Origin of the sequence: Nocardioides sp. NPDC058538 (assembly GCF_042719275.1) — a bacterium.
Lineage (GTDB): Bacteria > Actinomycetota > Actinomycetes > Propionibacteriales > Nocardioidaceae > Nocardioides.
The window spans coordinates 9002-64704 of the sequence record NZ_JBHXNY010000026.1; the positions used below are offsets into that span (position 1 = coordinate 9002).

Consider the following 55703-nt stretch of genomic DNA (forward strand, 5'->3'; position numbering starts at 1 on the left):
CTGCCCGTTTGCTTCGGCGGGGGGGGGGGGGGGTGGGGGCGGCCGTAGTTTGGGGTCGGGTGCGCTGTGGGGGTGGTCGTGCGCCGACCCCACCCCCCCCCCCCCCCCCGACTCGGGTCGCCAGAACTGAGGTCTCGGACGGATCAGACCTTCGCTGCGCGGGCCACCTCGAGGAGCTCGCGGGCGTGCGCGATGGCGGTGTCGGAGGCCGTCAGCCCGGCCAGCATGCGGGACAGCTCGCGTTCGCGGGACTCGTCATCGAGGACGGTGAGGCCGGAGCTGGTGACCACGCCGTCGCTGGTCTTCTCGACGGCGACGTGGTGGTCGGCGAAGGCGGCGACCTGGGGCAGGTGAGTGACGACCAGGACCTGGGCGGTGCGGGCGAGGTGGGCCAGACGGCGGCCGATCTCGACCGCGGCGGTGCCACCGACGCCGGCGTCGACCTCGTCGAAGACGAAGGTCGGGACCGGGCTGGTGGCTGCCAAGACCACCTCGATCGCCAGCATCACCCGGGAGAGCTCACCGCCGGAGGCGCCCTTGTGGAGCGGGCGGGGCTCCGAGCCGGTGTTGGCGGCCAGCAGCAGCTCGACCTCGTCGAGGCCGTTGGAGCCGTAGCGCAGCCAGCGCTGGGTCTTGCCCGAACCGACCTGCCCCTCTCCAACCAGTAGCGGTGCGTGTGGCTCGTCCTCCGATGCGGGCGCGTCGGTCTCCTTCTGGCGTACGTCGACCACCAGTCGCGCATGCGGCATGGCCAGTCCGGTGAGCTCGTCGCTGACCGCCTCGGCCAGGGCGCCGGCGGCGTCGGTGCGCGCGGCCGACAGCGCCACACCGGCGTCTGCGAGGGCGGCTCGCAGCCGGGTGCGCTCCCCGCGGAGCTCCTCGATCCGGTCGTCGTCGGAGTCGAGCTCGAGCAGGCGCTTGGCACCGGTCTCGGCCCAGGCGAGCACCTCGTCGATGGTCTCGCCGTACTTCCTGGTCAGCGCGGTCAGCGCCGCGCGGCGCTCGGAGACCACGGAGAGCCGAGCCGGGTCGGTCTCGATCGCGGTCGCATAGGACGCGACGTCGGCGGCCAGGTCGGAGAGCAGGTAGGAGACCTCGGCGAGGCGGTCGGCCAGGGAGGCGGCGTCGGGATCGTGGTCGCGGACGCCGTCGAGGGCCTGGCGCGCGGCCGAGATGGCGCCCAGCGCGTCGGGGGCATCGATCTCCGAAGAGAGCGCCTCGCGGGCCTGCTCGGCGGCGGTGCGCAGCGTGTCGGCGTAGCCGAGCTTCTCCTCCTCCTGGGCGAGAGTGACGTCTTCGCCGGACTCCGGCGAGACCTCCTCGACCTCGCCGAGGCCGAAGCGGAGCAGGTCGGCCTCCTGTGCCCGCTCACGGGCGTGGGTGGTGACCTCGTCGAGCTCGCGCTCGACGCCTCGGAGCTCGGCGTGGATGTCGCTGTAGGCGGCGATGAGCTTGGCGACCGCGTCCCCACCGAATCGGTCCAGCGAGTCGCGCTGGGCGCGCGGCTGCAGCAGCCGGTGCTGGTCGGACTGGCCGTGGACCGCGACCAGCGGTGAGGTCACCGAGCCGAGGGTGGCAACCGGGACGGTCGCTCCCCCGACGTACGCCCTCGCTCGCCCTTCGGCGGCGACGGTGCGGGCCACCAGGACACGGCCCTCCTCGACCTCTCCCCCGGCCTCCTCGGTCGCCTCGATGACGCCGGGCAGCGACCGGGCGTCGATGACGCCCTCGACCCGGGCCGCCTTCTTGCCCTTGCGGACCGAGCCGGCGTCGCCTCGGCCGCCGAGCAGCAGCCCGAGCGCGGTCACGATCATGGTCTTGCCGGCGCCGGTCTCACCGGTCACCACGGTCAGCCCTGGTCCGAGCTCCAGGGTCGAGGACTCGATGATCCCGAGTCCGGAGATCCTGATCTCCTCAAGCATTCTCGCCTCCGTTCATCCTGAACGGACGCCGTTCCGCGGCGCCTCGCCATCCCTCCACAGACAGTCCGAACTTCCGCACCAGACGATCCGTGAACGGGGCCTGGTGCAGGCGAACGAGTCTGACAGGCTCCACCCCCCGGGTGACCTCGATCCGGGCGCCCGGGCCCAGGTCGTAGGAACGCCGGCCGTCGCACCAGAGCACGCCGGCGCCGTCCGCCCGGGAGATGACCTCGACGGCCAGCACCGAGGTCGGCGCGACCACCATGGCCCGCGCGAAGAGCGCGTGGGCGCTGATCGGGGTCAGCAACAGCGCCTCGACGCCCGGCCACACGACCGGGCCGCCGGCGGAGAAGTTGTAGGCCGTCGAGCCGGTCGGGGTCGCACAGACGACGCCGTCGCAGCCCCACCTCGACAGCGGCCGGCCGTCGATCTCGACGACGACCTCGAGCATCCGCTCGCGCGCGGCCTTCTCGACGCTGGCCTCGTTGACCGCGAACGTACGAAAGACCTTCTGACCGTCCTCGAAGACGCTGACCTCGAGCGCGAGGCGGTCCTCGGAGGTGTAGCGGCGCTGCACGATCGCCTCGATCGTCGACTCGACGTCGTCGTACTCCGCCTCCGCCAAGAACCCGACGTGTCCGAGGTTGACCCCGAGCACCGGGGTGCGGTGGGGCTGGACGATCTCGGCCGCGCGCAGGATGGTGCCGTCGCCACCGATGACCAGCGCCAGCTCGCAGTCACGGCTCGCGTCGTCCTCGTCGGCGGCGAGCTCGAGCTGCGGTTCGTACGCCGCCGGGTCGATGCCCAGGTCTGCGGCCTCGCTGGCCAGCACGCGGACCACGATGCCGTGGACCGCGAGCGACTTGGCACAGGCGAGGCCGACCTCGCGGGCCTCCTCGCGCCCGGTGTGGATGAGCATGAAGACCCGCCGAACCTCGGCTGGGTCCACAGGCGCTGGGTCCACCGGAGCGGTGTCGGCGTCAGTCACGTCGCCACCTCCGTAGCGCAAGCGCCAGAATACGGAGGCGGCGACGTGTTGGCCCGCTGGTTCACTCGCTGACGCTCGATCACGGATCAACCTTCTCAGACGGCACCGACACAACCCCGGTGGCGGGGCTCTCCAGGCCGCGCTGCTCGCGCACGGCCTCCTCGATCTCCGCCTCGGTGACGGTGGCCTCCCCGCGGCGCAGCCACAGGAAGAACTCGACGTTGCCCGACGGGCCCGGGAGCGGGCTGGTGGTGACCGCGCGTGCGCCCCAGCCGCGTCGCGCGGCAGCCGCGGCGACGGCGTTGACGGCCTCGGCGCGCAGCGCGGGGTCGCGGACCACGCCACCCTTGCCGACCCGGTCCTTGCCGACCTCGAACTGGGGCTTGACCATCAGCGCCAGGTCTCCCTCGGGGCTGGTGACCCGGATCAGCGCGTCCAGGACGAGCTCGAGGGAGATGAAGGAGAGATCGCCGACGACGACGTCGACGGGTTCGCCGACCACGTCGAGGGAGAGGTCGCGGATGTTGGTGCGGTCGTGGACGACGACCCGCTCGTCCTGCTGCAGCCGCCAGGCGAGCTGGCCGTAGCCGACGTCGACGGCGACGACCTGCCGGGCCGCGTTGCGCAGCAGTACATCGGTGAACCCGCCCGTCGACGCGCCGGCGTCGAGACAGCGGCGGTCTTTGACCGAGAGCCCGAGCGGTTCGAACGCCGCGAGGGCTCCGGCGAGCTTGTGCCCGCCGCGGGAGACGAAGTCGGGTCGGTCGGGGTCGTCGGTGACCACGATCGCGACGTCGGTGGTGACGCCCGTGGCCGGCTTGGTGGCTCGGCTTCCCGAGACCGTGACCCGCCCGGCGGCGATCAGCTCACTGGCGTGCTCGCGGGACCGGGCCAGCTTGCGCCGGACCAGCTCGGCGTCGAGACGCAGGCGGCGAGGAGGCATGCGCTCGCCTCTCAGGGCTGGTCGGTCGGCTGGGACTCGCCGGAAGCCGAGGCGATCCGGGCCATCGCGTCGTGGGCCCCTGTGTCGGGGTCCAGGGCGCGACGCAGCTCGGTGTGAGCGGCCTCGAAGACGCCTACGTGCTCGCCCAGCGGCAGCTCGTCGAGCCGGTCGAGCGTCTCGAGCACCGCGTCGACGCGGGCGACACCGGTGTGCGGCGCCGTGTCGGCGCCACCCAGCCCGGCCGAGGCCTCAGCCGGAGTCTCGTCGAAATGCTGCTCGCTCATGAGGCTGAGACTACCGTCCCGCCGTCGGCATCCGGGCCAGGCGGCACGGCCTGTGCGCCGATCGTGGCCACCGATCCGGTGGCGTCCAGGTGTGCCCAGGCGCCGGCCGCGGCTACCCGCCACCAGTCGTCGGGTCTCCCTTCGCCGGTGACCCGCAGCTCTCCGTCGCGCACCTCTGCTGTCCAGCCGCCGAGCCGCGCGGTCGTGCCTTCGGTCTCCGGCGCCGAGTGTGCCTCCAGCAGCCCGCCCAGGTCGGCGGAGATGTAGGAGGGCCGCCGCTGCGGCTCGGCCGCGACCAGGTCGTCGAGCCCGGTGACCCCGGTGAGCACAAGCAGCGTGTCGATGCCGGCGTTGCGGCCGCCCTCGATGTCGGTGTCGAGCCGGTCGCCGACCATCAGCGGGTGATCGGCCTCGGTGCGCCGGATGGTCTCCTCCAGCAGCGGTCGCGACGGCTTGCCCGCCACGACCGGCTCGACGCCCGAGAAACGGCGCAGCGTGTCGACCAGGACGCCGTGACCCGGCGCGATCCCGTAGGCCGCCGGGAAGGTCATGTCGGTGTTGCTGGCGACCCAGAAGAGCCCGTCCTTGATCCGCACGGCCGCGCGCAGGATGTCCTTCCACAGCAGCTCGGGGTTGTAGCCGGTGACGATCGCCTCGGCGTCCTCGTCGACGGCCACCGGCACCAGGCCGGCGGCCTCGAGCGGCTCGCGCAGTCCGGCGGCACCCAGGTTGACGACCTTCGCCCCCGGTGCGAGGCGCTCGGCCAGAACCCGCGCAGCGGCCTGGGCCGAGGTGACCACGTCCTCCGCGGTCGCCTCGATCCCCAGGTTGCGAATGTTCTCGGCGACCTTGGCCGGCGGCCGGGCGGCGTTGTTGGTGATGAACGCCAGCTTGAGCCCGGCCTCGCGTGCGGCGGCGAGCGACTCGGGGGCGCGCCGGACCGCTGTGCCGCCGATGTAGACGACGCCGTCGAGATCGAGCATCGCCACGTCATGGGCGGCGGCGAGCGGCTGGGCTGAGCCCTTCAACTGATGGCCGGTCAGCACACGAAGTTCCTTCTCTGAGTCGGGGGTTCGGCGAATGGCACCAGTGTGACCCTACGATGTGCGGATGGACGATACGGGTGTGGTCAGGGCGCCGTACCTCGGGCGTCCGCTGCGCCTGGAGCCGTTTCGAGCGCTCTCGTTGGCCCCTTCACGGATCGGGGACCCGACCTCCGCACGGCTCTACTCCCGCCCCTATCGAGGGGTCGCCTCCCGGATCAGCTCGTGGCTGGCGCGTGGCGATCTGCGCCAGCACCAGGACCTAGCGCTCTACCTCCATGAGTACACCGCCGCCGGGATCACCGTGCGTGGCGTCGTCGGGATCCTCGACGTCTCGCACCGCACCGATGACCCCGCCGTTGCCGCGGTCATCCCCCACGAGGGCGTACGCACCGCCCAGGCCGAGCAGCTCGCCTCCCGGATGCGGCAGATGCGGGTGCATCCGGCGCCGATCCTGCTCACCTACCACGCTCCCGACGGGATCGCGGCCCTGCTCGACCGGGTGCAGAGCGGCACGCCCGAGGAGCAGTACGACGACCACGGCGGCCAGCACCATCGCGTCTGGGCGATCACCGACGAGGCGCTGATCGGGCAGCTGCGCACCGCATGGGCGAACCAGCAGGCACTGATCGCCGACGGGCACCACCGCTACGCGGCGTACGCCGAGCTCCAGGGTCTCGCCGAGCCCGGTGACGGCGCCGCGACCGACTTCGGCCTGGCGATGCTGATCGACCAGGACGACACACCGCTGCAGCTCGGGGCGATCCATCGGGTGCTGGCCGGGGTGAACCTGCGCGATCTACGGGCCGCGGCCGAGTCCGTCGGCGCCGAGTGGAACGCCGGCGGCCGCGACGCCGCCCTGGGCAGGCTCGGACCCGGTGTCATCGTGCTCAGCGACGGCCGGGGCTGGGCGACCCTCGACGTCGACACCGCCAACAGCCCGATCACCGGTGATGTCGGCTATCTGCACGACCGCGTCCTCCCGGAGCTGCGCCGGCAGCCGTCGCGAGTGCTGCACGCCCACCAGGTCGACGCCGCGCTGAAGCGGGCCCGCCCGGGTCGTGATGTCGCGGTGCTGTTGGCAGCACCGACCTTCGACACCATCCTCTCCTCCGCCTCGATCGGGCAGCTGCTCCCGGAGAAGGCGACCTCCTTCCAGCCCAAGCCGCACCCGGGCGTGCTCATCCGCCTTCTCGACTCGGCGCGGTTGGAGAAGTCTCGCCATTAGGGCGTGCCTCTCAAAGACACGGCGGCCGCGAGCGGCGTTTCGGGCCGATCTGGCAAGGCGGCGCTGCGAAGGCATCCTGGCGGCTGTCGAGCAGCGCCAACGCGGCCAGATCGGATGCGAAACGTCGCGTAGCGGGCGTAGATTTGGGAGACACGCCCTAACTGGCCTGCCTGGTTGCCGCGGCCGCCCGACTCACCCGCCTCGCCGATGACACCTCCACCTCGGTCATCGACTGCAGCCGGCCGCCGGTCTTGAAGAACCGGCGACGCAGGGAGCCGTTGACCTCGATGACGTCTCCGACCTGCCAGGTCATCGCCGCTCGGCGGACCCGGGCGACCCAGGTGTGACACTCGAGCGCGTCGATCTGCACCCGGCTCCCCCGGCGTTTGTCGCGCGGCCTGTTCACGACCACCCGGAACGCGGTGAGCTGATCCCCGCTCGGCAGCTCCTTCTCCTCCGCGGCCAGCGACAGCCGACCGATCAACCGCACCTCGTTGACCGTCGCCAGCCCGCCGGCCGGCCCCATCCGCTCGCCATCGTCCGGTGATGGCTCCTTCTCTGCCCTTGCGACCGTCATCTCGATCACCTCCGACCACCATCCTGATCAGAGGCACCGACAGTTCCGCCCGGGGCTGTGCGGCCTGTGGAGAACCGCGGTCCGAACCGGGCCTGTGGACGGTGATCGGCCCGTCCAGCCAGCTATCGGAGGGCTTTCGCCGGCCGGTAGGGCGAGACGGTCGGGTCACCTGCGACCCAGAACCGCCACGGACGGTCCGGGGCGAGACGCAGCCCGACGCGCGGCCCGGCCGCGACCTCGATCCCCGCCCACGTCTCGTCGGGCGCCAGGTCCAGCTCGAAGTCAGTCGTCCCGTTCATCGCGAGGTCGATCCCGAGCGCCGAGCAGAGCCGCGCCGGTCCTCGGGCGAGATCGACCTCGCGTACCGGTCCACGTCGCCCCCGGGCAGCCTCGATCCCGTCGATGATCTCGCCGGCACGCAGCAGGATCCCCCCGGGCTCACCCTCCGGATGGCAGACGAGGTTCGCGCAATAGTGCATCCCGTAGGTGAAGTAGACGTAGAGCCGCCCGGGCGGACCGAACATCACCCGGTTGCGGTTCGTCTCGCCCCGGAAGGCGTGCGAGCCAGGATCGTCTGCCGCGTACGCCTCCACCTCGGTCAGCCGCACCTTCACACCGTCGAAGGACAGCGTCGCCCCGAGGAGCCGCGGAGCGGTCACCTCGGGGCGCTGGTTCAACAGGTTCGCGAGCACTACGAGGGACGGAACCCGGCTGCCTTGGCCCGGAGCTCGGCGAGCTGCTCGGTGACCCGGTGGGGAGCCGTGCCACCACGGCCGTCGCGGGATGCGACCGAGCCTTCGATGGTCAGCACCAGGCGTACGTCAGGGGTCAGCGCCGGCGAGATCGTGGCGAACTCCTCGTCGGTGAGCGCGTCCAGCTCCACGCCGCGCTTCTCCGCCGCCTGGACGCAGGCGCCGGCGAGCTCGTGCGCGATCCGGAAGGGGGTGCCCTGCCGGACCAGCCACTCGGCGATGTCGGTGGCCAGCGAGAAGCCCTGCGGGGCGAGCTCGGCCATCCGGTCGGTGTTGTAGACCAGCGTCGCGACCTGGCCGGTGAAGGCCGGGAGCAGCACCTCCAGGGTGTCCAGGGAGTCGAAGACCGGCTCCTTGTCCTCCTGCAGGTCGCGGTTGTACGCCAGCGGCAGCGCTTTCAGCGTCGTCAGCAGGCCGGTCACGTTGCCGACCAGGCGTCCAGCCTTGCCGCGGGCGAGCTCGGAGATGTCCGGGTTCTTCTTCTGCGGCATGATGCTCGAGCCCGTCGACCAGGAGTCGTGCAGCGTGACGAAGCCGAACTCCTTGGTCGCCCACAGGATGATCTCCTCGGCGATCCGGCTGATGTCGACCCCGATCTGCGCGCACACGTAGGCGAACTCGGCGACGAAGTCACGCGAGGCGGTCCCGTCGATCGAGTTGGCGCTCGAACCGGTGAAGCCCAGCTCGGAGGCGACCAGCTCGGGGTCGAGGCCGAGCGACTGCCCCGCGAGCGCCCCGGACCCGTAGGGCGAGTCGCACACGACCCGCGCCCGCCAGTCGTTGAGCCGGTCGACGTCGCGCAGCAGCGCCCAGGCGTGGGCCATCAGGTGGTGGGAGAGCAGCACCGGCTGGGCGTGCTGGAGGTGCGTACGTCCCGGCATGATGCTGGGCCCACCTGGAAGGGCCATGTTCGCGTCGGCCTGAGCGGCGAGCGCGTCGATGAGATCGAGCACGAGCCCACGGAGCACCCGCTCGTGGTCGAGCAGATAGCTTCGGAACAGGGTCGCGATCTGGTCGTTGCGTGAGCGCCCGGCCCGCAGCTTGCCACCGACGTCAGGGCCGATCTCCTCGATGAGCAGCCGCTCGAGCGCGCCGTGTACGTCCTCGTCCGAGGCAGCCGGAAGAAGCCGTCCGGCGGTGAACCGGTCGGCGAGAACGTCGAGACCCCGATGGATCTCGTTCTCCTCGTCACCGGTGAGCAGCCCGGCCGCGCCCAGCGCCTTCGCATGGGCGTGGGACCCGGCGATGTCGTAGAGCGCCAGCCGCCAGTCGAACTGCGTCGAGCGCGAGAGCGCCTCGAGCTCCGGCGACGGACCACCGGCGAACCGGCCGCCCCAGAGCTTGCCCTCGTTGGTGGTGTTGGCAGGTGTGTTCGACATCAGTCGTTGCCCGCCTCCAGCGCGGCCTCGTCCAGGATCGTGTCGTCCAGGACGGACGCCTCGGCGGGAAGAGCGGCCGGGAGCGGCTTGCCGTCGGTGGCGGCGATGCGGTCGAAGCCGCCGGCGGGCAGCTCGCCGAAGAGGGTGCCGTGCTCGACGAGCACCGTTCCCTGGTCCAGGGGATGCCCGGCGTAGATCTCCAGCTTGGAGCGGGAGTCGGCGATGTCGAGGTTGCGCATGGTGAGCTGGCCGATGCGGTCGACGGGGCCGAAGGCGGCGTTCTCGACACGCTCCATGGAGAGCTTCTCGGGGTGGTAGGAGAAGTGGGAACCCTCGGTGTTCAACACGGTGTAGTCCTCACCCCGGCGCAGCCGGAGCGTGACCGTTCCCGAGACCAGCGAGGCGATCCAGCGCTGGATCGACTCGCGCAGCATCAGCGCCTGCGGGTCGAGCCAGCGGCCCTCGTAGAGCAGCCGGCCGAGCTTGCGGCCCTCGTTGTAGTAGTTGGACATGGTGTCCTCGTTGTGCACGGCGTTGAGCAGCCGCTCGTAGGCCGCCCACAGCAGGGCCATGCCCGGCGCCTCGTAGATGCCGCGGGACTTGGCCTCGATGATCCGGTTCTCGATCTGGTCGGACATGCCCAGGCCGTGGCGGCCGCCGATCGCGTTGGCCTCGTAGACCAGCTCGACGGGGTCGGCGTAGGACTTGCCGTTGATCGCCACCGGACGGCCCTCGACGAAGGACACCGAGACGTCCTCGGTCTCGATCGAGACCGACGGGTCCCAGAACTTCACGCCCATGATCGGCTCGACCGTCTCCAGCGACACGTCGAGGTGCTCCAGGGTCTTGGCCTCGTGGGTGGCGCCCCAGATGTTGGCGTCGGTGGAGTAGGCCTTCTCGGTGGAGTCGCGGTAGGGCAGGTCGTGCGCGACCAGCCACTCCGACATCTCGTGGCGGCCACCGAGCTCGTGGACGAAGTCGGCGTCGAGCCAGGGCTTGTAGATGCGCAGCTCGGGGTTGGCCATCAGGCCGTAGCGGTAGAACCGCTCGATGTCGTTGCCCTTGAAGGTCGACCCGTCGCCCCAGATGTTGACGTCGTCGGCCTGCATGGCCCGCACCAGCATGGTGCCGGTCACCGCACGCCCCAAGGGCGTGGTGTTGAAGTACGCACGGCCACCCGAGCGGATGTGGAAGGCACCGCAGGCGAGCGCGGCCAGGCCCTCCTCGACGAGCTGCGGCTTGATGTCGATGGCGCGGGCGATCTCGGCGCCATAGGCCATCGCACGGTCCGGTACGCCGGAGATGTCGGGCTCGTCGTACTGCCCGATGTCGGCGGTGTAGGTGCACGGCACCGCACCCTTGTCGCGCATCCAGGCGACCGCCACGGAGGTGTCGAGACCTCCGGAGAAGGCGATGCCGACGCGCTCACCCTTGGGAAGGGAGGTCAGGACCTTGCTCACGAGATGTTGCTCCTTGCTTCGAAAACTTACGGAATGTCTGTGGTGAGGGTCTGACAGAGAATTATGTGCACACCCTGCGCCGCCATGGCACGCGCTCGGCGGCGTTGCCCCGCCTCGACGTACCCCGGTATGCCTTCGACGGGGCGCCTTGCCGAGCACGCACGCTGACGACGCAGAATGCACACCTAATTCTCCGTCAGACCCCTGCCGGCGAGGCTGAGGAAGCGGTTGACGAGCGCCGCCCCGCCCTTGGGCTCGCGGCCGATGACGAGCACGGTGTCGTCGCCGGCGATGGTGCCGAGGATGTCGGGATACTCGGCCCGGTCGATCGCGGAGGCGAAGTACTGGGCACCCCCTGCAGGAGTACGCAGCACCACCAGGTTCCCAGTCCCGTCGGCGCTCACCAGCAGCTCGCGGGCGAGTCGGCCGAGCTTGCTGCGACCGCTGGCTGACTCCCCCGGAGCCACGGCGGTGCGGTCACCGCCCTCACCGGGAACCGCGTAGACCAGCGCACCGGACGGGGCCCGCACCTTGACCGCGTCGAGCTCGTCCAGGTCACGCGAGAGCGTCGCCTGGGTGACGTGAACCCCGTGGGCGAGCAGCGCCTCGGAGAGCTCGGTCTGGGACCGGATCTCCTTGCCCCAGATGATGTCGACGATCAGGGACTGGCGCGCACCCTTCGTCGCCGGCCGCTGGGTCTCGTTCGTGGTCATCGCCGCTCCCACAGGAAGGCCAGGATCGCCTTCTGGGCATGGCGCCGGTTCTCCGCCTCGTCCCACACCAGACTCCGCGGACCGTCGAGCACCTCGGCCTCGATCTCCTTGCCGCGGTAGGCGGGCAGGCAGTGCAGCACGACCGCGTCGGGGTCGGCGTGGCCGAGCAGCTCGGTGGTGAGCGCGTAGGGCGAGAACACCGCGGCCCGGGCGGCCGCCTCGCTCTCCTTGCCCATCGAGACCCAGGTGTCGGTGATGAGTACGTCGGCCCCGGCTGCCGCCGCGACCGGGTCGGAGGTCACCGTGACCGAGCCGCCGGTCTCCTCGGCGATCTCCTTGGCCCGGACCAGCACCTCCGCGTCAGGTGCGTAGCCGTCCGGCGCGCCGAACCGGACGTGCATCCCGGCGATCGCCCCGGCCAGCGCCCAGGAGTTGCCCATGTTGCAGGCCGCGTCGCCGAGGAAGGCCGCGGTCAGACCCGCCAGGGACCCCTTGTGTTCCTGCAGCGTCTGCAGGTCGGCGAGCAGCTGGCAGGGGTGGAACTCGTCGGTGAGCGCGTTGACGACCGGGACGCCGGAGTGGGCGGCCATCTCCTCGAGGTCGCTCTGCGCGAACGTACGCCACACGATCTCGCCCGCTTGCCGGCCGAGCACCCGGGCGACGTCGGCGACCGACTCCCGCTCACCGATCCCGGCCAGGCGGCCGTCGACGAGCATCGAGTGGCCGCCGAGCTCGGCGATCCCGGAGGAGAACGAGGCCTGGGTGCGCAGTGTCGGCTTGTCGTAGATCGTGGCCACGGTCACCGGGCCGGCGAGCGGCTTGGCGGCGTAGGGGTCCTGCTTCATCGCTGCCGCGAGCGCCAGCACCTCGGCCTGCTCGGCCGGGGTGAGGTCGTCGTCGCGGAGGAAGTGTCTGGTCACTTCGTGCCCCCAGCATTTTCCAGGGCCGTCTGGGCCGCGTCGAGGATGGCCGGCCAGGCAGCCAGGAGGCTCTCGGCGTCGTCCTCGGTGAGCACGAGCGGCGGCACGATCCGGATCCGCTCGGGCGTGGCGTTGTTGAGGATGAAGCCGGCCTCGAGAGCGGCCGCGGCGACGGCGCCCGAGTCCAGCCCGGCGAGGACCACTCCGATGAAGAGGCCCTCCCCGTCGACCCGGGTGACCCGCGGGTCGGCGGCGAGGCCGTCGCGCAGCTTCTGCCCGAGCACGGTGACGTGCTCGAGGAGCCCGTCGGCCTCGATGGTGTCGATCACCGCGAGTCCTGCGGCACAGGCGACCGGGTTGCCACCGAAGGTGGTGCCGTGGTTGCCGGGCTCGAAGAGCGTCGCGGCCCGGCCCAGACCGATGCAGGCGCCGATCGGGAAGCCGCCGCCGAGGCCCTTGGCCAGGGTGACGATGTCGGCGGTGATGCCGGAGGTCTCGTGGGCGAACCAGCGGCCGGTGCGACCCAGACCGGACTGGATCTCGTCGAGCCAGAGCAGGGCGCCGTGCTCATCGGCCACGGCCCGCGCCGCCGCCAGGTAGTCGGCGGGCGGCACGATGACGCCGGCCTCACCCTGGATCGGCTCCAGGATGATCGCCGCGGTCTCGTCGGTCACGGCCGCGGCCAACGCCTCGGCATCGCCGTAGGGGACGAAGGTGACCTCGCCCGGCAGCGGCTCGAACGGAGCCCGGTAGGCCTCCTTGGCGGTCAGCGCCAGGGCACCCATCGAGCGGCCGTGGAAGGCACCCTGAGCAGCCACGATGTGCTTCCGCCCGGTGCGCCGGGTCAGCTTGAAGCCCGCCTCGTTGGCCTCGGTGCCGGAGTTGGTGAAGAAGACCCGACCGCTCTCGCCTCCGGGGACCCTGGCGAGCAGCGCCTCGGCCAGCTCGACCTGCGGGTGTGAGGTGAAGAAGTTGGAGACGTGGCCGAGGGACTCCATCTGGGACGTCACCGCGGAGACCAGGGCCGGGTGGGCGTGGCCGAGCGCGTTGACCGCGATGCCGGCCAGCAGGTCGACGTACTCCTTGCCTTCCTCGTCCCACACGTGGGCACCCTCGCCTCGGGTGAGGACCAGCTTGGGAGCACCGAAGGTGTTCATCATGGAGGCGGCGTAGCGCTCGCCGTACGTGGTCACTGGTTCAGCTCCCTTGCCTTGCGGGTCTTGGTGGTGACGCCGGGGAGCACCTGGGTGCCGACCCCCTCGGCGGTGAACAGCTCGAGCAGCACGGCGTGCTGCTCGCGGCCGTCGACGACGGTGGCGCGCTTGACGCCGCCCTTGACCGCCTCCAGGCAGGCGCTCATCTTCGGGATCATCCCGCTGGCCAGCTCGGGCAGGATGCCCTCCAGCGCCTCGGGACTGATCTCCCCGATGACCTCCTCGGGGTCGGGCCAGTCGAGGTAGAGACCCTCGACGTCGGTCAGGACCAGCAGCTTCTCGGCCTCGAGTGCGACCGCCAGGGCCGAGGCGGCGCGGTCGGCGTTGACGTTGTAGACGACGCCGTCGACGTCGGGCGCGACGCTGGAGACGACCGGGATCCGGCCGGCCTCGATGATGTCGAGGACCGACTCGGGACGTACGTCGACGACCTCGCCGACCTGGCCGAGGTCGACCTCCTCACCGTCGACGACGGTGCTGGCCGGCTCGGCGGTGAAGAGTCCGGCGTCCTCACCGGAGAGCCCGACCGCCAGCGGACCGTGCTCGTTGATCAGCCCGACGAGCTCACGCTGGACCTGGCCGACCAGGACCATCCGCACGACGTCCATGGCCTCCGGGGTGGTCACCCGCAGCCCGCCGCGGAACTCCGACTCGATGCCGAGCCGGTCGAGCATGCTCGAGATCTGCGGGCCGCCGCCGTGCACGACGACCGGCTTGAAGCCGGCGAACCGCATGAAGGCGATGTCTTCGGCGAAGGCACGCTTGAGCTTGTCGTCGGTCATGGCGTTGCCGCCGTACTTCACCACGACGATCTTGCCGTGATACTCCTTCAGCCACGGCAGGGCGCCGGCGAGCGTACGCGCCTTGGCGGGGTCGGGCCGTCCGGGCTCGTGGGCAACGGTCTCGAGGTCGATCACGGCGCGACTCCCACAGTAGTGAGACCGGTGGTCTCCTCGAGACCGAGCGCGAGGTTCATGCACTGGATCGCTCCCCCGGCGGTGCCCTTGGCGAGGTTGTCCTCGGCCCCGACGACGACCAGCCGCCCGGCGGCCTCGTCGACGGTCACCTGCAGGTGGACAGCGTTGGAGCCGAGCACGGCCTGGGTCTGGGGCCACTGGCCCTCAGGCAGCAGGTGGACGAAGGGCTCGTCGCCGTACGCCTTCTCGTAGACGGCACGCGCATCGGCCGCCGTCACGCCCTCACCGAGCTTGGCCGAGCAGGTGGCCAGGATGCCGCGCGGCATCGGCACCAGCACCGGGGTGAACGAGACCGACACCTCGCCGTCGACCAGCGCGGAGAGGTTCTGGACGATCTCGGGGGTGTGCCGGTGGACGCCGCCGACGCCATAGGCGCTGACGTTGCCCATGACCTCGGCACCGATCAGGTGCGGCTTGGACGACTTCCCGGCGCCGCTGGTCCCGGTGGCGGCGACCACGACGACCTCGGGGTCGACGATCCCGGCCTCGACGGCCGGGGCCAGAGCCAGGGTGGAGACGGTCGGGAAGCAGCCCGGCACCGCGATCCGGTTGGCCTCGGAGAGCGCGGCCCGCTGTCCGGGGAGCTCCGGGAGCCCGTAGGGCCAGGTGCCGGCGTGGTCGGTGCCGTAGAACTTCGTCCACGTCTCGGCGTCGGCGAGCCGGTAGTCGGCGCCGCAGTCGATCACGACCACGTCGTCGGGAAGGCCGGCCGCGATCGGACCGGACTCGCCGTGCGGCAGCGCCAGGAAGACGACGTCGTGACCGGCGAGGGTCTCGGTGTTGGTGGGCTCGAGAACTCGGTCGGCGAGCGGGATCAGGTGGGGCTGGAGGCTGCCCAGGGTCTTGCCCGCGCTGGAGGCGGCGGTCAGGGCGCCGATCTCCACCTCGGGGTGGGCCAGCAGCAGCCTGAGCAGCTCACCTCCGGCATATCCACTGGCACCGGCGACGGCGACGCGCTTCTTCGTCATGTGTATGAACATACGTCAGACTGCATGTATGTCGCAAAACCCGTTCGGAGATTGAGACGTGGGCGCTTAATGTTCGCTCCATGACAACCCGCCTCACCCCCACCGCCTACCTCGACCACATCCGGTCGGAGTCGGCGCGCTTCCGTGCCGTGCTCGCAGACACGGACCCCACCACCCCGGTCCCGACCGCACCGGAGTGGACCGCCGCCGACCTGCTGTGGCACGTCGCCGCCGAGGTCCAGCACTTCTGGACGTACGTCCTGGAGACTCGGCCCGCCGCACCCACCAGCGAGACCTACTCCGAGCCGGAGCGCCCGGAGGACGCGACCTACCAGGACCTGCTCGCCCACTTCGACGAGCTCAACGCCAGGTTCATCAAGACCATGGAGCAGACCGGGCCCGAGGAGCCCACCTGGTCCTGGGCGGCGGACCAGACCGCCGCCTTCACCTACCGCAGGCAGGCCCACGAGATCCTCATCCACCGTCTCGACGCCGAGCTCACCGCCGGCGCCCTGACACCGCTCGACCCGGCCCTGGCCGCCGACGGGATCGACGAGATCCTCGACGTCTTCTATGGCGGCAAGCCCGACTGGGCGAGGTTCACCGGCGGTGGTCAGTACGTACGCGTGGACGCGGTCGACACCGACACCCAGACCTGGGTCGAGCTCGGCCTCGTCTCCGGCACCAGTCCCGACGGCGACAGCCTCGAGGACGAGCCCGACCTCAGCGTCGTCGCTGCCGAGGCGATCCCGTCCGGCACCGAGCCGGCCGTCGTCCTCGCGGGCGCGGCCGCGGACCTGGACGCCTGGCTCTGGCGCCGTCGTGACGACGAAGGCATCACGGTCGCCGGCGACAAGGCCGTCTATGACCGCTTCCGCGCGTTGACGAACCAGCCGATCACGGACGACTAACCTCTGCCGCATGATCAAGCACCTGGCGGTCTTTCTCGGCTCCCGCGACGGCAACGATCCCGCGCTCTCGGAGCGTGCCTACGAGGTCGGCGAGGGCCTCGCGGAGCGCGGGATCGAGCTGGTCTACGGAGCGGGCGGCGGGGGCCTGATGGGCCAGATCTCCCAGGGCGCGATCGACGGAAACGGCAAGGTCTTCGGCGTGATCCCACGGTTCATGGTCGAACGCGAGTGGGGTCGCGTCGAAGGCGCGCCGGGGATGCAGACGGTCGTGGTCGACACCATGCACGAGCGCAAGGCGCTCATGGCCGAGCGCGCCGACGCCTTCCTCGCGCTCCCCGGCGGGATCGGCACCCTCGAGGAGCTCTTCGAGGTCTGGACCTGGCAGACGCTTTCGCTGCACGGCAAGCCGGTCGGCCTGCTCAACGTCAACGGCTTCTGGGACCCGCTCGTGGAGATGATGGAGCGCATCGCCGCGGCGGGCTTCCTGCACGGCTCCCCCGCCGAGTCGCTGGTCGTGGGCGAGGACCTCGACGACGTCCTCGCCCGACTCGACGCCGCCCGCTGAAACCAGATCTGAGAGCTCGTGAAACCACGGTGAAGGCGCCCTGAAACCGGTGCCCCACACCCTGGGAGCATGACAACAACCACCGAACTGGCCGTATCGGCCTCGGGTCTGGTCAAGACCTTCGGAGACTTCACCGCGGTCGACGGGATCGACCTCGAGATCCGCCGCGGAGAGGTCTTCGGCGTGCTCGGCCCCAACGGCGCCGGCAAGACCACGACCCTGAAGATGCTCGCGACGCTGCTCCCGATCGATGCCGGGAAGGCGGAGATCTTCGGGGTGGACGTCAAGGCTCACCCCCACCAGGTGCGTCAGCTCGTCGGCGTGACGGGGCAGTACGCCTCCGTCGACGAGAACCTCACCGCCACCGAGAACCTGGTCCTCTTCGGCCGCCTGCTGGGCATGTCCGGCAGGTCCGCCCGGGCCGCCTCGGAGGAGCTGCTGGAGTCCTTCGGGCTCCAGGAGGCCGCCAAGCGGCAGATCTCGAAGTTCTCCGGCGGCATGCGCCGCCGCCTCGACCTCGCCGCCTCGCTCCTGTCCCGCCCGCCGCTCATCTTCCTCGACGAGCCCACCACCGGGCTGGACCCACGCACCCGGGGCCAGATGTGGGACACCATCCGTACGCTGGTGGCCGGCGGCTCCACCGTCCTGCTCACCACGCAGTACCTCGACGAGGCCGACCAGCTCGCCGACCGGATCGCGGTCATCGACCGCGGCGTCAAGGTCGCCGAAGGCACCTCGGAGCAGCTCAAGACCTCCGTCGGCAGCTCCACGCTGCACCTGCGCCTGAGCGACAAGACCCAGGTCGCCACCGCCGCCGCCGTGGTCGAGAAGGTCACCGGCGATCATCCCGTGCTCACTCCCGAGGCGGGCGGCGTCAACGTACCGCTGGCAGATGCCGACCGCGCCGCCGATGTGCTCATCGGCCTTCGCCACGCGGGCATCTCGATCACCACCGCCAACGTGCAGCAGCCGACCCTGGACGAGGTCTTCCTCGCCCTGACCGGTCACGGCACCGACAGCTCCCGAGACCCAGCGCACACCGACATCCACACCGAGGAGGTGGCCTGAGATGGCTGCACTGATCTCCACGTACGCCGTCGCCGACCGCCCGCTCAAGGCCCGCCCGGGCCTGGGCGAGACGATCGGCCAGACGCTGACCATGGCCCGCCGGGCGTACATCAAGATGATGCGCAACCCCGAGCAGTTCTTCGACGTGACGATCCAGCCGCTGCTGTTCACCGCGATGTTCGCCTACATCTTCGGTGGTGCGATCTCCGGTGACGTGAAGTCGTACCTGCCGACCATCATCACCGGCATCCTGGCCCAGACCGCGCTGACCGCCTCGATGGCGCGGGGCACCCAGCTGCGAGAGGACATGGACAAGGGTGTCTTCGACCGCTTCAAGGCGCTCCCGATCGCCCGGATCGCGCCGCTGGCCGGTCCGGCGGTCGCCGACCTGCTCCGCTACGGGATCGCGGCGACGCTGACCATCGTGGTCGGCCTGCTGATGGGTTACCGGCCCGGTGGCGGCGTGCCCGGGGTGGTCGCCGGCTGGGCGCTGACCATCTTCGCCGGCTGGTCGCTGAGCTGGATCTTCACCTGGCTCGGCACGGTCCTGAAGACCGCGGGCGGGGTGCAGGGCCTGGGCATGATGATCATGTTCCCGCTGACCTTCCTCTCCCCCGCGTTCGTGCCGAAGGAGACGATGCCCGACTGGCTGCAGCACTTCGTCGACGTCAACCCGGTCACGCTGGTCATCAACGCCACCCGCGACCTGATGAATGCCGGCGACGTCACCCTGAGCGTCGTGTGGGCGCTCGTCGGCTGCGCCGCGGTAGTCGCGATCTTCGCGCCGCTCTCGGTGTGGAGCTACAGCAAGAAGCTCTGAGTCAGCGCAAGCGCGCGATGACGCCGCGGGCCTCGTCCAGCAGGGCGAGCCCGCGGCGCTCGCCGTACTCCTCGCAGACCCTTTCCAGTACGCCCGGCGCGAGCCGGGTCGCGTCGGCGACCGCACGCTCCCAGCGCATGTCCAGGAACGAGCGGGAGTAGCCGAACCGGTCGGCCAGCACGACCAGCCGCACCGACTCCTCGCGCGGCAGCGCGTCCCGCAGCAGGCCCCACAGCCCGAGCGCGAGCAGCACCATCCCGGTGACCGGATAGTCCTGAGCCCGGCGTTCCTCGGAGACCAGGCGCGGCGCCTTGCCCATCAGGGCCTCGAAGAGGTCAGAGCCCTCCGCGCCCTCACCGTGCCGGGCGCAGGCGACCACGGTGACCGCCTCGGCCGCCACGCGCCACGGCACCAGATCGGGGTCGTCGGTGAACCCCGGGAACGGCATCTCGCCCATCGTCTCCACCACCTCGCGGAACAGCGCGAGCCCCTCGCCGACACGTCCTTGGGCGAGGAGGAGCTGCGCCCGGGCGCCGTGGACGGCGCCCCGGGAGCCGAAGCCACCGTGCGGCTGCTCGTCGGCGAGCTGGGCGAGGATCTCGGCGGCCTCGTCGAGGCGGCCCTGCTCGACGGCGTACGTCACCAAGATGGCGTTGGTCTGGACGAGGTCGTCGTCGGCACCGAGGCGGCGCAGGACCGGGACGGCCTCGCGGGCGTGCTCCGCGGCCTCGCCGAGGCGGCCGAGCTGTGCGTAGAGGCCGCTGAGCTGCGCGTGCAGCATCGCCTGCGGCCAGAGGCCGCCGTCGGTGCCGGTCAGGCGCAGCGCCTCCCTCCCCGCGGCGACGGCACCCTCGGGGTCGCCGAGGTTCTCCCGCTCGTGGCTGAGGAAGGTGTAGGCCCGAGCGCGTACCTCCCGATCGGGGTCGGCGACCAGGTCGGTCAGCTCGTCCTCCAGCCGCCGCCCGGCTCCGGTGCCGGCTCCGTCGCCAGCGACGCTGCCGGCCATCGCCTGCATGACCTTCAGCATCACCCTGAGCTGTGGATCCGCGGCCTCGGCGCCGACACGATCGAGGATCGCCATCAGCCGATCGAGACCGGAGCCGCCGGTCACGGCGGCGCCGAAGAGCAGCAGGGCCAGGACGAGGCGGGTCTTCTCCAGCAGTTCGAGCGGCGGCTCCCACTCGGCGAGCAGATCGGCTACCGGTCCGGCCAGCATGATCACCCGCTGGTGCTCGCCCGCGATGGTCCAGAAGACACCCATCGCGCAGAAGAGACGGATCACCGACTCGGCCTCATCGTCGGCCAGGACCTGGCGCAGGATGTCGGCGAGGTTGCTCTCCTCGGCGCGCAGCTCGTCCATGGCGTCGAACTGCTGCGGGGAGTAGATCCGGCCGGCGCTCGCGTCGGCGTAGTCCCGCGCCCACGCGCGCTGCGCCGCCCGGGCCGCGGCGTCCTCGCCGGCATCGATCAGCTGCATCCGGCCGAACTCGCGGACGGTCTCGAGCATCCGGTAGCGGAAGCCCGGCGCTGCGTCGACGACGGTCAGCAGCGACTGGTCGACGAGCTCCTCGATCGCGGCGAACGTGTCGGCGCCGAGCATCGCCTCGGCCGCCGCGAGGGTGAACCCGTCGTGGAAGACCGAGAGCCAGCGCATCGCCTTCCGGTCGCGCTCGGAGAGGAGGTTCCAGGACCAGTCGATGACCGCGACCAGGGTTTGGTGGCGGTCAGGGGCGCTGCGGTCGCCACCGCGCAGCAGCTCGAACCGGTTCTCCAGCCGCCGTGCGATGTCGTCGACCGACATCGCGCGCACCTTCACGGCGGCCAGCTCGATCGCCAGCGGCAGGCCGTCGAGCCGGGTGACGATCTCGTCGACCCGGCCCTCGTCGAGGTGGACCCCGGGCCGCGCGGCGACCGCACGGCGCCGGAACAGCTCGCTGCCGTCGTACGCCCCCAGGCGGCCGAGCGGGTAGACCCGCTCCGCGCCGATGGCGAGCGGGCTCCGGGAGGTGATCAGCACGGTCAGATCGCGCACCGTCGCGACCAGGAAGGCGACCAGGTCGGCGACGGCGGCCACGATGTGCTCGCAGTTGTCGAGCACGAGCAGGGTCGGCACGCCGTCGAGCTGCTGCGCGATCCGCGACCGCACGTCGGCCCGCTGATCGGGAGTGAGCCGGTCGCGGTGGGCGACCGAGTCGCGTACGCCGAGAGCCGAGCCGACCTCGCTGACCAGGTCCTCGGGAGCGGTCACGCCGACCAGCTCGACGAAGTGGACCACCGGCTGCTCGGCGCCGTGGGCCATGACCTGGGCCAGGCTGGTCTTCCCGAGTCCGCCGGGCCCGAGGATCGTGACGACCCGCGAGCTCTTCAGCAGGGCGGAGACCTCGGCGGCGTCCTGCTCGCGGCCGATCAGCACGTCGGCGTCGTGACGCAGCCCCGAGCGCACCGGGCGGTCGCGCGCGAGCAGCTCGGCATGGACGGCCCGCAGCCGCGGGCTCGGGTCGACCCCGAGTCTGTCGGCCAGCCCGGTCCGGTACGCCTCGAAGCGCTCCAGCGCCGCAGGCACACCGTGCACCGCGGCGACCGCCCTCAGCACCGCCTCGGTGACCTCCTCGTCGGGATCGATCCGGACGAGCCGTTCGAGGAACGGGAGCGCCTCGGCGTACCTCTTCTCCGCGGCCAGCCTCAGTGCCTCCGGACGCAGCGACCAGGCGTCGACATCGCCGGCCTGGAGGGTGAGGCGGTAGCCCCGCGGCGTACGTTCGATGGTGCCGGACTCGGTCGCCGTCCGGGCCCGGGAGACCACCACCTGGAGCGCCTTCGAGGGGTTGGCCGGGACGTCGTCACGCCCCCAGACCCCCTCGACCAGAGCACCCTCCGAGGCACCTCGCGGACCGGCCTCGACCAGGGCGCGCAGCAGCGCCCGGGTCCGCTCGCCGGCCACCGGCGCACCCGCCCAGGTGACCTCGTCCAGCACACTCAGCGTCGTCACAGCCGCCATTCTGTCATAGCGATATATCGCGTACGTACGGGATAGATCCCAGCCTCTCGTCGACGCGCCACCCCATGTAACACGTCGTTCGTAGGTCTGTTCGCCCCATTAGATAGGGCGAGTAGTCCTACGAACAACGTGTTACCCCGCGTCCCGCTGACCGAGCCGACCAGGCGGTCGCCAGAATGGGTCCGTGACCGTCGAACTGCGCTCTGACAACGCCGCCTCCGTCTCCCCCGCGATCCTGGAGGCGATGGCCGCCGTCAACTCCGGCTCCGCGCTCGCCTATGGAGGTGACGAGGTCACCGCCGCGCTCGAGGCTCGTGTCCGCGAGGTCTTCGAGCACCCGACGGCGCGCGTCTTCCCGGTGCTGAGCGGTACCGCCGCCAACGCGCTCTCGCTCTCCGCGCTGACCCCGCCCTGGGGCTCGGTGGTCTGCCACGAGACCGCGCACATCCTGAGCAGCGAGGGCGGCGCCACGTCCTACCTCAGCGGCGGCGCGGTGATGACGGGCCTCGCCGGCGAGGGCTACAAGATGGCGCCGGAGGCCCTGCAGGCCCACCTGGACGGCGTACGTTGGGGCGACCCGCACCACTCCCAGCCGACCGTCCTCTCGCTGACCTCACCGTCCGACCACGGCACGGTCTACTCCGTCGCCGAGATCTCCGAGCTCACCGGGATCGCCAAGACCCGCGACCTGCGGGTGCACCTGGACGGCGCCCGGTTCGCGAACGCCGTCGTGGCCACCGGCGCCGCGCCGGCGGACCTCACCTGGCGGGCGGGCGTCGACGTACTCTCCCTGGGAGCCACCAAGAACGGCGCCCTCTCGGCCGAGGCGATCGTCTGCTTCAGCGACGCTCCCGCCGACGAGCTCGTCTACCGCACCAAGCGCAGCGGCCACGTCACCTCGAAGATGCGCTACCAGTCGGCCCAGCTGCTGGCCTACCTCACCGACGACCTCTGGCTCGACAACGCCCGCAACGCCAACGAGCGGATGGCCGAGCTCGCTGCCGGCCTGCGGAAGGCAGGCGTACGCATCACCAACTCCGTCGACGCCAACCTCGCCTGGGTGGATCTCCCCGAGGAGACGGCCGACCGCCTGGAGGCGGCCGGGGTGCTCTTCTACCGGCTCGGCGGCCAGGTCCGGTTCGTGACGTCGTGGCAGACCACGAGCGAGGACGTCCGCACCGTCCTGAGCCACCTCGAGGTGGGCAGCGCGGGCTGAGACATGGCCTACGGGCCACATCTGGGAATCCAGGGGGTGAACTCGGTAACCTCACCCGCCTATGTCTCACGACCTCCAGGTCCCCCACCTCACCCCCAGCACGACCGTTTCGAACGAGCCTGCCTCCGCGCCGGCGAAACGGCTACGTGGCGACGTTCAGGGGCTACGCGCCGTCGCCATCCTCACTGTCCTAGCCGCCCACGCGGGAGTCTCCTGGTTCGCCGGCGGGTTCGTCGGCGTCGACGTCTTCTTCGTCATCTCGGGCTTCCTGATCACCCAGCAGCTCGTCGGAGAGCTCGGCCGCACGGGCCGGATATCGCTGAGACGCTTCTACGCGCGCCGGGCCCGGCGCATCCTCCCGGCCGCCACCCTCACCCTCGCGGCGACCGTGGTCGCCGCGGTGGTGCTCCTGGGTCCGGCGCAGGTCGCCCCGCTCGCCGTCGATGCGGTCTGGGCCTCGGCGTTCGCCGCCAACATCCGGATGGCCATCGCCGGGACGGACTACTTCCAGGCCGAGCTGCCGCCCTCTCCGGTCCAGCACTTCTGGTCGCTGGCGGTCGAGGAGCAGTTCTACCTGGTCTGGCCGCTCGTCGCGCTGATCTGCATCGTCCTGGCGAGCAGGATCGGCGCCTCCCGAAGCGGCGGCGAGCGTGACGTCCAGCAGGGTTCGGCACGGGCTCGCCGGTTCCTCCTCGCCGCGATCGCGCTGATCACCCTCGCCAGCTTCGCCTGGTCGCTCGTGCACACGCCCGGGGAGGCCACCGCGGCGTACTTCTCCTCGCTCACCCGCGCCTGGGAGCTCGGGATCGGCGCTGCGCTGGCGATCCTGGTCACCAGCGGCCGGGTGATGCAGCGTCTCGGCGGCGCGCCCCTGGCCCGTGAGGTCCTCGTCCTAGGCGGCCTGGCCGCCATCGTCCTCGCCTGCCTGGCCTACGACGAGTCAACCCCGTTCCCCGGCTATCACGCCGCGCTCCCGGTGCTCGGCTCCGCGGCCGTCATCCTCGCCGGCGCCCTTCCCGCGGGCGAGACGACGATCGGTGCCCGGCTGCTGTCGGTGGCGCCGATGCGGGCGATCGGCGACTGGTCCTTCTCGCTCTACCTGTGGCACTGGCCGCTCCTGGTGCTGCCCGAGATCGTCCTCCAGCGTGAGCTCACCTGGCCCGAGCGCGGCCTGGCGGTCGCGGGCGCGTTCGTGCTGGCGTACGCCTCCTTCCGGCTCGTCGAGGCGCCGTTCCGTGAGGGCGCGCTGTGGCGGCCGACCCGGCGCGCGCTGACCTTCTACCCGGTCAGCATCGCGCTCGTGGCGGCCATCGCGTTCGGTGGCACCGTCTACGCCGACTACGAGGCCACCCGCGGCGGCTTCCAGCCGGCGATCACCTTGGCCGACGCACCCGCGGCCGATCCGTCGCTGGACGAGCAGGAGGCCCTGGTGCGCGCCTCGGTGCTCGCGGCGCGCGAGGACACTCCGGTCCCGACCGAGCTGCGTCCGGCGCTCACCGAGCTCGACTCCCTCAAGCCGAGCCGGACCAGGTGCGACTACACCGACGACTCCGAGCGCGACCTGTGCGTCGACGGCGACCCCGACGGGGAGAAGACGATGGTGGTCTTCGGGAACTCCCACGCCCTGCACTGGGTCCCGACGCTGAACGACATCGCGAAGAAGCACGGCTTCCGGACCTACTTCCTGGTCAAGAACCGCTGCGTCTCGGCCTCGATCACCACCGACCGCGGCGGCGAGAAGGACCCCTACACCGAGTGCGACGACTTCAACCGCTGGGCCTTCAAGCAGTACCGCCTCCTCGACCCCGACCTGACCGTCGTCTCCACCGCTCCGCCGATCCAGGGCGTCTTCGACGAGGACGGCGACTGGGTCGGTGAGAGCCGCAAGATCGACGAGCTCATGCATCCGGCCTACGCCGACTTCCTGCGCCGCGTGGACAAGCACACGAAGCGTACGGTGCTGATCCGCGACATCCAGGGCTTCGACGCCAACGCCGGCACCTGCCTCTCCCGGCCGGGCGCCACCCTGGGTGACTGCCTGATGGGCGCGGTCGAGTCGCGGGAGCGGTCGATCGATGTGCAGGTGCGGGCGGCCGAGGAGGTCGGCGTCGACGTCGCCGACATGAGCTCCTACTTCTGCTGGGACGGGTCCTGCCCCGCCGTCGTCGGCGACACCATCACCCACTACGACGGCACCCACATGTCGCGCCAGTACGCACCCCAGCTCGCCGAGCCCCTCGCCCGCGAGCTGGGCATCCGCGGGCGAGGATAACGGCCGTACACAGCCGGGGAGGGCCGCTCGCATCGCGAGCGACCCTCCCCGTTCTGGTCAGATCCTGGTCAGATCCTCAGCGCTGGACGGCTCCGGTGAGCTCGGCGGCTCTCGCGACCGCCGCGTCGCGTGCGGCCGCGGTCTCCTCGGCCTTCAGGGTGCGGTCGGGAGCGCGGAAGCGCAGCGCGAAGGCGAGCGACTTCTTGCCCTCGCCGACCTGGTCGCCCTCGTAGACGTCGAAGAGCCGCACTGTCTCCAGCAGCTCGCCGGCACCCTCACGCAGCGCCGCCTCGACGGCGGCAACGGTGACGTCGACCGACACGGTGAGCGCGACGTCCTCCTTCGCGATCGGCATGGTCGAGAAGACCGGGCCTACGGCGGTGGCGGGCACCTTCGAGATCAGGAAGTCGAGGTCGATCTCGACCGCTGCCGAGCGGGCCGGCAGCCCGAACCCCTTGCACACGTTGGGGTGCAGCTCGCCGGCGTGGCCGAACTCGACACCGTCGATGGAGACGACAGCGCAGCGACCCGGGTGCCACGGCGCCCTGGAGGCCGAGGCGACCTCGACCGGGACTCCGAGCTCGGTGCCCAGGCGGCGTACGACGTCGATGGCGTCGGCCCACGATGCCGTCTCGGCGGCGCCCCACCAGCCGCCCCGCGTACGCTCCCCGGCGAGCACGACGGCGAGATGCAGCGGCTGGCGCGGGATGGCGGCGAGCAGCTTCTCGAGCTCCTCCTCGGTCGGGCGCCGGTCGACGCCGTAGATCGGCGCGGCCTGGTCGACCGGGAAGGCGACGGTCGCGGTCTCGAAGAGGGAGACCCCGTCCTGACCTCGGGAGACGTTGCGGGCAGCCACCTTCAGCAACCCGGGAAGCAGGGTCGTGGTGTAGCCCGGCTCCTCGCTGCTGAGCGGGTTGGCCAGCTTGACGGTGTGCCGCAGCACGTCGTCGGCGGGCAGCCCGAGGCGATCGAAGTCGGCCTCGCCCACGAACGGGAAGTCGACGACCTCGACCAGCCCGGCGCCGGCCAGGGCACGCCCGATCCGGCGGCGCAGCTGCTGCGCGCGGGTCAGACCACCACCGGTCGCCCGGCGCGGCAGCACCGAGGGTACCTTGTCGTAGCCGACGATGCGGGCGACCTCCTCGACGAGGTCGTAGGGGTCGGTGAGGTCGACCCGGTAGCTCGGGATGGTCGCGCGCAGCGAGTCACCTGACACGGCGACCCGTGCCCCGATCAGCTCGAGCGACTTCACCACCGTCGCCTCGTCGATGTCGAGCCCGATGATCCGGGCCGGCAGGTCGACCGGGATCGTGATCGTCCGGAACGGCTCGCGCGTCTCGAGGGAGGCACCCGGCCCGACCTCGGAGACACCGACGGCCTGGCCGCCACCGTGCTCGACGAGCAGCTCGACGACCCGCTGGGCCGCGGCGGGCGGCAGCAGCGGGTCGACGCCGCGTTCGAAGCGCTTGGACGCCTCCGAGGGGAGCTTGTGCCGCTTCTGGGAGCGGAAGACGGTGGTCGGGTCGAAGTGCGCGGCCTCGACGACGATGTCCGTGGTCGACTCCGAGATCTCGGTGGACGCGCCGCCCATGACACCGGCGATGCCGATCGGACCGGAGTCGTCGGTGATCAGCAGGTCCTCCTCGGAGAGCACCCGGACCACGTCGTCGAGCGTGGTGATCTTCTCACCCTCGCTCGCCCGCCGCACCACGATGTCGCCGGACAGCTTGGCCCGGTCGTAGCAGTGCGTCGGCTGGCCGAGCTCCATCATCACGTAGTTGGAGACGTCGACGGCCAGCGAGATCGAGCGTACGCCGGTGGCCTCGAGGCGCTTCTTGATGAACTCCGGCGTCGGCGCGGCCGGGTCGAACCCGGTGATCACGCGGGTGACGAAGTAGTCGCAGCCGTCGTCCTCGAGCCGGACCGGGTAGCCCGACCCGTCAGCGACGGGGTAGTCGACCTGCGCCGGGTCGTGGAAGGCTACGTCGAAGCCCAAAGCGGCATCCCGCGCGATGCCGCGCATCGACAGGGCGTAGGCACGGTCCGGGTTGATCTCGAACTCGATGATCTCCTCGCCGAGCCCGAGCACCTCACGCGCGTCGGTCCCGGGCGCGGGAGCGTCGGCGGGCAGCACGATGATGCCGTCGGCCTCCTCCCCCAGCCCGAGCTCGCGCGCGGAACAGATCATTCCGGCCGACATGTGGCCGTACGTCTTGCGCGCCGAGATCTCGAAGTTCCCCGGAAGCACGCCACCGGGCAGGATCACCACGACCTTGTCGCCCGGCTTGAAGTTGTGCGCGCCGCAGACGATTCCCTGCGGCTCTCCGGTGCCGTTGGCGTCACCGACGTCGACGGTGCACCAGTTGATCGTCTTGCCGTTCTTCTGCGGCTCGGGCTCCTGGGTGAGCACCTGGCCCACCACGAGCGGGCCCTCGATGCCGGCACCGGAGGTCTCGATCGCCTCCAGCTTGAGGCCGAGCATGGTCAGCCGGTCGGTGATCTCCTCGATGCCGAGCTCGGCGGGCAGGTCGACGTACTCCTTGATCCAGGAGAGGGGGGCCTTCACAGTTCACTCCCGAATGCAGTAGTAAGCCGGACGTCACCCTCGAAGAGGGTGCGCAGGTCGGACAGGCCGGTGCGGAACATCAGGGTGCGGTCGATGCCCATGCCGAACGCGAAGCCGGTGTACTTCTCCGGGTCGACACCGCACGCGACCAGGACGCGCGGGTTCACGATCCCGCAGCCGCCCCACTCGATCCAGCCCTCGCCCTTGCAGGTGCGGCAGGTGACGAGCTGACCGTCTCCGGCGTCGACGACCTGCGCGCCACGGCAGACGAAGCAGGTCAGGTCGACCTCCGCCGAGGGCTCGGTGAAGGGGAAGTACGACGGCCGGAACCGGGTCACGATGCCCTCGCCGAACATCTGCGTGGCGAAGTGGTCCAGGGTGCCCTTCAGGTTGGCCATCGAGATGCCCTCGTCGATGGCGAGGCCCTCGACCTGGTGGAACATCGGCGAGTGGGTCGCGTCGTACTCGTCGGTGCGGAAGACGCGTCCCGGGCAGACCACGTAGATCGGCGCCTCGCGGGTCAGCATGGTGCGCGCCTGGACCGGGCTGGTGTGGGTCCGGAGAACGACGTGGTTCTCGGCCGGCTCGGTCCAGAAGGTGTCCTGCATGGTGCGTGCCGGGTGGTCCGGGCCCAGGTTGAGGGCGTCGAAGTTGAGCCACTCCGCCTCGATGAGCGGGCCCTCGGCGACCTCCCAGCCCATCGCCACGAAGATGTCGGCGATGTACTCGGCGCCGGTGGTGAGCGGGTGCCGCCCACCAGCGGGGAGCCGGTCGGTCGGGAGCGTCACGTCGACGGTCTCCTCGACCAGCATCCGCGCCTCGTGCTCGGCCTCGAGCACCTTCTGTCGCGCCTCGAGCGCCTGGTTGACCGCGCCGCGCGCCTTGCCGACGCGCTGGCCGGCGTCCTTGCGCGCCGCCGGCGGCAGCGCGCCGATCTCACGGTTGGCCAAGGCCAGCGGCGAACGGTCGCCGGCGTGGTCGAGCCGTGCCTGCTTGAGCTCCTCGAGACTGGTCGCGGCGTCGATGGCCTTGAGCGCGGCGGCGCGCGCGGCCTCGACCTCCTCAGCCTTCAAGGGGGTGACCTCTACCGGGTCATAGTCGGTGTTGGGACCGGACATCACTGGCTTTCGTCGCATCGAGTGTGTGAGCGACAGTCTAGGAATCTCCCAGCCCCTCGCGCGAACCGGTAACCGGTCCCCCTCTACAACCCGGAGGATAGTTAGGCTAGCCTCACCTCATGCCCCCCGCCCTTTCTGGTCATGACCTCGTGCTCGGCTATGCCCGCACCACCGTGGTCCATGGCGTCTCGATCGGTCTCGAGTCGGGTCGGGTGACCGCGCTCATCGGGCCGAACGGCTCGGGCAAGTCGACCGTGCTGCGGTCCCTGGCCCGGCTGCACCGGGTGACCTCCGGGTCGGTCCAGCTCGAGGGTGCCGACAGCGCACCGCTGAACGCCCGCGCGTTCGCACGCAAGGTCACGCTGCTCTCCCAATCCCGTCCGCACCCCTCCGGCCTCACCGTTCGCGACGTCGTCGGATTCGGGCGCCACCCCCACCGCCGGCGGTTCGCCGCCCTGACCGAGGAGGACCTGGAGGGCATCGACCGGGCCATGGAGCTCACCGGGACCGCCACGATGGCGGACCGGGCGGTCGACCAGCTCTCCGGTGGCGAGCTGCAGCGCGTCTGGCTGGCCAGCTGCCTGGCTCAGGACACCGGCGTACTGCTCCTCGACGAGCCCACCAACCATCTCGACCTGCGCTACCAGGTCGAGATCCTTGACCTGGTCCGCGATCTCGCGGACCACCACGGGACGGCCATCGGCGTCGTCCTGCACGACCTGAACCAGACCGCCGCTGTGGCGGACCAGGTCGTACTGCTGCACCACGGCGATGTGCACGCCGCCGGCGAACCCGCTGACGTGCTCACCGCCGAACACCTCTCCGAGGTGTACGGGCTCCCGATCGAGGTGACCTCCGATCTGGAGACCGGGCGCGTCCGGGTCGAGCCACGCGGCAGGCATCACGCCCGGCTCTGACGCCGGCGGACACGAAGAGGAAAGACGATGTTTCGACGTACGACCACTGCTGCCCTGACAGCGGCCGGCGCCCTGATGCTGGCCGCCTGCGGACAGACGACGACCGCTGCCGAGTCCGGTGAGCCCGAGAAGAAGGCCTCCGCCGGCTGCGAGGGCGTCGCGACCTCCAGCGGCCCGGTCAGCCTCACCGACTCCTTCGGCAACAAGGTCGAGCTCGACAAGCCTGCCGAGCGGGTCGCGGTCCTGGAGTGGCAGCAGACCGAGGACCTGCTCAGCCTGTGCGTGGACCCGGTGGCGGTCGCCGACGGCAAGGGCTTCCGCACCTGGGACACCGCCGAGGAGCTCCCCGAGAGCGCCACCGAGGTCGGCACCCGGGGCGAGCCGAACCTGGAGACGCTGTTCGGCACCAACCCCGACCTGATCGTCGTCGAGGCCTACACCGCCGAGGACGAGATCCTCGAGCAGCTCGCCAAGTACGACGTCCCCGTCCTCGCCACCGAGGGCGCCGACGCGAAGGACCCGGTCGCCAACATGGTGACCACCTTCGAGATGATCGCCGAGGCGACCGGCCGCGAGGAGCAGGCCGAGAAGATCGTCGGCGAGTTCGAGGACAAGCTCGCCGCCTCCAAGAAGGCGGTCGAGGAGGCCGACGCCGCGGGCACCGAGTTCGTCTACTTCGACGGCTGGATCGACGGCGCCAACGTGGCGATCCGCCCGTTCGGCCAGGGCTCGCTGATCGGTGAGCTCGGCGAGGAGCTCGGGCTGAAGAACGCCTGGACGGGCGAGGTCGACCCTGCGTACGGCCTCGGGCAGACCGACATCGAGGGCATGACCACCCTCGGCGACGCCACCTTCTTCCACACCGGCACCGTCGACCCCGCCGGCGACATCAACGCCGAGCTGGCCAAGAACAAGGTCTGGAAGTCGATCCCCGCCGTCAGCGAGGGCCGTACCCACGCATTCCCCGAGGGCATCTGGACCTTCGGTGGGCCCCGCTCGGCCGAGCAGGTTCTGGACGCGTACGTCGACCTGCTCAAGTGACCGATGCCCTCAAGGCCCCGCGAGCGGGTGCCGGAGGCGCCTCTGTCGTCCTCCTGTGCCTGCTCGCCGGGCTGCTGCTGACCGCCTCCTGGCACCTCACCCAGGGCACCTCGGGTGTAGGGCCCACCGACTTCCTCGACGCGCTCCTCGGGCGTGAGCAGTCCCACGGCGCGACCGCGTCGACGATGGAGATCATCACCGGGTCGCGGATCCCCCGCCTCGCGGCGGGCATCGCGGTCGGCTTCGCCCTCGGCGTCGCCGGGGCGCTCCTGCAGTCGCTCGCGCGCAACGCGATGGCTGCCCCCGACACCCTGGCGGTGACCGGCGGCGCGTACTTCGCGGTGACCCTGGTCGCCGCGTTCGGGCTGTCGGTCCCGCTGTGGGCCTCCGGCATCACGGCCTTCCTCGGCGGCCTCGTGGCCGCCGGGATCGTGCTCGCGCTCGCAGGTGGCGCGGGCACGTCGACGACACGGCTGATCCTGGCCGGCTCGGCGGTGGCGCTCGCGCTGCAGGCCGCTACCTCGACGCTGCTCATCCTCTACTCCGAGGAGACCACGAGCCTGTTCGCCTGGGGCAGCGGATCGCTGAGCCAGCTCGGGCTGCAGGCGTTCTGGCAGGTGGCACCGGTGGTCGTGGTGGCGACCGTCTGCGGCCTGCTGCTCGCCCGCCGGCTCGACCTGCTCTCGGCCGGCGACGACGCCGCCTCGGTCCTCGGCGTACCCGTCCGTTCGACGCGGGCGATCGGGACCGTGCTCGCGGTGCTGCTCACCTCGGCAGCGGTGACGCTGGCGGGGCCGATCGGCTTCGTCGGGCTCTGCGCCCCGGTCCTGGTACGCCTTCTCGGCCGGCTCGTCCCGGCGCTGAACCGGCACGCCGTCCTGATCCCGGCCGCCGGTCTGGTGGGTGCCCTCGTCGTGGTCGTGGCGGACGTCCTCGTCCGGGCGGTGCTCGGTGCGGACGAGGCCATGTCCGTGCCCACCGGAGTGACGACGACGATCGCCGGTGCGGTCGTGATGGTGCTCCTCGCCCGTGGCGGGCGTGACTCCGGGCCCACCCGCCGTCCACCCGGCGCCACCGTCACCATCCGCAGCAGGCTGCGGTTCCTGGTGGTGCTCGTCCTGCTGCTCTCGCTGACCGTCGGGGCCACCGTCGTCGGCCTGCTGGCCGGCCATCAGTGGCTCTACACCGGCGACATCGTCGCCTGGATCCAGGGCGAGGGCATCCCGCTGGTCCAGTTCGCTCTCGACGAGCGTGCGCCCCGGGTCGCCGCAGCCGTCCTCGCCGGTGGGGCCCTCGCGCTCGCCGGCACCTTCGTCCAGGCCACCTGCCGCAACCCGCTGGCCGAGCCCGGGATCCTGGGCATCACCGGCGGCGCCGGCGTGGGCGCGGTCATCGTGGTCACCGGCCTCTCCTCGGGCTGGAGCGGCGGCAGCTCGGCGGCAGCGTCGACGTCCACCATGCTCGTGGCCGCGACGGTCGGGGCGCTGGTCGCCTTCGGGCTGGTCTACAGCCTGGCCTGGCGGCACGGCATCGACACCGACCGGCTGGTGCTCATCGGCATCGGTGTCTGGTACGGGTCGGTCTCGCTCAGCACCTTCCTGCTGGTGCGCTCCAACCCGTGGGACACACCGCGGATCTACACCTGGCTCTCGGGCTCGACCTACGGTCGCAGCTGGGAGCAGGTCGTCCCGGTCGCGGTGGCGTTGGCCGTCGCGGTTCCGATCGCCTTCGTGGTGCGTCGCGAGCTCGACCTGCTCACGCTGGACGACGACACGCCACGGCTGGTCGGGGTCTCCTCGGAGCGCGTGCGCCTGCTGATCCTGCTGACCGCCGCGGTGCTCACCGCGATGGCGGTCTCCGCCGTCGGTGTCGTCGGCTTCGTCGGCCTGGTCGCGCCGCACATCGCCCGCGCTCTCGTCGGCGGGCGCAGCGCGCGGGTGGTTCCGGTCGCCATCCTGGTCGGGGCGTTGCTCCTCGTCGTCGCCGACGCCATCGGCCGCACCGCGATCAGCCCCGCCCAGATACCCGCGGGTCTCGTCGTGGCGCTCATCGGCGCGCCGTACTTCATCTTCCTGCTGGCCCGCTCGAGGCCGTAGGAACTCACGCCGACGGCGGATTCCGGGGCCAGGCGACCTCGATGCGAGCCCCGCCGCCGTCGGCATCGGCGATCATGACCGAGCCGCTGTGGGCCCGGGCGAGGCCGCCCACGATGTAGAGGCCCAAGCCCGAGCCGCCGCGGGCGCCGTGCTTCCAGAACTTCGTGAACACCCGCTGGCGCAGCTCGGCGGGGATGCCCTCGCCACGGTCCTCGACGACCAGCAGGACCTGGTCGGGGTCGTCCGGCCGAACACCCAGGCTCACGGTGACGACACCGTCCCCGTGGCGTACGGCGTTCTCGACGAGGTTGGTGACGACCTGGGTGAACTTGTCCGGGTCGGCGTGGATCTCGAGCTCGTCCTCACCTGCCGAGATGTCGAGCTCGATCGGCCTGGACGTCGCCGAGCGCACCGACTCGACCACCCGGGTGACCAGCACCGTCGCGTCGCTGGGGCGCGGGTAGAGCTGGAGCCGGCCGGTGTCGATCCGGGCCACGTCGAGGAGCTCCGCGATCAGCCTGGAGAGCCGGTCCGAGTCGGACGCGACGGTCTTGAGCATCAGCTTCTTCTGATCGTCGTTGAGCCGGTCCCAGCGGTTCAGGAGCGCCTGGACGAACCCTTTGACCCCGGTCAGGGGCGAGCGCAGCTCATGGGCGACGGTGGCGACCAGGTCGGACCGCTCCCGGTCCAGGCGCTTGCGGCCTCGACCCGAGCGCAGCGAGATCGAGACCTGGTCGACGTCGGCGCCCAGGGACGGGCGCCGGATCGTCGAGACGACCAGCACCTCGGTGCCGTCGGGCAGCAGCCAGGCCTGCTCCGGGGTGCCGGTGACGGTCCGCAGGGTGTCGTAGGGCCGGTTGGCCTCGGCCCAGGTCTGCCCTTCGGTGTTGCTCAGCGTGAGTACGTCACCCAGCGGCTTCCCCAGGCTCTCGACCGGGTCGACGCCGAGCATTCGCCCGGCCAGGGCGGAGACCAGGACGACCGCGCCGCCCGCGTCGGCGACGACGACGCCGTCGGGCAGGGCATCGGCGAGTTCTCTGGCGTCCACGCCGACACCCTAGACCGAGGAGACCGACGCCGGGCCGCTACTCCGGACGATTGCTCAGCGGGAGCGTGATCGGCGCCGGATCGCCGGGCGAGAAGTAGATCTTGATGAAGGTGTGCACGGCCTCCGGGAGCAGGTTGGAGACGAGCGGGATGTCGGGGACGGTGCTCTGGTAGGACCGGACCAGCAGCGGCACCGTGCTCGCCCAGACGGGGGCGAGCACAGGGTCCTTGTCGAAGGCGATCATGTCGGCGTACGCATCCCCGATCACGTAGCGGCCCAGCGACTCCAGCTCGTGGCGCAGCAGCGGGTTGCCCTCGCCGATCACCGCGTCGAGCAGCGCCTGGGCGAGCTCGACTCCCTCCTGGGTGCCGCCCGTCGCCGGCCCCATCACCTGGTCGTACTGCGCGTACGCGGCGGCCCAGTCCTTCGGCAGATACTGCTCCTGCACGCCGAGGAGGTGGAGGTCGACGTTCCAGGCGTGCAGGAAGGCGTCGGCGAGCTCCTTGCTCGGCGCGATCTTCCACTCGGTGAACTTCCTCATCACCCAGGTGCCGAGGCTGTGGAAGGTGACCAGGATGTCGGCCTGGCTGATCGGGATCTCCTGGCCGGCGCCGACGCCTCGCCAGTGGGGGGACTGCGGCAGCAGGTGGCGTACGGCGGCGTGGACCATCCGGGTCTTGACCGAGTCGACCATCAGCCGGCCGGACGCGGTCCAGCCCTGGGCATCCATCACGTCGTAGCCGAGCACGGTCGTCTTGGCGATCCGGTCGCGCATGTTCGCGCCGCCGTAGGAGTAGTAGACCGACCATGCCTCGCGCTTGATGGCACAGCTGATCAGACCGCTGCCGAGGGTGTAGAGGAGCGCGAGGAAGAAGCCGTACCTCTCCTCGTTGAACGTGCCGGCCAACTGCAGCTTTCCCTGGTCGGCCCAGGTCGGGAGCCTGCGCGCCTCCTCGATGAAGTCGGCCAGATATCCCGGCAGCCCGTCGGGAACCGGCTGGTCGTTGGTGGTCCAGCGCTTCAGGATCTCGTTGACCTCCGCGACCTTGTCGGTGCCCTCGCCGTAGAGACGCTCGATGACCGGGTCCGCGCGGACGTCCCAGACGTACTCGGGATCGAGTCCCTCGCCCGTGCCCGCGATCGACGCGCTCGGCGACCACGTCCACAGCGGGAAGGTCGCGCCCGCGGCCGCCGCCGCGCCGCCCGAGGCCAACAGTCGTCGTCTGCTCACGTTCGTCATGCCGTGCTCCTTCGCATCGCCCTGAGAGAACCCCGCATCCCGAGTGAAACAGATTTACCTTTCGTGTATCAGACCCTCTGGGGTATCGGGCGCGGCAGCCTGGCGACCCGGGCGGCGGCCGGGACGGTGGCCAGGAGCAGTGCGGCGATGACGGCAAGAGCCAGCCGTACGTCGACCCCGGCCGCCACACCCAGCAGTGGTGTCGCGAGCAGGACCGGGCCCGTCTGGGCCAGCTGGGTCAGGCTCGAGAACCGGGCGAGCATCTCGGGCGGGGTGCGGGCGACGTAGGCCGGGAGGAGGTAGCTGGTCAGCATGGTGGTGCCGACGCCGACGAGGCCGACCGCGAGGATCCCCGCCCAGATCTCCGTACGCAACCCCAGCAGGACCACCCCGCCGGCCGCGAGTGCCGGGCCGGCGACCGCGACCGGTGCGCGCGGCGCGCCCCAGCGGGCGACGGCGAGGGTCATCACCAGTCCCCCGGCGACCCAGGCGCCGGAGACGAGACCGGTCTCGGCGGCCGTCCAGCCGCGTTCGCGGCCGGCGAGCGGCAGGGCGAGCATGACCAGCGGGAGCACCGTCGCGGCGAGGCCCGTGATGGCGACCAGGACCGGGACGACCCCTGGCGTGCGCACCGCCGTCCGCGCACCATCGGCCAGGCTGTGCCAGACCGAGCCCTGGGCGGGCTCGGGGGCCGGCTCGTGCGGTGGCCGGACCAGGAGGAGCGCGACGAGCACGACGGCGTACGTGGCCGCGTCCAGGCCGGCGGTCAGCGGCAGGCCACCGTGACCGATCAGGAAGCCGCCGGCCGCGGGACCCGCGGCCCGGGCGATCTGGTGGGCCGAGCCGACCAGGGCCATCCGTCGATCCAGGTCATCCGCACCGAACAGCCGCGGGAAGACTCCTTCAGCGGGCCGCCGCAGGGCCTGGATGGTGCCCGAGAGGGCGCCGACCGCGACCAGCATCCACAGTCCCGCGCCACCGATCGCGCCGACCGCGAACGCGGCCATGATCAGCACCATCGCGGCATCGCAGGCGGCCATCGTCCGCCGGATCCCGATCCGGTCGGCCAGCACTCCCCCGGCGAGCACCAGCACGGCCAGCGGGATGGCCTCGATCGTCAGCACCAGGCTGGCCGCGTCGGCACCGAAACCCGCCGCCGCCCAGCCGATCGCGAAGAAGGTCACCGAGTCGCCGAAGACCGATGCGGTCGACGCTGCCAGCCAGGGGCGGAAACCCCGACTCTGGGCCACTCCCACGGACTCAGCCTTCGGAGTTGTGCCGCACCGGCATGACCAGCGCGGTGAACCCAGGCTGGTAGGGCGAGGTCACCACCACCGGCCGGTCCGGCGCGGTCACCGCCAGCTGGATCTCTTCGCCCAGACACGCTGCCAGGGCGCGGCCGAACAGGGCCGTGCCCAGTCGGAGCCGGCTCGGAGGGCCGGTCACCACGCCACGTACGTCGCTCTGCTCGGCGGTGTGCGGCGAGCGGAGCCGCGTCTGATCGTCGAGGAAGAGGTCGACCTCGGCGTAGGCGGCCGCGTCGAGACCCGCGAGCAGGTCGGCCTTGGCGAGCACCGCGCAGGTGACGGGCGGCTCCAGACCGGCCAGCACGAGTCGGTGCGCCGGGTAGGTGGTGTCCCGGCCCAGGTCCTGCCCGGCGAGGGTGAGGGTGCCGTCGGCGATGCGCAGCTCGGCGGTGGTGATCGCATCCAGCCGGTCGGCCAGCGCGGCCGCGTCGGGCAGGGACAGGACCGCCCGGCCACCGTCCCCCTCGGCCGCCGCCGGCAGCTCCCGCACCGCCATCCAGTAGCGGTTGGTCGCCACCACGTCCACGCCGGTGCTCCCGACGTCGATGAGGACAGAAGCGAGCTCGGAGGCCGGATCGGACTCGGCCGCGTGCCGCACCTGCCGGATCGCCGCGGCCAGCACGGGACCGGGCAGCTCGACGAGCGCCGGCCTGGCGGCAGGCCCGGCATCGACGGCGGCCAGCACGCCACGTACGGCCTCCTCGGCCCGCGCCGTGCGTGCGCTCTGGTCCTCGAGGAACTCCGCCAGCGCTGCCCTGGCCTCACCTGCCGGCGAGTCGAGCACCACCCGCATCGTCTCGATCGGCACCCCGGCCTCGCGCATACCCACGATCAGCCGGGCCCGGTCAGCGAGCTCGGGTGTGTAGTAGCGGTAGCCCGTCCCGGAGTCCACCTCCGCCGGCACCAATAGCCCACACTCGTCGTAGTGCCGCAATGCGCTCGCGGTCAGGCCAACGGCTCTGGCGAACGCCCCGATCGTCAACAGTGGCTCATCCATCCCGCAACCATCGTCCTTCAGGTGAGACGAAGGTCAAGCCCCCGCCGAGGCGTCACATAAGTCGGCCGAGGCGTCACATACGTCGGCCGAGGCGTCACCGCGATGCCCACTCGGTCGACGCGAGTGACGCCTCGGCCAGCAACGTCCACCGAGTTACCTCGGTCAGCATTCACCCGCGCTGCGCCCGCGCCGAGGCGTAGAGGCAGAGGGCGGCGGCGGTGGAGAGGTTGAGCGACTCGGCCCTGCCGAAGATCGGGATGCTCACGATCTCGTCGGCCTCGGCTGCGAGCTCGGGCGGGAGGCCCCAGGCCTCGTTGCCCATCAGCCAGGCGGTGGGCCGGGCCAGGAGCGCGTCGGCGTTGAAGAGGTCGGCGGTGCCGTGCATGTCGGCGGCCAGGACCGTAAGGCCGGCAGCCTTGGCTGCCTGGACCGCGACCAGCGGGTCACGCTCGATCGCGGCCGGGAGGTGGAAGGCGGAGCCAACCGAGGCCCGGATCGTCTTGGGGTTGTAGAGGTCGACCGAGTCGCCGGCCAGGATCACCCCGGACGCGCCAGCCGCGTCGGCACAGCGGATGACGGTGCCGGCATTGCCGGGATCGCGTACGTCGGCACAGATCACCACGAGCGGACCCGCGATGTCGGTGAGGGGCACGTCGAGGAACCGGCACAGTGCCACCACCCCGGCGGGAGTGACCGAGTCGGAGAGGCCGGCCATCGCTCGGTCCTCGACGAGGGTGACCGGTTGGTCGCCCAGCACCGAGGCGTACGTCTCGGCTCCGGCTTCGGTCGCGAAGATCTCCTGCACGCAACTCACCCCAGAATCCAGCACAGTGCCGAGCGCCCCCTCGACGGCTTTCGGACCGTCGGCCAGGAAGACTCGCCGCTCCGTGCGAACCGCGCGTCGCGCGAGCTTGCGGATCTCCTTGAGGCGGGAGTTCCCCGCGGACAGCTTCACGTTCTCCCCCGACTCATTCACTGACGAAGACTCCCACGTCACAACAGAGAACGACGCCCCCAGCCCGGCACAGCGGCCGGTGGGGGCGTCGTTTCAAACGCAAGCTCAGGCGTTCGCCGGGGCGTTGACGTCCTCCGGCAGCGCAGCCTTGGCCTGGGCGACGATCGCGTTGAACGCGGCGACGTCGTTGACGGCGAGCTCGGCGAGGATCTTGCGGTCGACCTCGATGCCGGCCAGGTTGAGACCCTGGATGAAGCGGTTGTAGGTCATGCCCTCGGCACGCGCCGCGGCGTTGATCCGCTGGATCCACAGCTTGCGGAAGTTGCCCTTGTTCTTGCGGCGGTCGTTGTAGGCGTAGACGAGCGAGTGGGTGACCTGCTCCTTCGCCTTGCGGTAGAGGCGCGAGCGCTGGCCACGGTAACCCTGGGCCCGCTCGAGGGTGGTGCGACGCTTCTTCGCAGCGTTCACTGCGCGCTTGACGCGTGCCATTTCAGTGCTCCTTGAATGCTAGGGAAAGTTCGGGGTGCTCTGCTGTCCGAGCAGGGCTCAGCGACCGAGCAGCTTCTTCGCACGCTTCACGTCGGCGGGGGCGAGCTCCACCAGACCAGCGTTGCGACGGTGCTTCTTGCGCGAGCCGGTCGTCGGCGCGGAGGCGAACGCAGCGCCGGACTTACGGCCGGCCTGCAGGCGCTGGATCTTCCCGGAACCGGTCACCTTGAAGCGCTTCTTGGAACCGGAGTGGGTCTTGTTCTTCGGCATGTTCTTCTCTCTCTCGTCGTCCGGCCGGTCACGGGGCGCCGCGGCGGCGGAAGTCTCTTGCTGGGCCCGGGGGGCTCAGACGTCGATGTCGGGGTCGAGGTTCTCCGAGCGGCGCTTGACCTTCGGGGTGGAGACCGGACGCGCGGCGTTCGCGGCCGTACGCTCCGCCTTCTCGGCGGCCTCGTCGGCGGCGCGCTCGGCCGCCTTCTCCTCCTTGGCCTCCTTGGCCTCGACCTTGGCGTCGGCCTTCTTCTTGTGCGGGCCGAGCACCATGATCATGTTGCGGCCGTCCTGCTTCGGCGAGGACTCGACGAAGCCCAGCTCCGCGACGTCGTCGGCCAGCTGCTGCAGCAGGCGGAAGCCGAGCTCGGGACGGTGCTGCTCACGACCGCGGAACATGATCGTGATCTTCACCTTGTCCCCAGCGTTGAGGAACCGCACGACATGACCCTTCTTGGTCTCGTAGTCGTGCTTGTCGATCTTCGGACGAAGCTTCATCTCCTTGATGATCACGTTCGTCTGGTTTCGACGGGCTTCACGGGCCTTCTGGGCGTTCTCGTACTTGAACTTCCCGTAGTCCATGAGCTTGCAGACCGGCGGCTTACCCTGCGGGGCGATCTCGACCAGGTCGAGGTCGGCCTCCTGGGCCAGGCGCAGCGCGTCAGGGGTCGGCACGATGCCGACCGTCTCTCCGTTGGGACCGACGAGGCGGACCTCGGGAACCCGGATCCGGTCGTTGATACGAAGCTCAGTGCTGATGTGTCCTCCAGTTGTTGTGGCTTGCGGAGGCTCTGGATCTCGGCTTCCGGGCCGCGTGCACGAGCGGTCCGGAAATCGAAAAAGGCTTCCGCTGGATTGTCACAAGCGGAAGCCAGTCAAGACGCTCACCCGCAAACGGGCTCGCACCACCGAAACCATTGACCCCTAGAGTTTCCGGGGCACTGTCTTCGGGACCGGACCCGACGACCTGTGTTGCTGGGCGGTCGATGCGGGTGGGAGAACGCTGTCGTGATCTCCGCTTGCTGGATCAAACCGACGGCGTACGTCGGCTGATCGGTCAACACGGGACACTACTGCAACATTCCCTGCCGTGCCCAATCCTGGGCAAGCACAGCCTGGTCGAGCACAGCCTGGTCGTGCACAGCCTTCAGGGCCGCACCCAGGCCGTCCGCGGCCCGACGGTCGCCAGCTGCCAGCCCTCGGCCACCTTCCGCAGGTCCTCGCCCTCGATCGCGAACGGGACCGGGCCGGCGAGATCGAGCACCAGCGCGTCGGCACCGTCGTGGACGGCGGCCTGGGCCGCGTCCCGCAGGGAGACCGGAACCGGGCGGGCGTCCGCCTGCCACGCCTGCAGCGGCGCGGTGCCGGTGAACCCGAGCAGCGCCTGCCGCCCGTCGGCACCGGTGAGCAGCACGGTCGCCATGTCGGAGGTCTTGTCGTGGGCCAAGCCAGCCTCGTCGACCTCGACCTCGCCCAGCACCGCGACGACCGGGACGAGTACCCGGGCAGCGGCCAGGGTAATGAGCACATCGGCGTGCGTGGCCTGGCCCACGGCGTACGACCTCATCACGGTCGCGACCTCAGGGCTGGTCTCACCGGTGTCGCCGGGAAATGCCGTGCCGAGGAGTCGTTTGTCGTTCATCGCCTCCCCATTCAACAACAGCGCAACATCAGGGCAGATATCGGGGACAGTCCGGGTGTCAGACGACCACGACAGTGGAAGACTGCAGGTATGGACCAAGGCGCCTACCTCGCACTAGCCGCCGCGCTCACCGTTCTGGGCGCGATCTGGACCTGGGTCGCCTTCCGACGGCGCGGCCTCGGAGCCGGCGTGAAGGCCGCTGGGTGGACGCTGCTCGCCCCGGCGGCCTACCTCACCGGCCTGCTCCGCGCCGGCGGCCGGATCGTCGACGCGATCGCCGACTGGGCCGCGCGCCTGGTCTTCAGCCCGACCGTCTGGATCGGGTTCGGCATCGCCGCGCTCGCCATCGTGCTGATCTTCGTCTCCCGCCTCCTGCCCACCAAGGAGAAGCCAAGTCGGGCGGCTCGCAAGGCCGCTGCCGGTGCCACGCCCGCCGGCGCGGCAGGCCCGGCCTCGGTCGCGGCTCCGAGGACGGCCAAGGGCCCGGTGGTCGACGACGATGACGAGGACATGGCCGACGTGAACGACATCTTGAAGAAGTACGGCATCTCCTGACCCCGACCGACTCCCCCGCTGCCGCCGATCTCCTCACGATCGCGATGAGCCGCCCGGCCACTCTCGGCCCGGGCCGGCTGATCTGCGTCGACGGCCCCGCCGGGTCGGGAAAGACGACGCTGGCCGGCGCCCTGGCGGAGATGACCCAGGCACCGGTGATCCACATGGATGACCTGTACGCCGGCTGGGACGGCCTCGCAGACGGGATCGCCCAGCTCGAGACCGTCCTGCTCCCGCTCGTCGAGGGAGCCCCCGGCTCCTACCGCCGCTACGACTGGCACCGGGGCGCCTACGCCGAGACGGTCATGGTCCCGCCGTGCCCGCTGCTCGTGGTCGAGGGCGTCGGCAGCGGCGCCGCCGCGTACGACGGCTTCCGCACCGCCCTCGCCTGGGTCGACGCCCCCGTGGAGGAGCGCCGGCGACGCGGTATCGACCGCGACGGCGAGACCTTCGCACCCCACTGGGACGGCTGGGCAGCGGTCGAGACCGAGCACTTCGCCCGCGACCTGACGGCCGCCCGCGCCGACATCATCGTGACGACCTGACACGGGAAGGTCAGGAGATCAGCTCGTCCAGGCGGCTGTAGGCCCGCGCGTCGCCCTGGAGGACCTCCGAGCGCCGCCCGTCGACCGAGACCGGTACGTCACCCGCGACCGTGACCCGGCGCATCTCGCGCGGGTGATGGTCGAAGTCGGCGACGGCGTAGTGCTGGGTGGCGCGGTTGTCCCACATCGCCACGTCACCGGACGCCCAGGCCCAGCGGATGGTGTTCTCCAGCTTGGTGACCCGGTCTTGGAGCAGGTTGAACAGGTGGATCGACTCGGTGGAGGTGAGGCCTTCGAACTCCTTGACGAAGCTGCCCAGGACCAGCGTCCGCTCCCCCGTCTCGGGGTGGACGCGGACGACCGGGTGCCGGGTCTCGAAGTGGACCGAGGCGAAGTCGTCGCGGGAGTAGTTGGCGTCGGGCTGCTCGTGCTCCTCGTCGCGCTGGGCGTAGTCGTAGGAGTTGGTGTGCACCGCCCACAGCGCATCGGCCAGCGCCCTCAGCGGTGCAGGGAGCCGGTCGTAGGCGGCCGCGGTGTTGGCCCAGATCGTGGTGCCGCCGTAGGGCGGCAGGATGACCGCACGGAGCACCGAGATCGCCGGGACGCGGTCGACAAAGGTCACGTCGGTGTGCCATGCGTTGGCCGCCATCCCGGCGTTGGCGGTGACCCGTAGGACCCGCCCGGAGCCGGTGTTGACCGTCGGGTGCGCGGTCGTCAGCTCACCGAACCGGGCCGCGAAGGCGCTCTGCGCCTCATCGGTGAGCCCGTCCTGGCCCCGGAAGAAGAGCACCTTGTGGCGCAGCAGGGCGTTGCGTACGTCCTGGATCTGGGTGTCGTCGGCCTCGGCCAGGCTCAGGCCCTCGATCACGGCGCCGATCCGGGCGCCGGCGCGGCGGATCCGTACGCCCGAGGGCGTCTCGACGACGTCCGCGGGGCGATGCAGCTCGGTGATGGTCACAGGTGTTCTCCTCAGATCAGAGATGTGGATTCAGGCGGGGGTGAGCTCGGGAGCCTTGACACGGGCAGCGCGGCCGAGCTTCGGCCACCACGACGGCACCAGCCCACGCTGGCCGCCGAGCGCGGCCGAGACCCGGTCGAGGTAGATCGCGATCACGACGACGGCCAGACCGCCTTCGATCGAGGCGCCGATCTGCAGGCCCTGGACCGCGTTGACGACGACGCCACCCAGGCCGGAGCCGCCGACGAGGCCGGCCACGACGACCATCGAGAGGGCCAGCATGATGACCTGGTTGACGCCGGTCATGATCGAGTCCTTGGCCAGCGGGAGCTGGACCTCGCGCAGGATCTCCCAGCGGCCCGCGCCGAAGGCGGTGGCCGCCTCGACGGTCTCGGCGTCGACCTGGTTGATCCCGAGCTGGGTGAGGCGGACCGCGGGCGGGAGCGCGAAGACGATCGTGGCGACCAGGCCGGGTGCGTCGCCGACGCCGAAGAAGAGGATCGTCGGCAGCAGGTAGACGAAGACCGGCAGCGTCTGCATCAGGTCGAGGACCGGCCGCAGGGCCGCCCGCAGCGGTGGCGAGAAGGCCGACCAGATGCCCAGCGGGATGCCGATCACCAGCGCGACGAGCGTCGCCACGAGCACGGAGGTGGTGGTCTGCATCGTCTCGTACCACAGGTCCATCGACTCGATCAGGAGCAGCCCGGCGGTCAGCACCAGGGTCAGCACGACCTGGCGGGTCACGAGGAGCGCGATCACGGCGAGCACGATGATCATCGCGACCGGTGGCAGCCCGCCGAGCACGTTGTAGACCATCCGGAGCAGGAAGTTGAGCGCCTCCTTGATGCCGTCGAAGAACGGCCCGAGGTTGCCGGTGAGGAAGTTGATGACGCCCTCACCGATGTCGCCGATGTGAAGGTCAGGCATGGGCCACCTCCGCGGCCTCGTCGTCGACGGTGTCGGTGTCGGTGTCGTTCACGGTGGAGAGCGCCGAGAGGATCGCTCCCCGCGGCACCACGCCGCGCAGCCTGCCGTCATCGTCGAGAACGGTGACGGGCACGACCTGGCGGCCGGCCAGATGCATGAAGTCGCCGATCACGTCGTCCTCCTTGACCTGGTGGTAGTCCTCCCCCAGCGCGTCGTGGACACTCTTGGCGCCGCGGCGGGTCAGGCTCACCAGCCGGTCGTCGGTGACGACGCCCAGCAGCCTGTCGTCGGCGCCGGTCACGAACGCACCGGTCACCTCGTTCTCCCCCAGTCTGCGCAGCGCGTCGTGGGGCGTGATGTCCTCGGGGAGCACGAGGCGGGCCGGCCGGATCAGGTCGACGGCGCTGAGCACCCGCGCCCGGTCGACGTCGGAGACGAACTCGCTGACGTAGTCGTCGGCAGGGTGGGCCACGATCTCGGGCCCAGGAGCGACCTGGACGACCCGTCCCTCGCGCATCACCATCACCCGGTCGCCGATCCGCATCGCCTCGTTGAGGTCGTGGGTGACGAAGACCGTGGTGCGCTGGTCCTGGGCCTGGAGCTCGACCAGCAGGTCCTGCATGTCGCGCCGGATCAGCGGGTCCAGCGCCGAGAACGGCTCGTCCATCAGCAGGATCGGCGGATCCACGGCCAGCGCGCGAGCCAGACCGACCCGCTGCCGCATGCCGCCGGAGAGCTCGTGCGGGAGCTTGTCACCGCGCCCGCCCAGGCCGACCCGGTCCAGGGCGGCGTCGGCCCTCGCGAGCCGCTCCGGCTTCGCGATGCCGCGTACCTTCAGGCCGTACGCCGCGTTCTCCCGCACCGTCCGGTGCGGGAAGAGGGAGAAGTGCTGGAAGACCATCCCGATGCCGTTGTTGCGGAGCTCGCGCAGCCGCTGGTCGGAGACCTGGGTGATGTCCTCGCCGTCGATCAGCAGCTCGCCGGCGCTGGGCTCGTTGAGCCGGTTGATCATCCGCAGCACGGTCGACTTGCCCGAGCCGGACAGGCCCATGACGACGAACATCTCGCCCCTGGCGATCTCGAAGTCGATCTCGTGGGCGCCGAGGTAGCCGCCCGCGGCGGCGGCCGCTGTCCGCGGGTCCTCGGAGGCCAGTGCCTTCTCGGCCTGCCTCCTGCCGAGGCCGTAGACCTTGCTCAGGCCACGCCCGACGATCGCGGGCTCTTGTGTCGTCTCGCTCATCAGATCTCCGCCTTCTCGCCGTCCGCGTCCTCGACCCCGTCGAGGAACTCGGCGACTCTGTCGGGGTTGTCGTCGATCCACGCCTCGGCGATGTCGGCGAGCTCCTTCCCGGACTTGTCGTGGTCGTAGTAGAACTGCCCGGCCTCGTCGGTGGTGAAGGTCAGGTTGGAGAGGAACTCGGCGATCTCCGGGTTGTCGTCCTCGAACCCCTTGCGTGTGACCGTGCGGATCTCACCGGCGCCACCCCACACCTTGTCGGGATCCTCGAGGAAGGCGGCGTCGAACTGCACCGTCATCCAGTGCGGGCTCCAGCCGAGGAACACGATCGGCTGACCGGCCTTCTGCGACTTCTCGACCTGGGCGAGCATCGCCGGGGTGCCGCTGGCGACCAGCTTCCAGTCCCCCAGGCCGTACGCGTCCTCGTCGATCGCCTTCTGGATCGTCTCGTTTCCCGGGGAGCCGGCCTCGATACCGTAGATCTTCTTCCCGAACGTCGAGGCGTTCGCGTCGAGGTCGGCGAGCGAGGCGATCCCGAGCTGGTCGGCGACGTCGCCGGGGATCGCGGGGGCGTACTCGGTGCCCTTCACGATCGTGGAGAGCACCTCGACGTCGCCCTCGTCGATGGGGTCGCCGAAGCTGGGTTCCTGAGATGGCCACCAGTTGCCGAGGTAGGCGTCGATCTGGCCCGAGGAGACCGCGGTCGCCGCGTTCTCGACGGACAGGTTCTTCTTGATGCTCGCGTCGTAACCGAGCTCCTGGAGGAGCTGGACCGCGATCTCGTTCTCGACCTGGAGGTCTACCCACGGCTGCTCGGCGAGGACCACCGAGTCCTCGGCTCCTCCGGAGTCGCTCTGGGCGAAGCCGTCACGCTCGCTCGCGGTCGTGCAGGCGGTCAGGGTGCCGGCTGTCGCCGCGATGGCGACGGCGGCCACAGCGAGGCGTTGGGGGCGGCGCATGCATGCTCCATCCAATCGGTTCATATATGTCAAACACACTAGACATTGCGTTCTGGGTGTTCCAGCACGTCCGTACAGTGAGCAAGACCTGGATCGAGATGCTGCGATAGAGAACCTCTATACGAGGATCATTGGTCGGTGAGATCCCGAGCCAGTTCGACGAACTGCTCGACCAGCGCGTCACCGCGCTCTTCCAGCCACACCACGGACACGCTCACCCGCGCCACCGGAGTCAGCGGCACGATCTGCGCGCCGGCCCGCGACGCCGCGCCGGCCATCCCCTCGGTCAGCACCGCCACTCCGGCGCGGGCCAGGACCAGCGGGATGATCGAGGCGACGTGGGCCGTCTCGATGGCCACCTCCGTGGGCAGACCGGCGGCCTCGAGGCGGGCGTCCAGGAACGTACGCAGCGCCGTGCCCGCCGGCGTCGCGATGAGGCCGGTCTCGGCGAGCTCCTCGATCCGGATCTCCTCCGGCGCCTCGCGCGAGGACGGCAGGACCGCCACCAGCTCGTGCTCGGCGAGCCGGTGCGAGCCGAACGGCCCGTGCGGCGTCGGGCCGTCGATCAGCCCCACGTCGGCCTCGCCCTTGCGTACCTGGTCCAGGACGTCCGAGCGATGCTGCGGATCGGTGACGACCACCTGCGCGCCTGGCTGGATCCGCCGGAACTCGGCCAGCACCGGCACCAGCGGCTCCACCGCCCAGACCGTGCTGGAGGTGATCCGCAGCCGGCCGAAACCCTCGTCCGAGACCGACCGGACCGCACCCGCGGCGAGCTCGAAGCCGCGTACGACCCGGCGGGCCGGCCCGAGCAGCGCCGAGCCCGCCGGGGTGAGCCGCACGCCCCTGCCGTGGCGCTCGAAGAGCGGACCGCCGAGCTCCCGTTCGAGCCCGCGAACGGCGTACGACAACGACGGCTGGGCGACGTGGAGCCGCGCCGCGGCGCTGGTGAAGCTGCCGGCCTCGGCGATCGCGAGGAAGAACTCCAGCTGTCGTCGCTCCATGGCCCGAGGCTAACCCGACCGGCCACCGGGACGTACCGGCCACCTCGATAGCCTGTGACCGTGCTGAGACCGAGTGGAGAGCAGTTCACGATCGACGGCGGAGGCTACTCCGCAACGGTGACGGAGAGTGGCGGCGCGCTGCGGCTGCTGTCCTACGAGGGGCGGGACCTGATCGCCGGGTTCGGCGACGACGAGCAGTCCAGCGGCGGCAAGGGTCAGGTGCTGGCGCCGTGGCCCAACCGGATCCGCGACGGCCGCTACGAGTTCGGCGGGAAGAGCTACCAGCTCGGGCTCACCGAGGTCGCGCGCAACAACGCCTCCCACGGGCTGGTGCGGTGGTCTCAGTGGCTGCCCATCGACGAGGCCAAGGACTCGATCACCCTGGCCACCCGGTTGATGGCGCAGAGCGGGTATCCGTGGACGCTCGACCTCGAGGTGACGTACGCGATCGGCCCTGACGGGCTCACCGTGACCCAGTCGGCGACCAACCACGCCGACTCCCCCGCGCCCTACGCCGCCGGCGCCCACCCCTATCTCACCGTCGGGGCCGGTCCGGTCGACGAGTGGACGCTCACCCTGCCGGCGCGGACACGCCTGCTCTCCGACGAGCGCAAGCTGCCCACCACGAGCGAGGCGACGGCGGGGACGGCCTACGACTTCACGTCCGCCAAGCCCATCGGCGACGTCGTCCTCGACCACGCCTTCACCGATCTCGACCGGGGCGAGGACGGACGCGCGACGGTCACGATCCAGGGTCCCGACGGCAGCGTCGCGCTCTGGGTCGACGAGCACCACCCGTGGCTGATGGTCTACAGCGCCGACGACCAGTCACCGGCGCGCGGCGGTCTCGCCGTCGAGCCGATGACCGCTCCCCCGGACGCGTACAACTCCGGCACCGACCTGATCACGCTTGCCCCCGACGAGCGCCTCGAGGTCACCTGGGGCATCACCGCGCTGACATGACGCTGCTGACCGTCTCCGGGCTCAGCAGGACCTACGGCGACCACGCCGTCCTCGACGGGCTCGACCTCACCCTCGCGGCCGGCCGGGCGATCGCCCTGACCGGTACGAACGGGTCGGGTAAGTCGACACTGTTGCGTTGCGTGGCCGGGGCCGACGAGCCGACCGCCGGCGAGGTGCTGCTGGACGGCAGGCCGTACGACGAGCGCTCGGCGCAGACGCGCCGCGACGTCGCCGCTCTGCTCGACGACCTGGACCTCTTCCCAGACCTTGCGGTGATCGAGCATCTCGACCTGGTCGCGCACGCCCATCGGGTCGAGGATCCCGAGGGCATCGTGGACGGCGTGCTGGACGAGGTCGGCCTCAACGACCAGGCCGACCAGCTGCCCGGGTCGCTCTCCTCGGGTCAGCGTCAGCGGCTCGCGCTCGCGCTGCTCCTGGTCCGGCCCCGCCGGCTGCTGATCCTCGACGAGCCCGAACAGCGGCTGGACGCCGAGGGCGCCATCTGGCTCGCCGACCTGCTCCGACGGGAGAAGGAGGCCGGGGTCGGCATCCTCTTCGCCAGCCACCACCCGGCTCTTGTCGAGGCCGTTGCCGACGACGTCGTACGCCTGGGCTCCTCCTCCGACGAAGCATGAGCACGAAGACACCGACGCCGACACCGGCGCCGACGCCGGCTGAGATCCGCGGACTGGTCCGCGAGTGGCGTCGCGGACACGTCACCGCACCCTGGGGCGAGGTGCTCTACCAGGCCTACCTCGCTCTCCTGACGGTCCTGATCTACGGCTCGGGGCTCGTCAGCGCGGTGGTCAATGCCGGGCAGGCGGTGGAGGGATGCACCACCGGGCCCTGCGTCGGCACCCGCTCCGGCTCCTGGGACCGCTCATGGCCTCGCCCGCGACCTCGGCGCTGGTGCTCTCCACGCCGGTGGACCGTGGCCGCTGGCTGGGACGGCAGTACGCGACGGTCCTGGCCCTAGGAGCCCTCGCCGCCGCGGTCCCTGCCCTCGTCGCCGCCGTGACCGCGGGCTGGCCGCTGCTCACCGGAGGCGCGCTGGCGCTCGCCGCGGCGCTGCTGGCACCGGCGACGTACGCCGCGGGGGCAGTCGCCCAGGCGCGACCGGGGTCGGCATGGCGGATGGTCGCGCCGGTGACGGCGCTCGTCGCCCTGGCAGCGGTGGCGGCAGTGGCCGTCGGCGTCACGGCCCGGCTGACCCCGCCCGGTGACGCGCGGTGGTGGCTGGCGCCGGCCGTGCTCGCGCCGGTGACCGCCGGGGCCGCAGTGCTCGCGCGCCGTCGTCTCGGTGACCTGCACCGTCGTGACCTGACTCGCGGACATGGGCTGGCCAACGGCCTCTCCGGCGCCCTCGCCGGGATGGACACCGCCCTCGCCTACGACGTCGTGCTCCAGTACACCAGCCGCCAGCGTGCCGTCGTCCGGGCACGGCGCCTGCGGGGTCCTCGCGGGCCGCTCGCGCTCGTCACCGCCGATCTCGTCCGACTGCGGCGGGCGCCGCTGCGTGTCCTGGCACCCGCCGCTGCGGTGGTGCCTGCGTACGCCTTGGCCGAGGCGGGCGCGGGTGCATTGGTCGTGCCGGTGATGGTGGTCCTCGGCTTCGGGGCGGCCATCCCGCTCGGCGCCGGGCTGCGGGTCCTGTCGCGATCGAGCAGCCTCGCACGGCTGCTGGGCACCTCGTCCTGGCAGCTGCGGCTCGGCGCGCTGGTGGTGCCGACGGTGCTGCTGATGGCCTACGGGCTGAGCTGTCTGTGGGCGCTGCCACACCCGCTGCTGGCTCCAGTGATCGGGCTCGGCGCACTGGCCACGCTCACCCGGTGGCTGGTCGCTCCCCCGCCCGACTACGCCTCCGCGATGGTCTCCACGCCGATGGGGGCGATGCCGGTCTCGCTGTTCGGCAAGGCGGTGCGCGGCTTCGACATCGCCGGACTGGTGAGCATCCCGGCGCTGTTCGCCCCCGACGCCCTGGGCGCCACCGTCTCGATGGCGATCTCGGTCGTGACGCTCGGGGTGCTCGTCGGCCGCCGCTGAGCCGGCTCAGCGGTCACATTCCAGCAGCCCCAGGTCGAACACCTCGGCCATCGCCGCATAGCCGGCGTCGCCGGGGTGGAGGTGGTCCCCGGAGTCGTACGCAGGCAGGAACCGCGCCGGTCGCTCGGGGTCACGCGTAGCCGCGTCGAAGTCGACGATGCCGTCGAACTCACCGGAGGTCCGGATCCACTCGTTGACCGCGACCCGCACCCGGTCACGCGCCGGGGTGTAGCGGCTGCCACCCTCGTACGGGGTGAGGGTGGCGCCGACGACGCACACGTCCTCGGCGTGCGCCTGCGCGACCATGTCGCGGTAGGCCACGATCAGGTCGGAGGCCTCGTCGGCGTCGTCCCAGCGGATGTCGTTGATCCCCTCCAGCAGCACGACCGTGGAGACGCCGGGCTGGTCCAGGACGTCTCGCCGGAAGCGGTCCAGACCCCGCTGGCCTCCGGTGCTGTCGACGAGCACACGGTTGGCGGAGATGCCCTCGTTCATCATGCCGAACCGGCCGGCGAACGAGCTCGCCGCCACCCGGTCGGCCAGCACGTCAGGGTAGCGCCGGTCGGCTCCGACCGTGGAGCCGTTGCCGTCGGTGATCGAGTCACCGAAGAGCACCACGGTCTTGACCCGGCGCGGCTTCTCGACGACGACGCTCTCGACCCAGTACCAGCTGGAGATCTCCTTCGTGAACGCCGCACCCGACTCCTCGCCGGCCACGTCCGCGCCCGCCGTCCCGGAGACGTAGGAGGTCTGCGTGGCCACGTCGTGCCCGGTGATCGGGCCGCTCTCGCCGACGACGTGGAAGCTCACCGCAAGGGTCGTGTCGGCCGGCACCGCCGCGTCGACAGGGTTGCTGAGCACCTCGGTGCCGGGGGCGACGGTGACCTGGCCCGCGCCGTCGAAGGTCAACGGCCGGTTCGTACCGGACACCACCGCGGCGCCGTCTGCAGCCAGACCGATGTGTGCCGAGGCGAAGGTCACCGGACGATCGCCGAACACGTTGGACAGGGTGATGCGTACGCCGGAGCCACCCAGCGAGGTGTGCACCAGATTGCGCACCGACAGGTCCGTCAGGCCGGCGGCGCCGGTCTGACCGCCCACCTCGTCGGCCGAGGCACCCCAGGTGCCGACCGGATGCACCGGCGCGGCCTGGGCCGGCACGGTCGAGACCAGAGTGAGGACAGCCGCCAGCGCCGCGAGAGCACGAGTCCATGAGATCACAGGGACACGCTAGGACTCCGAAGGCGCCGCGATCAGAGCTTCGGGCGAAGATTCCCCGAAGCGTAGTAAGTGGTTCGCCGCAGGGTCGCTGCTAGGACAGCTCTCCGGCCAGCGTGCGCAGCGTGCGTACGGCCTTCTTCGACGAGCCCCCGTCGGAGGCCTGGATGCCGAGGACGGAGATGTTGTGGCCCGAGGCCAGGTCGATGTTGGGCCACGGAGCGCCGCGGGGAAAGTTGATCGCGAGGACCTCGGCCCACTCCAGGTCACGACGTTTGAAGCCGTTGACCACGGTCAGGCCGTCCTCACGGGCGACGACCCGCGACCGGGTCAGCGCGTAGACGCAGGCCACGATCCCGAGACCGACGGCCCCGAAGGTGAGTCGTTCGAACATGGTCACCTGGGCCTTGATCTCGGGGGTGAACCCGACCCAGACCATCGTGCACATCACCGCGAGCGCGGCGACGAGGAACCAGCCCATCACGCGGGCCCCGAGCGGGCGCCAGGTGTGCGGCAGCTTCACCGGCAGCTCAGATCCTGTGGGCTTCGGTCCTGTGGCGTCAGATCCGGCAGGCATTGATCTCCGTCAGCAGGATGGCGCGGGCGCCCACGGCGTAGAGGTCGTCCATCAGCTTCTGCGACCCCTTGCTCGGCACCATCGCGCGGACCGCGACCCAGCCTTCGCGGTGCAGCGGGCTGACCGTCGGCCCCTCGAGCCCGGGCGTCATCGCGGAGGCTTCGGCGAGGAACTCGGCACGGATGTCGTAGTCCATCATCACGTAGCTGCGCGCGATCAGGACCCCGTCGAGGCGACGGCGGAAGGTCTCGTACGCCTCCGGGAGCTGCGTCGAAGCGGAGCCCGAGACATCCAGGCCGCCCGACCGGGTGATCACCACGGCCTCGGAGCGCATGATCGGCTCACCGAAGATCTCCAGGCCGGCCTGTCGCATCGTGGAGCCGGTCTCGACCACGTCGGCGATCGCGTCGGCGACGCCGAGCTGGATCGAGGTCTCGACGGCACCGTCGAGACGGGTCACGCTGGCGTCGATGCCCTCGCGCTCGAGGAAGGCGGAGACGACCCCGACGTAGGAGGTCGCGATCCGCTTGCCGCGGAGCTCCTCGATCGAGGTGAAGTCGCCGGCGCGGCCCGCGAAGTGGAACCGGCTGCGGCCGAAGCCGAGCCCGATGACCTCGTCGGCCTTGGCGCCGGAGTCGAGGAGCAGGTCGCGGCCGGTGATGCCGATGTCGAGGGTGCCCTCACCGACGTAGAGCGCGATGTCGCGCGGGCGCAGGTAGAAGAACTCGACGCCGTTCTCCTCGTCGATGAGGGTCAGGCGCTTGGAGTCCTCGCGCTGGCGGTAGCCCGCCTCGCGCAGCAGCTCGGAGGCGGAGCTGGACAGCGAGCCCTTGTTGGGCACGGCGATCCGGAGAGGCTTGTCATCGGTTGTCATGAGGGTTCCCCTACAGGTGTGAGTAGACGTCGTCGATCGAGATTCCGCTGGCGAGCATGAGCACCTGGGCGTGGTAGAGCAGCTGGGAGATCTCCTCCGCGGTCGCTTCCTTGCCCTCGTACTCGGCCGCCATCCAGGACTCGGCGGCCTCCTCGACCAGCTTCTTCCCGATCGCATGGACCCCGGCGTCGAGCTGTGCCACGGTGCCGGATCCTTCAGGTCGGGTCCGGGCCTTCTCACTCAGCTCGGCCCAGAGCTCGTCGAACGTCTTCACGAGCGTCAAGCCTAGGCCGTAGGCGACCCGGCCCCCGAATCGTCTCACCGAATCGATAGCAGTCCTGCTATGGACAGCCATAGCAGGACTGCGATACCTTCGATTTCATGAGCACCGACGACGACGACACCGCGTTCTACGTCGGGATCGCCGCGCAGGTCACCGAGCACCGGGTCGCACGGGGCCTGTCCCAGCGCGAGCTCGCCGAGCTGTGCGGCACGACCCAGTCGGCGATCGCTCGCCTGGAGTCCGGGTCCCGCCCACCGAAGATCGACACCCTTCTCCGGGTGGCCGCAGCCCTCGACTGCCGACTCGAGGTCGGCTTCCACGCCCGCACCCGAGCCCACAGGAGCACGCCATGAAGACCCCTATTTCCGCCGACGAGGTCGAGTCGACCCGCAGCGAGCGGTTCCTGGCGGTCGCGCTGACCGCCTTCCTGCTCGTCGGCACCGTCTGGTTCTACGTCAAGGTCGCCGGCTGGTGGCCGCTCTACATGGACTGGGACCAGTGCAACAACGGCCAGACGGCGTGCGAGATCCCCGGCCACGAGGCGATGCAGATCGGCATTCGCCTCGGCTTCATCATCCTGCTCTGCCTGGTCGGGTTCTGGGTCCTCTACCGACTGCGCCGCAGCGGCTCCCGCTTCCTCCCGCTCGGATTCGCGCTCGCCGCGACCGGGGTGATCATGGCCCTGGTCTTCGCCTTCCACTACACCTTCGAGTACGCCGACTTCGGGCCGCTCATCCTCTCGCTGTTCGGCGCCGCGGCCACCGTCGGCGTCTTCGTCGCTGTCCAGCGACTCCTGGCCAAGCGGATCCCGGCCATGCGCGTACGCAAGGGCGACTGCCCCTACTGCGGGTACCCGGTCCGCGGCAAGCACTGCGAGGACTGCGGCCGCGAGACCATCGCCCCGTGCACCACCTGCGAGGCAGATCGCCGGGTCGGTTCGCTCCACTGCGTGGCCTGCGGCGCCGAATGAACCCTCAACCTCAAGGTCAGGGTTAGCCCTGGACCGGGCGCACCGTGGCCCGGTGGAGTTTCATGAACTCGACGTAGCCGGGCGCGTTGAGCTCCAGGATCGCGGCCGGGTTGGTGCCGGGCTCGATCGTGCCGCGGATCTTGGCCGGGACGCCCATGACCAGCGAGTGGTCCGGGATCTCGGTCCCCTCGACCACCATCGCACCGGCCGCGACCAGGCAGCCGTCACCGATGACCACGGCGTCAGAGACCACCGCCCCGTTGCCGACCAGCGACCCGGTCCCGATCCGGTCTCCGTGCACTACGCAGCCGTGCGCGACCGTGCTGTGCGGGCCCATCTCGAGGGAGGAGCCGGGGCGTACGTGCAGCACCGAGTTGTCCTGCACGTTGGAGCCCTCGCCGATGATGATCGGCCCGACGTCGGCACGCAGCACCGCGCCGTACCAGACGCTCGCGTTCGGCCCGAGGCGTACGTCACCGATCAGCGTCGCTGTCGGCGCCACCCAGGCATCGGGATGGATCTGCGGACTCTTGCCGTCGAACTCGAAGATGTTCATCGACGCAGATCCTAGTGGCGCGTCCTGGAAGTTCCTGGATGCCTGGCGTCGTCAGGGTGCGTGCATCGCAAGGCGGCGTCGCGAAGGCATACCGGGGTCTTTCGAGTAGCGCCAACGCAGCGAGGTGCGTGCCATGGCGGCGCGAAGCGCCTAGGAACTTCTGGGACGCGCCACTTAGGCGTGCGCCCCGTCGGGGCTGACGTGGAGGACCACACTGGTCAGCCGCGGCAGTGCCTCCAGGAGATGCTCCTCGGCGTGGTGGGCGATGTCGTGGCCGGCGGAGACGGGCATCTCGGCCGACACGGTGATGTCGCCGTCGGCGTGGAGGGTGTGCCCGATCCACCGCAGCCTCAGGCTGCGGACCTCGAGCACCCCGTCGACCGTGCTGACCGCCTCCCTCGCCCTGCGTACGTCATCGGGAGTGACCGCGTCCATCAGCCGGGCGCCGACCTGCTTGAGCGCCGAGCGCAGCACGCCGAGGATCGCGATAGCGATCAGCAACCCGATCACCGGGTCGGCCCACGGCATCCCGACCGCGACCCCGGCGGCACCGAACACCACGGCCAGCGAGGTGAAGCCGTCCGTACGCGCGTGGAGCCCGTCGGCAACCAGAGCGGCCGAGCCGATCTGGCGCCCCACCCGGATCCGGTAGCGCGCGACGAGCTCGTTGCCACAGAACCCGACCACCCCGGCCGCCGCGACCGCCCAGACGTGCTCGACCTCGCGCGGATGGAAGAGCCGGTCGATGGCCTCCCAGCCCGCGAGGATGCTGGAGAGGGCGATCATGGCGACGACGAAGAGACCGGCAAGGTCCTCCGCCCGTCCGTACCCATAGGTGAACCGGTCGTTGGGCGGACGCCGGGCGAGCCAGAACGCCACCAGCAACGGCACCGCCGTCAGCGCGTCGGCGACATTATGGAGCGTGTCCCCCAGCAGAGCCACCGACCCGGTCAGGCTCACGACGACCGCCTGCAGTCCCGCTGTCAGCGCGAGCACACCGAGACTGATCCACAGCGCCCGCCGGCCACGTACGTCAGCCTCCAGCGCCTCGTCGACCTGATCCGCCGCATCGTGGGAGTGAGCCCCGAAGACGTCCGAGACCGCATGCTTGAGCCGCGCCCACCGCCCGT

General features: G+C 70.8%; 55 protein-coding genes (1 of these 55 cut by a window edge). 18 read left to right on the forward strand and 37 right to left on the reverse strand.

Going from position 1 to position 55703, the window contains the following annotated elements; all coding sequences use genetic code 11:
* Window positions 1-143: 143 nt before the first annotated feature.
* From recN to ACFWQC_RS20765, 5 genes are all read right to left on the reverse strand, one after another.
* Window positions 144-1922 carry a DNA repair protein RecN gene (gene recN / locus ACFWQC_RS20745; protein ID WP_378682211.1) on the reverse strand — a complete coding sequence of 593 codons (1779 nt, stop codon included), beginning with the start codon at window positions 1920-1922 and terminating at the stop codon, window positions 144-146.
* Window positions 1915-2910 carry an NAD kinase gene (locus tag ACFWQC_RS20750; RefSeq protein WP_378682214.1) on the reverse strand — a complete coding sequence of 332 codons (996 nt, stop codon included), beginning with the start codon at window positions 2908-2910 and terminating at the stop codon, window positions 1915-1917. The genes recN and ACFWQC_RS20750 overlap by 8 nt, the downstream gene beginning before the upstream one ends.
* Window positions 2911-2989: 79 nt before the next feature.
* Window positions 2990-3853 carry a TlyA family RNA methyltransferase gene (locus ACFWQC_RS20755; protein ID WP_378682217.1) on the reverse strand — a complete coding sequence of 288 codons (864 nt, stop codon included), beginning with the start codon at window positions 3851-3853 and terminating at the stop codon, window positions 2990-2992.
* Window positions 3854-3864: 11 nt separating this feature from the next.
* Window positions 3865-4137: a hypothetical protein gene (locus ACFWQC_RS20760; RefSeq protein ID WP_378682220.1), complete on the reverse strand. Its 273-nt coding sequence runs from the start codon at window positions 4135-4137 to the stop codon at window positions 3865-3867.
* Window positions 4134-5183, reverse strand: coding sequence for an HAD-IIA family hydrolase (locus ACFWQC_RS20765; RefSeq protein WP_378682222.1), 1050 nt, complete (start codon window positions 5181-5183; stop codon window positions 4134-4136). The genes ACFWQC_RS20760 and ACFWQC_RS20765 overlap by 4 nt, the downstream gene beginning before the upstream one ends.
* A gap of 64 nt (window positions 5184-5247) precedes the next feature.
* Between ACFWQC_RS20765 and ACFWQC_RS20770 the strand changes: the two genes are divergently transcribed.
* The gene (locus ACFWQC_RS20770; RefSeq protein WP_378682224.1) at window positions 5248-6408 is read left to right on the forward strand and encodes a DUF1015 family protein; all 1161 of its coding nucleotides are present in this window, start codon (window positions 5248-5250) and stop codon (window positions 6406-6408) included.
* Between the two features lie 157 nt (window positions 6409-6565).
* On the opposite strand, the gene ACFWQC_RS20775 is transcribed toward ACFWQC_RS20770, so the two are convergent.
* The 9 genes from ACFWQC_RS20775 to argC all read right to left on the reverse strand — a co-directional run bounded on the left by ACFWQC_RS20775 (window position 6566) and on the right by argC (window position 15368).
* Entirely contained in the window at window positions 6566-6985 is a 420-nt protein-coding gene (locus tag ACFWQC_RS20775) for a single-stranded DNA-binding protein (RefSeq protein ID WP_378682227.1), read from the reverse strand.
* A gap of 122 nt (window positions 6986-7107) precedes the next feature.
* Window positions 7108-7677 (reverse strand): DNA-3-methyladenine glycosylase, encoded by a 570-nt coding sequence (locus tag ACFWQC_RS20780; RefSeq protein ID WP_378682229.1) that lies wholly within the window; start codon window positions 7675-7677, stop codon window positions 7108-7110.
* Window positions 7677-9116 carry an argininosuccinate lyase gene (gene argH, locus ACFWQC_RS20785; RefSeq protein WP_378682232.1) on the reverse strand — a complete coding sequence of 480 codons (1440 nt, stop codon included), beginning with the start codon at window positions 9114-9116 and terminating at the stop codon, window positions 7677-7679. Before argH ends, ACFWQC_RS20780 begins: the two co-directional genes overlap by 1 nt.
* The gene (gene argG / locus ACFWQC_RS20790; RefSeq protein WP_378682235.1) at window positions 9116-10576 is read right to left on the reverse strand and encodes an argininosuccinate synthase; all 1461 of its coding nucleotides are present in this window, start codon (window positions 10574-10576) and stop codon (window positions 9116-9118) included. Before argG ends, argH begins: the two co-directional genes overlap by 1 nt.
* Window positions 10577-10761: 185 nt before the next feature.
* The gene (locus tag ACFWQC_RS20795; protein WP_378682238.1) at window positions 10762-11289 is read right to left on the reverse strand and encodes an arginine repressor; all 528 of its coding nucleotides are present in this window, start codon (window positions 11287-11289) and stop codon (window positions 10762-10764) included.
* Complete coding sequence (gene argF / locus ACFWQC_RS20800) at window positions 11286-12209, reverse strand: ornithine carbamoyltransferase (protein ID WP_378682241.1); 924 nt, start codon at window positions 12207-12209, stop codon at window positions 11286-11288. The genes ACFWQC_RS20795 and argF overlap by 4 nt, the downstream gene beginning before the upstream one ends.
* The gene (locus ACFWQC_RS20805; protein ID WP_378682243.1) at window positions 12206-13402 is read right to left on the reverse strand and encodes an acetylornithine transaminase; all 1197 of its coding nucleotides are present in this window, start codon (window positions 13400-13402) and stop codon (window positions 12206-12208) included. Before ACFWQC_RS20805 ends, argF begins: the two co-directional genes overlap by 4 nt.
* Entirely contained in the window at window positions 13399-14340 is a 942-nt protein-coding gene (gene argB / locus ACFWQC_RS20810) for an acetylglutamate kinase (protein WP_378682246.1), read from the reverse strand. The genes ACFWQC_RS20805 and argB overlap by 4 nt, the downstream gene beginning before the upstream one ends.
* The gene (argC, locus tag ACFWQC_RS20815) at window positions 14337-15368 is read right to left on the reverse strand and encodes an N-acetyl-gamma-glutamyl-phosphate reductase (RefSeq protein WP_378682249.1); all 1032 of its coding nucleotides are present in this window, start codon (window positions 15366-15368) and stop codon (window positions 14337-14339) included. Before argC ends, argB begins: the two co-directional genes overlap by 4 nt.
* 80 nt (window positions 15369-15448) lie before the next feature.
* Between argC and ACFWQC_RS20820 the strand changes: the two genes are divergently transcribed.
* From ACFWQC_RS20820 to ACFWQC_RS20835, 4 genes are all read left to right on the forward strand, one after another.
* Window positions 15449-16279: a maleylpyruvate isomerase family mycothiol-dependent enzyme gene (locus ACFWQC_RS20820; protein ID WP_378682252.1), complete on the forward strand. Its 831-nt coding sequence runs from the start codon at window positions 15449-15451 to the stop codon at window positions 16277-16279.
* A 10-nt stretch (window positions 16280-16289) separates the two neighbouring features.
* Window positions 16290-16844: a TIGR00730 family Rossman fold protein gene (locus tag ACFWQC_RS20825; protein ID WP_378682255.1), complete on the forward strand. Its 555-nt coding sequence runs from the start codon at window positions 16290-16292 to the stop codon at window positions 16842-16844.
* A 69-nt stretch (window positions 16845-16913) separates the two neighbouring features.
* A complete protein-coding gene (locus ACFWQC_RS20830; RefSeq protein WP_378682257.1) occupies window positions 16914-17912 on the forward strand; it encodes an ATP-binding cassette domain-containing protein in 999 nt (332 codons plus the stop codon).
* 1 nt (window position 17913) lies between these two features.
* Window positions 17914-18732 carry an ABC transporter permease gene (locus tag ACFWQC_RS20835; RefSeq protein WP_378682260.1) on the forward strand — a complete coding sequence of 273 codons (819 nt, stop codon included), beginning with the start codon at window positions 17914-17916 and terminating at the stop codon, window positions 18730-18732.
* A gap of 1 nt (window position 18733) precedes the next feature.
* Here ACFWQC_RS20835 and ACFWQC_RS20840 read toward each other — a convergent pair whose 3' ends face one another.
* Window positions 18734-21721 (reverse strand): ATP-binding protein, encoded by a 2988-nt coding sequence (locus tag ACFWQC_RS20840; protein ID WP_378682263.1) that lies wholly within the window; start codon window positions 21719-21721, stop codon window positions 18734-18736.
* A gap of 193 nt (window positions 21722-21914) precedes the next feature.
* On the opposite strand from ACFWQC_RS20840, the gene ACFWQC_RS20845 reads away from it, so the two are divergent.
* Both ACFWQC_RS20845 and ACFWQC_RS20850 read left to right on the forward strand, forming a co-directional pair.
* Window positions 21915-22946, forward strand: coding sequence for a threonine aldolase family protein (locus ACFWQC_RS20845; protein WP_378682265.1), 1032 nt, complete (start codon window positions 21915-21917; stop codon window positions 22944-22946).
* Window positions 22947-23007: 61 nt separating this feature from the next.
* Complete coding sequence (locus ACFWQC_RS20850) at window positions 23008-25218, forward strand: acyltransferase family protein (protein WP_378682268.1); 2211 nt, start codon at window positions 23008-23010, stop codon at window positions 25216-25218.
* Window positions 25219-25294: 76 nt separating this feature from the next.
* Here the strand turns inward: ACFWQC_RS20850 and pheT are convergent, their stop codons facing one another.
* Complete coding sequence (pheT, locus tag ACFWQC_RS20855) at window positions 25295-27784, reverse strand: phenylalanine--tRNA ligase subunit beta (protein WP_378682271.1); 2490 nt, start codon at window positions 27782-27784, stop codon at window positions 25295-25297.
* A complete protein-coding gene (gene pheS / locus ACFWQC_RS20860) occupies window positions 27781-28902 on the reverse strand; it encodes a phenylalanine--tRNA ligase subunit alpha (RefSeq protein WP_378682274.1) in 1122 nt (373 codons plus the stop codon). Before pheS ends, pheT begins: the two co-directional genes overlap by 4 nt.
* A gap of 119 nt (window positions 28903-29021) precedes the next feature.
* Here pheS and ACFWQC_RS20865 point away from each other — a divergent pair, with 119 nt between their 5' ends.
* Genes ACFWQC_RS20865 through ACFWQC_RS20875 form a run of 3 tightly spaced genes read left to right on the forward strand, consistent with a single transcriptional unit; the run spans window position 29022 to window position 32956 of the window.
* Window positions 29022-29819, forward strand: a complete 798-nt coding sequence (locus ACFWQC_RS20865; RefSeq protein WP_378682276.1) for an ABC transporter ATP-binding protein — start codon at window positions 29022-29024, stop codon at window positions 29817-29819.
* A 27-nt stretch (window positions 29820-29846) separates the two neighbouring features.
* Window positions 29847-30860 (forward strand): iron-siderophore ABC transporter substrate-binding protein, encoded by a 1014-nt coding sequence (locus tag ACFWQC_RS20870; RefSeq protein ID WP_378682279.1) that lies wholly within the window; start codon window positions 29847-29849, stop codon window positions 30858-30860.
* Window positions 30857-32956 (forward strand): iron ABC transporter permease, encoded by a 2100-nt coding sequence (locus tag ACFWQC_RS20875; protein ID WP_378682282.1) that lies wholly within the window; start codon window positions 30857-30859, stop codon window positions 32954-32956. The genes ACFWQC_RS20870 and ACFWQC_RS20875 overlap by 4 nt, the downstream gene beginning before the upstream one ends.
* Window positions 32957-32960: 4 nt before the next feature.
* On the opposite strand, the gene ACFWQC_RS20880 is transcribed toward ACFWQC_RS20875, so the two are convergent.
* From ACFWQC_RS20880 to ACFWQC_RS20920, 9 genes are all read right to left on the reverse strand, one after another.
* Window positions 32961-34004 carry an ATP-binding protein gene (locus ACFWQC_RS20880; protein ID WP_378682285.1) on the reverse strand — a complete coding sequence of 348 codons (1044 nt, stop codon included), beginning with the start codon at window positions 34002-34004 and terminating at the stop codon, window positions 32961-32963.
* A 37-nt stretch (window positions 34005-34041) separates the two neighbouring features.
* Window positions 34042-35244 (reverse strand): oxygenase MpaB family protein, encoded by a 1203-nt coding sequence (locus ACFWQC_RS20885; protein WP_378682288.1) that lies wholly within the window; start codon window positions 35242-35244, stop codon window positions 34042-34044.
* 68 nt (window positions 35245-35312) lie between these two features.
* Window positions 35313-36500 carry an MFS transporter gene (locus ACFWQC_RS20890; protein ID WP_378682291.1) on the reverse strand — a complete coding sequence of 396 codons (1188 nt, stop codon included), beginning with the start codon at window positions 36498-36500 and terminating at the stop codon, window positions 35313-35315.
* Between the two features lie 4 nt (window positions 36501-36504).
* Window positions 36505-37548: a MerR family transcriptional regulator gene (locus ACFWQC_RS20895; RefSeq protein WP_378682294.1), complete on the reverse strand. Its 1044-nt coding sequence runs from the start codon at window positions 37546-37548 to the stop codon at window positions 36505-36507.
* Between the two features lie 169 nt (window positions 37549-37717).
* On the reverse strand, window positions 37718-38524 hold the full coding sequence (locus ACFWQC_RS20900) for a TrmH family RNA methyltransferase (RefSeq protein ID WP_378682297.1): 807 nt from the start codon (window positions 38522-38524) through the stop codon (window positions 37718-37720).
* Between the two features lie 84 nt (window positions 38525-38608).
* Window positions 38609-38992 carry a 50S ribosomal protein L20 gene (rplT, locus tag ACFWQC_RS20905; protein ID WP_355017204.1) on the reverse strand — a complete coding sequence of 128 codons (384 nt, stop codon included), beginning with the start codon at window positions 38990-38992 and terminating at the stop codon, window positions 38609-38611.
* A gap of 57 nt (window positions 38993-39049) precedes the next feature.
* A complete protein-coding gene (locus tag ACFWQC_RS20910) occupies window positions 39050-39262 on the reverse strand; it encodes a 50S ribosomal protein L35 (RefSeq protein WP_008359371.1) in 213 nt (70 codons plus the stop codon).
* Window positions 39263-39337: 75 nt separating this feature from the next.
* Window positions 39338-40021 carry a translation initiation factor IF-3 gene (gene infC, locus ACFWQC_RS20915; RefSeq protein WP_378682365.1) on the reverse strand — a complete coding sequence of 228 codons (684 nt, stop codon included), beginning with the start codon at window positions 40019-40021 and terminating at the stop codon, window positions 39338-39340.
* Window positions 40022-40409: 388 nt separating this feature from the next.
* A complete protein-coding gene (locus tag ACFWQC_RS20920) occupies window positions 40410-40904 on the reverse strand; it encodes an SseB family protein (RefSeq protein WP_378682302.1) in 495 nt (164 codons plus the stop codon).
* Window positions 40905-40994: 90 nt separating this feature from the next.
* On the opposite strand from ACFWQC_RS20920, the gene ACFWQC_RS20925 reads away from it, so the two are divergent.
* Together ACFWQC_RS20925 and ACFWQC_RS20930 are read left to right on the forward strand one after the other, a co-directional pair.
* Window positions 40995-41459 (forward strand): hypothetical protein, encoded by a 465-nt coding sequence (locus ACFWQC_RS20925; RefSeq protein WP_378682305.1) that lies wholly within the window; start codon window positions 40995-40997, stop codon window positions 41457-41459.
* 44 nt (window positions 41460-41503) lie between these two features.
* Entirely contained in the window at window positions 41504-42004 is a 501-nt protein-coding gene (locus ACFWQC_RS20930) for a 4-amino-4-deoxy-L-arabinose transferase (RefSeq protein WP_378682308.1), read from the forward strand.
* Between the two features lie 10 nt (window positions 42005-42014).
* Here ACFWQC_RS20930 and ACFWQC_RS20935 read toward each other — a convergent pair whose 3' ends face one another.
* From ACFWQC_RS20935 to ACFWQC_RS20955, 5 genes are all read right to left on the reverse strand, one after another.
* The gene (locus ACFWQC_RS20935; RefSeq protein WP_378682311.1) at window positions 42015-42962 is read right to left on the reverse strand and encodes a TauD/TfdA dioxygenase family protein; all 948 of its coding nucleotides are present in this window, start codon (window positions 42960-42962) and stop codon (window positions 42015-42017) included.
* Window positions 42963-42992: 30 nt separating this feature from the next.
* Window positions 42993-43889, reverse strand: a complete 897-nt coding sequence (locus ACFWQC_RS20940) for an ABC transporter permease (RefSeq protein WP_378682314.1) — start codon at window positions 43887-43889, stop codon at window positions 42993-42995.
* The gene (locus ACFWQC_RS20945; protein ID WP_378682317.1) at window positions 43882-45129 is read right to left on the reverse strand and encodes a glycine betaine/L-proline ABC transporter ATP-binding protein; all 1248 of its coding nucleotides are present in this window, start codon (window positions 45127-45129) and stop codon (window positions 43882-43884) included. Before ACFWQC_RS20945 ends, ACFWQC_RS20940 begins: the two co-directional genes overlap by 8 nt.
* Window positions 45129-46085: an ABC transporter substrate-binding protein gene (locus tag ACFWQC_RS20950; RefSeq protein ID WP_378682320.1), complete on the reverse strand. Its 957-nt coding sequence runs from the start codon at window positions 46083-46085 to the stop codon at window positions 45129-45131. The genes ACFWQC_RS20945 and ACFWQC_RS20950 overlap by 1 nt, the downstream gene beginning before the upstream one ends.
* Window positions 46086-46213: 128 nt before the next feature.
* Window positions 46214-47089 (reverse strand): LysR family transcriptional regulator, encoded by an 876-nt coding sequence (locus tag ACFWQC_RS20955; RefSeq protein ID WP_378682323.1) that lies wholly within the window; start codon window positions 47087-47089, stop codon window positions 46214-46216.
* A gap of 60 nt (window positions 47090-47149) precedes the next feature.
* On the opposite strand from ACFWQC_RS20955, the gene ACFWQC_RS20960 reads away from it, so the two are divergent.
* Genes ACFWQC_RS20960 through ACFWQC_RS20975 form a run of 4 tightly spaced genes read left to right on the forward strand, consistent with a single transcriptional unit; the run spans window position 47150 to window position 50095 of the window.
* Window positions 47150-48052, forward strand: a complete 903-nt coding sequence (locus tag ACFWQC_RS20960) for an aldose 1-epimerase family protein (protein WP_378682326.1) — start codon at window positions 47150-47152, stop codon at window positions 48050-48052.
* Complete coding sequence (gene ccmA, locus ACFWQC_RS20965) at window positions 48049-48687, forward strand: heme ABC exporter ATP-binding protein CcmA (RefSeq protein ID WP_378682329.1); 639 nt, start codon at window positions 48049-48051, stop codon at window positions 48685-48687. The genes ACFWQC_RS20960 and ccmA overlap by 4 nt, the downstream gene beginning before the upstream one ends.
* Complete coding sequence (locus tag ACFWQC_RS20970) at window positions 48684-49028, forward strand: hypothetical protein (protein ID WP_378682332.1); 345 nt, start codon at window positions 48684-48686, stop codon at window positions 49026-49028. Before ccmA ends, ACFWQC_RS20970 begins: the two co-directional genes overlap by 4 nt.
* Window positions 48935-50095, forward strand: coding sequence for a DUF6297 family protein (locus tag ACFWQC_RS20975; RefSeq protein WP_378682335.1), 1161 nt, complete (start codon window positions 48935-48937; stop codon window positions 50093-50095). Before ACFWQC_RS20970 ends, ACFWQC_RS20975 begins: the two co-directional genes overlap by 94 nt.
* A 6-nt stretch (window positions 50096-50101) precedes the next feature.
* Here ACFWQC_RS20975 and ACFWQC_RS20980 read toward each other — a convergent pair whose 3' ends face one another.
* The 4 genes from ACFWQC_RS20980 to ACFWQC_RS20995 all read right to left on the reverse strand — a co-directional run bounded on the left by ACFWQC_RS20980 (window position 50102) and on the right by ACFWQC_RS20995 (window position 53038).
* Window positions 50102-51316 (reverse strand): SGNH/GDSL hydrolase family protein, encoded by a 1215-nt coding sequence (locus ACFWQC_RS20980; RefSeq protein ID WP_378682338.1) that lies wholly within the window; start codon window positions 51314-51316, stop codon window positions 50102-50104.
* 91 nt (window positions 51317-51407) lie between these two features.
* Window positions 51408-51836 carry a PH domain-containing protein gene (locus ACFWQC_RS20985; protein WP_378682341.1) on the reverse strand — a complete coding sequence of 143 codons (429 nt, stop codon included), beginning with the start codon at window positions 51834-51836 and terminating at the stop codon, window positions 51408-51410.
* 37 nt (window positions 51837-51873) lie between these two features.
* Complete coding sequence (gene hisG / locus ACFWQC_RS20990; RefSeq protein ID WP_378682344.1) at window positions 51874-52764, reverse strand: ATP phosphoribosyltransferase; 891 nt, start codon at window positions 52762-52764, stop codon at window positions 51874-51876.
* Between the two features lie 10 nt (window positions 52765-52774).
* The gene (locus ACFWQC_RS20995) at window positions 52775-53038 is read right to left on the reverse strand and encodes a phosphoribosyl-ATP diphosphatase (protein ID WP_008359350.1); all 264 of its coding nucleotides are present in this window, start codon (window positions 53036-53038) and stop codon (window positions 52775-52777) included.
* Window positions 53039-53145: 107 nt separating this feature from the next.
* Here ACFWQC_RS20995 and ACFWQC_RS21000 point away from each other — a divergent pair, with 107 nt between their 5' ends.
* The gene (locus ACFWQC_RS21000) at window positions 53146-53400 is read left to right on the forward strand and encodes a helix-turn-helix domain-containing protein (protein WP_378682348.1); all 255 of its coding nucleotides are present in this window, start codon (window positions 53146-53148) and stop codon (window positions 53398-53400) included.
* Window positions 53397-54017 (forward strand): hypothetical protein, encoded by a 621-nt coding sequence (locus ACFWQC_RS21005; protein WP_378682351.1) that lies wholly within the window; start codon window positions 53397-53399, stop codon window positions 54015-54017. Before ACFWQC_RS21000 ends, ACFWQC_RS21005 begins: the two co-directional genes overlap by 4 nt.
* Before the next feature lie 22 nt (window positions 54018-54039).
* On the opposite strand, the gene ACFWQC_RS21010 is transcribed toward ACFWQC_RS21005, so the two are convergent.
* Together ACFWQC_RS21010 and ACFWQC_RS21015 are read right to left on the reverse strand one after the other, a co-directional pair.
* Entirely contained in the window at window positions 54040-54573 is a 534-nt protein-coding gene (locus ACFWQC_RS21010; protein ID WP_378682354.1) for a gamma carbonic anhydrase family protein, read from the reverse strand.
* 174 nt (window positions 54574-54747) lie between these two features.
* On the reverse strand, window positions 54748-55703 hold the 3' portion of the coding sequence (locus tag ACFWQC_RS21015; RefSeq protein ID WP_378682357.1) for a cation diffusion facilitator family transporter. The gene runs 82 nt beyond the window's last position; the window shows 956 of its 1038 coding nt (coding positions 83-1038); its start codon lies off the right edge, out of view; the stop codon is at window positions 54748-54750.

Bases quoted from the DNA above. Each gene is read 5' to 3' on its own strand.
- ACFWQC_RS20955 (WP_378682323.1), bottom strand. From the start codon at position 47,089: ATGGAGCGACGACAGCTGGAGTTCTTCCTCGCGATCGCCGAGGCCGGC.
- rplT (WP_355017204.1), bottom strand. From the start codon at position 38,992: ATGGCACGCGTCAAGCGCGCAGTGAACGCTGCGAAGAAGCGTCGCACC.
- ACFWQC_RS21000 (WP_378682348.1), top strand. From the start codon at position 53,146: ATGAGCACCGACGACGACGACACCGCGTTCTACGTCGGGATCGCCGCG.
- ACFWQC_RS20795 (WP_378682238.1), bottom strand. From the start codon at position 11,289: ATGACCACGAACGAGACCCAGCGGCCGGCGACGAAGGGTGCGCGCCAG.
- ACFWQC_RS20870 (WP_378682279.1), top strand. From the start codon at position 29,847: ATGTTTCGACGTACGACCACTGCTGCCCTGACAGCGGCCGGCGCCCTG.
- ACFWQC_RS20940 (WP_378682314.1), bottom strand. From the start codon at position 43,889: ATGCCTGACCTTCACATCGGCGACATCGGTGAGGGCGTCATCAACTTC.
- pheS (WP_378682274.1), bottom strand. From the start codon at position 28,902: ATGTCCGGTCCCAACACCGACTATGACCCGGTAGAGGTCACCCCCTTG.
- ccmA (WP_378682329.1), top strand. From the start codon at position 48,049: ATGACGCTGCTGACCGTCTCCGGGCTCAGCAGGACCTACGGCGACCAC.
- ACFWQC_RS20825 (WP_378682255.1), top strand. From the start codon at position 16,290: ATGATCAAGCACCTGGCGGTCTTTCTCGGCTCCCGCGACGGCAACGAT.
- ACFWQC_RS20970 (WP_378682332.1), top strand. From the start codon at position 48,684: ATGAGCACGAAGACACCGACGCCGACACCGGCGCCGACGCCGGCTGAG.
- ACFWQC_RS20920 (WP_378682302.1), bottom strand. From the start codon at position 40,904: ATGAACGACAAACGACTCCTCGGCACGGCATTTCCCGGCGACACCGGT.
- argC (WP_378682249.1), bottom strand. From the start codon at position 15,368: ATGACGAAGAAGCGCGTCGCCGTCGCCGGTGCCAGTGGATATGCCGGA.
- ACFWQC_RS21005 (WP_378682351.1), top strand. From the start codon at position 53,397: ATGAAGACCCCTATTTCCGCCGACGAGGTCGAGTCGACCCGCAGCGAG.
- ACFWQC_RS21010 (WP_378682354.1), bottom strand. From the start codon at position 54,573: ATGAACATCTTCGAGTTCGACGGCAAGAGTCCGCAGATCCATCCCGAT.
- ACFWQC_RS20755 (WP_378682217.1), bottom strand. From the start codon at position 3,853: ATGCCTCCTCGCCGCCTGCGTCTCGACGCCGAGCTGGTCCGGCGCAAG.
- ACFWQC_RS20895 (WP_378682294.1), bottom strand. From the start codon at position 37,548: ATGGATGAGCCACTGTTGACGATCGGGGCGTTCGCCAGAGCCGTTGGC.
- ACFWQC_RS20945 (WP_378682317.1), bottom strand. From the start codon at position 45,129: ATGAGCGAGACGACACAAGAGCCCGCGATCGTCGGGCGTGGCCTGAGC.
- ACFWQC_RS20950 (WP_378682320.1), bottom strand. From the start codon at position 46,085: ATGCGCCGCCCCCAACGCCTCGCTGTGGCCGCCGTCGCCATCGCGGCG.
- ACFWQC_RS20770 (WP_378682224.1), top strand. From the start codon at position 5,248: ATGGACGATACGGGTGTGGTCAGGGCGCCGTACCTCGGGCGTCCGCTG.
- ACFWQC_RS20885 (WP_378682288.1), bottom strand. From the start codon at position 35,244: ATGACGAACGTGAGCAGACGACGACTGTTGGCCTCGGGCGGCGCGGCG.
- recN (WP_378682211.1), bottom strand. From the start codon at position 1,922: ATGCTTGAGGAGATCAGGATCTCCGGACTCGGGATCATCGAGTCCTCG.
- ACFWQC_RS20820 (WP_378682252.1), top strand. From the start codon at position 15,449: ATGACAACCCGCCTCACCCCCACCGCCTACCTCGACCACATCCGGTCG.
- ACFWQC_RS20850 (WP_378682268.1), top strand. From the start codon at position 23,008: ATGTCTCACGACCTCCAGGTCCCCCACCTCACCCCCAGCACGACCGTT.
- ACFWQC_RS20835 (WP_378682260.1), top strand. From the start codon at position 17,914: ATGGCTGCACTGATCTCCACGTACGCCGTCGCCGACCGCCCGCTCAAG.
- ACFWQC_RS20925 (WP_378682305.1), top strand. From the start codon at position 40,995: ATGGACCAAGGCGCCTACCTCGCACTAGCCGCCGCGCTCACCGTTCTG.
- argH (WP_378682232.1), bottom strand. From the start codon at position 9,116: ATGTCGAACACACCTGCCAACACCACCAACGAGGGCAAGCTCTGGGGC.
- hisG (WP_378682344.1), bottom strand. From the start codon at position 52,764: ATGACAACCGATGACAAGCCTCTCCGGATCGCCGTGCCCAACAAGGGC.
- ACFWQC_RS20760 (WP_378682220.1), bottom strand. From the start codon at position 4,137: ATGAGCGAGCAGCATTTCGACGAGACTCCGGCTGAGGCCTCGGCCGGG.
- ACFWQC_RS20830 (WP_378682257.1), top strand. From the start codon at position 16,914: ATGACAACAACCACCGAACTGGCCGTATCGGCCTCGGGTCTGGTCAAG.
- ACFWQC_RS20865 (WP_378682276.1), top strand. From the start codon at position 29,022: ATGCCCCCCGCCCTTTCTGGTCATGACCTCGTGCTCGGCTATGCCCGC.
- ACFWQC_RS20930 (WP_378682308.1), top strand. From the start codon at position 41,504: ATGAGCCGCCCGGCCACTCTCGGCCCGGGCCGGCTGATCTGCGTCGAC.
- ACFWQC_RS20975 (WP_378682335.1), top strand. From the start codon at position 48,935: ATGGCCTCGCCCGCGACCTCGGCGCTGGTGCTCTCCACGCCGGTGGAC.
- ACFWQC_RS20775 (WP_378682227.1), bottom strand. From the start codon at position 6,985: ATGACGGTCGCAAGGGCAGAGAAGGAGCCATCACCGGACGATGGCGAG.
- ACFWQC_RS20910 (WP_008359371.1), bottom strand. From the start codon at position 39,262: ATGCCGAAGAACAAGACCCACTCCGGTTCCAAGAAGCGCTTCAAGGTG.